This is a genomic window from Variovorax sp. 05T418 (assembly GCF_056396385.1).
In genome coordinates this window covers 1-55,272 of record NZ_JBFTLJ010000023.1, presented here as the reverse complement: position 1 = coordinate 55,272, position 55,272 = coordinate 1, and the positions used below count along the sequence as shown (strand labels likewise).

At 65.3% G+C, this 55,272-nt stretch carries 53 protein-coding genes and 3 pseudogenes (1 of these 56 only partly in view); 35 read left to right on the top strand and 21 right to left on the bottom strand.

Annotated features, from left to right (window positions below; all coding sequences use genetic code 11):
* From AC1DMS_RS29625 to AC1DMS_RS29615, 3 genes are all read left to right on the top strand, one after another.
* Positions 1–542, top strand: the 3' portion of a protein-coding gene (locus tag AC1DMS_RS29625) for a tripartite tricarboxylate transporter substrate binding protein (protein ID WP_015866059.1). Its footprint begins 514 nt before the window's first position; only the last 542 of its 1,056 coding nucleotides appear in the window; its start codon lies beyond the left edge, outside the window; the stop codon is at positions 540–542.
* A gap of 23 nt (positions 543–565) precedes the next feature.
* Positions 566–1,558: a tripartite tricarboxylate transporter substrate binding protein gene (locus AC1DMS_RS29620; protein ID WP_041945812.1), complete on the top strand. Its 993-nt coding sequence runs from the start codon at positions 566–568 to the stop codon at positions 1,556–1,558.
* A 215-nt stretch (positions 1,559–1,773) separates the two neighbouring features.
* Entirely contained in the window at positions 1,774–3,414 is a 1,641-nt protein-coding gene (locus AC1DMS_RS29615) for an SMP-30/gluconolactonase/LRE family protein (protein ID WP_018905784.1), read from the top strand.
* 30 nt (positions 3,415–3,444) lie between these two features.
* Here AC1DMS_RS29615 and AC1DMS_RS29610 read toward each other — a convergent pair whose 3' ends face one another.
* Positions 3,445–4,011, bottom strand: coding sequence for a winged helix-turn-helix domain-containing protein (locus tag AC1DMS_RS29610; RefSeq protein ID WP_026284149.1), 567 nt, complete (start codon positions 4,009–4,011; stop codon positions 3,445–3,447).
* Positions 4,012–4,251: 240 nt separating this feature from the next.
* On the opposite strand from AC1DMS_RS29610, the gene AC1DMS_RS29605 reads away from it, so the two are divergent.
* Positions 4,252–4,641 (top strand): hypothetical protein, encoded by a 390-nt coding sequence (locus tag AC1DMS_RS29605; RefSeq protein ID WP_018905786.1) that lies wholly within the window; start codon positions 4,252–4,254, stop codon positions 4,639–4,641.
* An 81-nt stretch (positions 4,642–4,722) separates the two neighbouring features.
* Positions 4,723–5,475 carry an alpha/beta fold hydrolase gene (locus AC1DMS_RS29600; RefSeq protein WP_018905787.1) on the top strand — a complete coding sequence of 251 codons (753 nt, stop codon included), beginning with the start codon at positions 4,723–4,725 and terminating at the stop codon, positions 5,473–5,475.
* On the opposite strand, the gene AC1DMS_RS29595 is transcribed toward AC1DMS_RS29600, so the two are convergent.
* Both AC1DMS_RS29595 and AC1DMS_RS29590 read right to left on the bottom strand, forming a co-directional pair.
* Positions 5,442–6,497: an RNA methyltransferase gene (locus AC1DMS_RS29595; protein WP_018905788.1), complete on the bottom strand. Its 1,056-nt coding sequence runs from the start codon at positions 6,495–6,497 to the stop codon at positions 5,442–5,444. The genes AC1DMS_RS29600 and AC1DMS_RS29595 overlap by 34 nt on opposite strands.
* Positions 6,498–6,678: 181 nt before the next feature.
* Positions 6,679–6,956: pseudogene (locus AC1DMS_RS29590) on the bottom strand (helix-turn-helix domain-containing transcriptional regulator).
* Positions 6,957–7,605: 649 nt separating this feature from the next.
* Between AC1DMS_RS29590 and AC1DMS_RS29585 the strand changes: the two are divergent.
* From AC1DMS_RS29585 to AC1DMS_RS29520, 14 genes and pseudogenes are all read left to right on the top strand, one after another.
* On the top strand, positions 7,606–8,751 hold the full coding sequence (locus AC1DMS_RS29585) for an acyl-CoA dehydrogenase family protein (RefSeq protein WP_026284150.1): 1,146 nt from the start codon (positions 7,606–7,608) through the stop codon (positions 8,749–8,751).
* A gap of 9 nt (positions 8,752–8,760) precedes the next feature.
* Positions 8,761–10,296 carry an AMP-binding protein gene (locus tag AC1DMS_RS29580; RefSeq protein ID WP_436046310.1) on the top strand — a complete coding sequence of 512 codons (1,536 nt, stop codon included), beginning with the start codon at positions 8,761–8,763 and terminating at the stop codon, positions 10,294–10,296.
* 10 nt (positions 10,297–10,306) lie between these two features.
* Complete coding sequence (locus AC1DMS_RS29575; RefSeq protein ID WP_026284151.1) at positions 10,307–11,098, top strand: citryl-CoA lyase; 792 nt, start codon at positions 10,307–10,309, stop codon at positions 11,096–11,098.
* A gap of 10 nt (positions 11,099–11,108) precedes the next feature.
* The gene (locus AC1DMS_RS29570; RefSeq protein WP_018905792.1) at positions 11,109–11,582 is read left to right on the top strand and encodes an acyl-CoA thioesterase; all 474 of its coding nucleotides are present in this window, start codon (positions 11,109–11,111) and stop codon (positions 11,580–11,582) included.
* Positions 11,579–12,346 (top strand): enoyl-CoA hydratase/isomerase family protein, encoded by a 768-nt coding sequence (locus tag AC1DMS_RS29565; protein WP_018905793.1) that lies wholly within the window; start codon positions 11,579–11,581, stop codon positions 12,344–12,346. Before AC1DMS_RS29570 ends, AC1DMS_RS29565 begins: the two co-directional genes overlap by 4 nt.
* Positions 12,347–12,373: 27 nt before the next feature.
* Positions 12,374–13,345, top strand: a complete 972-nt coding sequence (locus AC1DMS_RS29560) for a Bug family tripartite tricarboxylate transporter substrate binding protein (RefSeq protein WP_018905794.1) — start codon at positions 12,374–12,376, stop codon at positions 13,343–13,345.
* Positions 13,346–13,361: 16 nt separating this feature from the next.
* Positions 13,362–14,111, top strand: coding sequence for an electron transfer flavoprotein subunit beta/FixA family protein (locus AC1DMS_RS29555; RefSeq protein ID WP_018905795.1), 750 nt, complete (start codon positions 13,362–13,364; stop codon positions 14,109–14,111).
* Positions 14,112–14,113: 2 nt separating this feature from the next.
* A complete protein-coding gene (locus tag AC1DMS_RS29550) occupies positions 14,114–15,046 on the top strand; it encodes an electron transfer flavoprotein subunit alpha/FixB family protein (protein WP_018905796.1) in 933 nt (310 codons plus the stop codon).
* A gap of 10 nt (positions 15,047–15,056) precedes the next feature.
* Entirely contained in the window at positions 15,057–15,452 is a 396-nt protein-coding gene (locus AC1DMS_RS29545) for a RidA family protein (RefSeq protein WP_018905797.1), read from the top strand.
* A gap of 143 nt (positions 15,453–15,595) precedes the next feature.
* On the top strand, positions 15,596–16,972 hold the full coding sequence (locus AC1DMS_RS29540; RefSeq protein WP_018905798.1) for an NAD-dependent succinate-semialdehyde dehydrogenase: 1,377 nt from the start codon (positions 15,596–15,598) through the stop codon (positions 16,970–16,972).
* Positions 16,973–17,046: 74 nt separating this feature from the next.
* Positions 17,047–17,454: a GFA family protein gene (locus AC1DMS_RS29535; RefSeq protein ID WP_018905799.1), complete on the top strand. Its 408-nt coding sequence runs from the start codon at positions 17,047–17,049 to the stop codon at positions 17,452–17,454.
* Between the two features lie 30 nt (positions 17,455–17,484).
* Positions 17,485–17,844: pseudogene (locus tag AC1DMS_RS29530) on the top strand ((2Fe-2S)-binding protein); the annotation flags it as partial.
* A complete protein-coding gene (locus tag AC1DMS_RS29525; RefSeq protein WP_478080276.1) occupies positions 17,841–20,090 on the top strand; it encodes a xanthine dehydrogenase family protein molybdopterin-binding subunit in 2,250 nt (749 codons plus the stop codon). The pseudogene AC1DMS_RS29530 and the gene AC1DMS_RS29525, both read left to right, overlap by 4 nt.
* Positions 20,087–21,370: a c-type cytochrome gene (locus AC1DMS_RS29520; RefSeq protein ID WP_478080275.1), complete on the top strand. Its 1,284-nt coding sequence runs from the start codon at positions 20,087–20,089 to the stop codon at positions 21,368–21,370. The genes AC1DMS_RS29525 and AC1DMS_RS29520 overlap by 4 nt, the downstream gene beginning before the upstream one ends.
* 100 nt (positions 21,371–21,470) lie before the next feature.
* Here AC1DMS_RS29520 and AC1DMS_RS29515 read toward each other — a convergent pair whose 3' ends face one another.
* The 6 genes from AC1DMS_RS29515 to AC1DMS_RS29490 all read right to left on the bottom strand — a co-directional run bounded on the left by AC1DMS_RS29515 (position 21,471) and on the right by AC1DMS_RS29490 (position 26,444).
* Entirely contained in the window at positions 21,471–22,256 is a 786-nt protein-coding gene (locus AC1DMS_RS29515; RefSeq protein WP_018905803.1) for an enoyl-CoA hydratase/isomerase family protein, read from the bottom strand.
* 46 nt (positions 22,257–22,302) lie between these two features.
* Positions 22,303–23,058 carry an ABC transporter permease gene (locus AC1DMS_RS29510; RefSeq protein ID WP_018905804.1) on the bottom strand — a complete coding sequence of 252 codons (756 nt, stop codon included), beginning with the start codon at positions 23,056–23,058 and terminating at the stop codon, positions 22,303–22,305.
* Between the two features lie 13 nt (positions 23,059–23,071).
* Positions 23,072–23,830, bottom strand: a complete 759-nt coding sequence (locus tag AC1DMS_RS29505; protein WP_027729474.1) for an ABC transporter permease — start codon at positions 23,828–23,830, stop codon at positions 23,072–23,074.
* Positions 23,827–24,600: an ABC transporter ATP-binding protein gene (locus AC1DMS_RS29500; protein ID WP_026284153.1), complete on the bottom strand. Its 774-nt coding sequence runs from the start codon at positions 24,598–24,600 to the stop codon at positions 23,827–23,829. The genes AC1DMS_RS29505 and AC1DMS_RS29500 overlap by 4 nt, the downstream gene beginning before the upstream one ends.
* Positions 24,601–24,652: 52 nt before the next feature.
* Complete coding sequence (locus tag AC1DMS_RS29495; RefSeq protein WP_018905807.1) at positions 24,653–25,594, bottom strand: ABC transporter substrate-binding protein; 942 nt, start codon at positions 25,592–25,594, stop codon at positions 24,653–24,655.
* A gap of 205 nt (positions 25,595–25,799) precedes the next feature.
* Positions 25,800–26,444 (bottom strand): flavin reductase family protein, encoded by a 645-nt coding sequence (locus AC1DMS_RS29490; RefSeq protein ID WP_018905808.1) that lies wholly within the window; start codon positions 26,442–26,444, stop codon positions 25,800–25,802.
* A gap of 174 nt (positions 26,445–26,618) precedes the next feature.
* Here AC1DMS_RS29490 and AC1DMS_RS29485 point away from each other — a divergent pair, with 174 nt between their 5' ends.
* Together AC1DMS_RS29485 and panD (AC1DMS_RS29480) are read left to right on the top strand one after the other, a co-directional pair.
* Positions 26,619–27,641 carry a LacI family DNA-binding transcriptional regulator gene (locus AC1DMS_RS29485; protein ID WP_018905809.1) on the top strand — a complete coding sequence of 341 codons (1,023 nt, stop codon included), beginning with the start codon at positions 26,619–26,621 and terminating at the stop codon, positions 27,639–27,641.
* A 9-nt stretch (positions 27,642–27,650) separates the two neighbouring features.
* Positions 27,651–27,969, top strand: a pseudogene (gene panD / locus AC1DMS_RS29480) (aspartate 1-decarboxylase); the annotation flags it as partial.
* A 554-nt stretch (positions 27,970–28,523) separates the two neighbouring features.
* Here the strand turns inward: panD (AC1DMS_RS29480) and AC1DMS_RS29475 are convergent.
* The 4 genes from AC1DMS_RS29475 to AC1DMS_RS29460 all read right to left on the bottom strand — a co-directional run bounded on the left by AC1DMS_RS29475 (position 28,524) and on the right by AC1DMS_RS29460 (position 31,863).
* Entirely contained in the window at positions 28,524–29,582 is a 1,059-nt protein-coding gene (locus tag AC1DMS_RS29475) for a universal stress protein (protein ID WP_018905811.1), read from the bottom strand.
* 120 nt (positions 29,583–29,702) lie between these two features.
* Positions 29,703–29,825 carry a hypothetical protein gene (locus AC1DMS_RS29470; protein ID WP_018905812.1) on the bottom strand — a complete coding sequence of 41 codons (123 nt, stop codon included), beginning with the start codon at positions 29,823–29,825 and terminating at the stop codon, positions 29,703–29,705.
* Positions 29,826–29,909: 84 nt separating this feature from the next.
* Positions 29,910–31,430 carry a tripartite tricarboxylate transporter permease gene (locus tag AC1DMS_RS29465; RefSeq protein ID WP_018905813.1) on the bottom strand — a complete coding sequence of 507 codons (1,521 nt, stop codon included), beginning with the start codon at positions 31,428–31,430 and terminating at the stop codon, positions 29,910–29,912.
* A 10-nt stretch (positions 31,431–31,440) separates the two neighbouring features.
* On the bottom strand, positions 31,441–31,863 hold the full coding sequence (locus AC1DMS_RS29460) for a tripartite tricarboxylate transporter TctB family protein (RefSeq protein ID WP_026284154.1): 423 nt from the start codon (positions 31,861–31,863) through the stop codon (positions 31,441–31,443).
* A gap of 306 nt (positions 31,864–32,169) precedes the next feature.
* Between AC1DMS_RS29460 and AC1DMS_RS29455 the strand changes: the two genes are divergently transcribed.
* Positions 32,170–33,432 (top strand): MFS transporter, encoded by a 1,263-nt coding sequence (locus AC1DMS_RS29455; RefSeq protein ID WP_018905814.1) that lies wholly within the window; start codon positions 32,170–32,172, stop codon positions 33,430–33,432.
* Between the two features lie 25 nt (positions 33,433–33,457).
* Here the strand turns inward: AC1DMS_RS29455 and AC1DMS_RS29450 are convergent, their stop codons facing one another.
* Both AC1DMS_RS29450 and AC1DMS_RS29445 read right to left on the bottom strand, forming a co-directional pair.
* Positions 33,458–34,921, bottom strand: a complete 1,464-nt coding sequence (locus tag AC1DMS_RS29450; protein WP_015866047.1) for a sensor domain-containing diguanylate cyclase — start codon at positions 34,919–34,921, stop codon at positions 33,458–33,460.
* Positions 34,922–34,982: 61 nt separating this feature from the next.
* A complete protein-coding gene (locus AC1DMS_RS29445) occupies positions 34,983–35,342 on the bottom strand; it encodes a copper-binding protein (protein ID WP_018905815.1) in 360 nt (119 codons plus the stop codon).
* A 115-nt stretch (positions 35,343–35,457) separates the two neighbouring features.
* On the opposite strand from AC1DMS_RS29445, the gene AC1DMS_RS29440 reads away from it, so the two are divergent.
* Both AC1DMS_RS29440 and AC1DMS_RS29435 read left to right on the top strand, forming a co-directional pair.
* The gene (locus AC1DMS_RS29440) at positions 35,458–37,845 is read left to right on the top strand and encodes a DNA polymerase II (RefSeq protein WP_015866045.1); all 2,388 of its coding nucleotides are present in this window, start codon (positions 35,458–35,460) and stop codon (positions 37,843–37,845) included.
* Positions 37,846–37,951: 106 nt separating this feature from the next.
* Positions 37,952–38,557, top strand: coding sequence for a hypothetical protein (locus tag AC1DMS_RS29435; RefSeq protein ID WP_412512280.1), 606 nt, complete (start codon positions 37,952–37,954; stop codon positions 38,555–38,557).
* Positions 38,558–38,562: 5 nt separating this feature from the next.
* Here the strand turns inward: AC1DMS_RS29435 and AC1DMS_RS29430 are convergent, their stop codons facing one another.
* From AC1DMS_RS29430 to AC1DMS_RS29420, 3 genes are all read right to left on the bottom strand, one after another.
* A complete protein-coding gene (locus tag AC1DMS_RS29430) occupies positions 38,563–38,964 on the bottom strand; it encodes a GreA/GreB family elongation factor (protein ID WP_015866043.1) in 402 nt (133 codons plus the stop codon).
* A gap of 328 nt (positions 38,965–39,292) precedes the next feature.
* Positions 39,293–40,159 (bottom strand): MurR/RpiR family transcriptional regulator, encoded by an 867-nt coding sequence (locus AC1DMS_RS29425; RefSeq protein ID WP_015866042.1) that lies wholly within the window; start codon positions 40,157–40,159, stop codon positions 39,293–39,295.
* Positions 40,156–41,235, bottom strand: coding sequence for a DmpA family aminopeptidase (locus tag AC1DMS_RS29420; RefSeq protein WP_150106925.1), 1,080 nt, complete (start codon positions 41,233–41,235; stop codon positions 40,156–40,158). Before AC1DMS_RS29420 ends, AC1DMS_RS29425 begins: the two co-directional genes overlap by 4 nt.
* A gap of 141 nt (positions 41,236–41,376) precedes the next feature.
* On the opposite strand from AC1DMS_RS29420, the gene AC1DMS_RS29415 reads away from it, so the two are divergent.
* The 8 genes from AC1DMS_RS29415 (at position 41,377) to AC1DMS_RS29380 (ending at position 49,319) form a co-directional block, all read left to right on the top strand.
* A complete protein-coding gene (locus tag AC1DMS_RS29415) occupies positions 41,377–42,960 on the top strand; it encodes an ABC transporter substrate-binding protein (protein WP_015866040.1) in 1,584 nt (527 codons plus the stop codon).
* A 16-nt stretch (positions 42,961–42,976) separates the two neighbouring features.
* The gene (locus tag AC1DMS_RS29410) at positions 42,977–43,933 is read left to right on the top strand and encodes an ABC transporter permease (protein WP_015866039.1); all 957 of its coding nucleotides are present in this window, start codon (positions 42,977–42,979) and stop codon (positions 43,931–43,933) included.
* Between the two features lie 20 nt (positions 43,934–43,953).
* Positions 43,954–44,790: an ABC transporter permease gene (locus tag AC1DMS_RS29405; protein WP_041945808.1), complete on the top strand. Its 837-nt coding sequence runs from the start codon at positions 43,954–43,956 to the stop codon at positions 44,788–44,790.
* Entirely contained in the window at positions 44,790–45,767 is a 978-nt protein-coding gene (locus AC1DMS_RS29400; RefSeq protein WP_015866037.1) for an ABC transporter ATP-binding protein, read from the top strand. Before AC1DMS_RS29405 ends, AC1DMS_RS29400 begins: the two co-directional genes overlap by 1 nt.
* On the top strand, positions 45,764–46,537 hold the full coding sequence (locus AC1DMS_RS29395) for an ATP-binding cassette domain-containing protein (RefSeq protein ID WP_015866036.1): 774 nt from the start codon (positions 45,764–45,766) through the stop codon (positions 46,535–46,537). The genes AC1DMS_RS29400 and AC1DMS_RS29395 overlap by 4 nt, the downstream gene beginning before the upstream one ends.
* A gap of 18 nt (positions 46,538–46,555) precedes the next feature.
* Positions 46,556–47,548, top strand: coding sequence for a P1 family peptidase (locus AC1DMS_RS29390; RefSeq protein WP_015866035.1), 993 nt, complete (start codon positions 46,556–46,558; stop codon positions 47,546–47,548).
* 38 nt (positions 47,549–47,586) lie between these two features.
* The gene (locus tag AC1DMS_RS29385) at positions 47,587–49,083 is read left to right on the top strand and encodes a M81 family metallopeptidase (protein WP_015866034.1); all 1,497 of its coding nucleotides are present in this window, start codon (positions 47,587–47,589) and stop codon (positions 49,081–49,083) included.
* Positions 49,084–49,169: 86 nt separating this feature from the next.
* Positions 49,170–49,319, top strand: coding sequence for a hypothetical protein (locus AC1DMS_RS29380; RefSeq protein WP_167313249.1), 150 nt, complete (start codon positions 49,170–49,172; stop codon positions 49,317–49,319).
* A 63-nt stretch (positions 49,320–49,382) separates the two neighbouring features.
* Here the strand turns inward: AC1DMS_RS29380 and AC1DMS_RS29375 are convergent, their stop codons facing one another.
* Positions 49,383–49,868, bottom strand: a complete 486-nt coding sequence (locus AC1DMS_RS29375) for a nucleotidyl transferase AbiEii/AbiGii toxin family protein (RefSeq protein ID WP_230537884.1) — start codon at positions 49,866–49,868, stop codon at positions 49,383–49,385.
* 278 nt (positions 49,869–50,146) lie between these two features.
* Positions 50,147–50,548 (bottom strand): aspartate 1-decarboxylase, encoded by a 402-nt coding sequence (gene panD / locus AC1DMS_RS29370; protein WP_015866033.1) that lies wholly within the window; start codon positions 50,546–50,548, stop codon positions 50,147–50,149.
* Positions 50,549–50,920: 372 nt separating this feature from the next.
* On the opposite strand from panD (AC1DMS_RS29370), the gene AC1DMS_RS29365 reads away from it, so the two are divergent.
* Both AC1DMS_RS29365 and AC1DMS_RS29360 read left to right on the top strand, forming a co-directional pair.
* Positions 50,921–51,850, top strand: a complete 930-nt coding sequence (locus AC1DMS_RS29365; RefSeq protein WP_015866032.1) for a type IV toxin-antitoxin system AbiEi family antitoxin domain-containing protein — start codon at positions 50,921–50,923, stop codon at positions 51,848–51,850.
* Positions 51,847–52,632, top strand: coding sequence for a nucleotidyl transferase AbiEii/AbiGii toxin family protein (locus tag AC1DMS_RS29360; RefSeq protein WP_478182081.1), 786 nt, complete (start codon positions 51,847–51,849; stop codon positions 52,630–52,632). The genes AC1DMS_RS29365 and AC1DMS_RS29360 overlap by 4 nt, the downstream gene beginning before the upstream one ends.
* Positions 52,633–52,839: 207 nt before the next feature.
* Here the strand turns inward: AC1DMS_RS29360 and AC1DMS_RS29355 are convergent, their stop codons facing one another.
* Positions 52,840–53,391: a hypothetical protein gene (locus AC1DMS_RS29355; protein ID WP_015866030.1), complete on the bottom strand. Its 552-nt coding sequence runs from the start codon at positions 53,389–53,391 to the stop codon at positions 52,840–52,842.
* 360 nt (positions 53,392–53,751) lie between these two features.
* Between AC1DMS_RS29355 and AC1DMS_RS29350 the strand changes: the two genes are divergently transcribed.
* Positions 53,752–53,958 carry a hypothetical protein gene (locus AC1DMS_RS29350; protein ID WP_155247942.1) on the top strand — a complete coding sequence of 69 codons (207 nt, stop codon included), beginning with the start codon at positions 53,752–53,754 and terminating at the stop codon, positions 53,956–53,958.
* Positions 53,959–55,272: the final 1,314 nt, after the last annotated feature.

Here is a 55,272-nt window from a genome sequence, read left to right as displayed (position 1 = left end):
TCGCGTACCTCAAGGCGCACCCGGGGCAGCTCAGCTATGGCTCTTCCGGCGCAGGCTCGGCGCTGCACGTGGGCATGGAACTCTTCCTGCAGAAAACCGGCACCTCGATGGTCCATGTCGGCTACAAGGGCTCGGCGCCCATGCTGACCGACCTGCTCGGCGGACAGGTCGATGCCGCCATGGATGCGGCCGCCACCTCCTGGCCGCAGGTGCAATCGGGCAAGCTGCGCGCGCTGGGCGTCTCGACGGCGCAGCGGGTGTTCTTCGCGCCCGAGCTGCCGCCCATCGCCGAGTCCGTGAAGGGCTTCGAGATGAATCCCTGGCACGGCGTCATGGCGCCGGCCGGCACGCCGCCCGCCATCGTCGACAAGCTCGCGGCCGAGATCCAGGCGTTCCTGCGCCTGCCCGACACCGAAGCCAAGCTGCGCGAGCGCGGCGTGGTGCGCGTGGGCTCGAGTCCCGCGGAGTTCGCGAAGAGCCTGCGCGATGAAGCGGCCTTCTACAAGAAGCTCGCAGCCGACGCGGGCATCAAGGCCGAATGAGCCGCCGGACCCGGGACCGCGCCATGCGAGCTTCGGCAACTGCTTTCCCGCTTCCGCGCCGCGCCATGCTCGGCCTGCTGGCCGCCTCGGCGGCGCCGTCGCTCTGGCCCGTGCCTGCCCGCGCGCAGGAGGCGTGGCCCACGCGGCCCCTCACCGTGATCGTTCCCTTCGCGCCGGGCGGCGCGGGCAATGGGTCCGTGCGCATCCTGGCCGAGCTGATCGGGCCGCGCATCGGCCAGCCGCTGGTGGTCGACAACCGGCCGGGTGCGGGCGGCATCACCGGCACCGCGATGGTGGCCTCGAGCAATGACGACCACATGCTGCTGATGGGCAGCACCACCATGACCATCCTGCCGGCGCTGCGCAGCGACCTCGGCTACGACGTGCAGCGCGACCTGCAGCCGGTGGGCATGATCTCGACGCAGCCGCTGGTGCTGGCCGTGGGCGCTGGTTCGCCGGTGCGCAGCCTCGACGATCTCGTGGCGCGCGGCCGCGCGGGCGAGCTGAGCGCCGGCAACAGCGGCGTCGGCACGCTCTCTCACCTGGCCACCGAGCTGCTCAACCGCAAGCTCGGCACGCGCCTGCTGCCGGTGCCCTACAAGGGCGACAGCGTGCTGATCCCCGATGTCGCGGCGGGCACCGTCTCCGTGGGCGTGATGAATCTTCCGGTCGCGCTGCCGCTGGTCCAGGCCGGCCGCCTGCGCGCGGTGGCCGTCACCTCGGCGCAGCCCCTCGCGGGCCTGCCCGGTGTGCCGGTGCTGCGCTCGCTCGGCCAGGAGTTCGTCATCTCCGGCTGGGCCGCACTCTTTGCGGGCCGCAAGGTGCCCGCGGCGGGCGTGGCGCGGCTCGAGAAGCTGCTGCGCGAAGCCATGGACACGCCGGCCGTGCGCGAGCGCTTCGCCAGCTTCGGCGTGACGCCGTCGGCTTCGACACCATCGCAGCTGCGCGAGTACGTCCGCAACGAAACCGCGCGGTGGGGAGACGTGGTGCGCAGCCGCGGCATCAAGCTCGAGTGAGGCGCGCGGGCGCCGGCCTGCAGGAAGGCTCCAACTAGAATTCGGCTGCCCATGTTCCGCTCTTCGGAACTCCTTCCCACGTATTCATGACACGCACCACCGGAGCGATCTCCAAGGGAGACAGCACATCCCAACGTCCGGCGGCTGAAACGCACGACCAGGCATCCGATTCCGCGCGGCCGTCGACACCAGGTCTCGGCGTGCTGGAAAAGGCGATGAACCTGCTGAACATCGTGTCGGCACGCCGCACGCCGATGACCTTCACCGAACTGCTGCGCGCCTGCGACCTGCCCAAGGCCACGCTGCACCGCATCCTCGCGACGCTGGTGCGCGAAGGGCTGCTGCGGCACAACGCCTACGATAAGACTTTCCAGCTCGGGCTGCGCCTGCTCGAGCTGGCACACGACGTATGGAGCGAGTTCGATCTGCGCGTCGCGGCCCAGGACGAGCTCGCGCGGCTGCGCGATGCGCTGGGCGAGACCGTGGAACTCACGGTGCTCGATGGCCGGTGCGTGGTCATCCTGGCCAGCGAGCCGGGGGACGAGGCGTCGGGCGCACGCTCCGCGGTCGGGCAGCGCTTGCCGGTGCATGCGTCCGCGGCGGGCAAGGCGATTGCAGCGAACCTCGATTCCTCGGGCCAGCGGCGGCTGATCCAGGCGCTCGACCTGGAGCGCTTCACGCCGCGCACGATCGTGACGCCGACCGAGCTGCATGCCGAATTCGACCTGGTGCGCGCACGCGGCTATGCGATCGAGCAGGGCGAGCGCGCGCCGGATCGCGCGGCAGTGGCCGCGCCGATCTTCGACTACGAGGGCCGTCCGATCGGTGCCGTCGCCATCAGCACCGATGCGAGCCGGCTGGACGCGGCGCGCGCCCACACCCTGTCGTCCGCGCTGATGGGCGCCGCCCGCAGCATCACCCACAGCGCGGCGGGCAAGGCCATGTCCATTGCCACCCAGTCGCCGCCCGAAACCACCTCGTCCGTCGAAGTGCGCTGCGTGAGCGAAGTGCGTTCGCTGCTGGGCGAAGGACCGATGTGGTCGCCTCGCGACAATGCGCTCTACTGGGTCGACATCCTCACGCCCTCGGTGCACCGCTACGACGCCGCGACGGGCGTGGACACCGAGACGCCGCTCGGAACCATGGCGAGCCTGGTCGTGCCCAAGGCCAGCGGCGGCCTGCTGGTTGCAACGCCAGGGGGGATCATGGCGCTCGATCTCTCCACACGGCGGCTGACCGCCTTCTGCCACCCCGAAGCGGGCCGCACCAATGTTCGCTACAACGACGGCAAGTGCGACCGGCGCGGGCGGCTGTGGGTCGGTTCGATGGACATGGCCGCGGCGGCCAACCGGGGCCACCTGTTCTGCGTCGAGGCGAACGGCAGCTGGAAGCAGGTCGACACCGGGTTCACGGTGCCCAACGGCATTGGCTGGAGCCCCGACAACAAGACCATGTACGTCACCGACACGTACCGCCAGACCATCTACCGCTACGACTTCGACCTCGCCTGCGGAACCGTTGGCAACCGGCGCCCGCTGATCACCATCGCGGCCTCCGACGGCAAGCCCGACGGCCTGACGGTCGACGACCAGGGCTGCCTGTGGATCGCCCTCTGGGACGCCTGGCAGATCGCGCGCTTCTCGCCGGAAGGCCAGCTCATGCAGCGCCTGCGCGTGCCGGTTCCGCGTCCCACCAGCTGCTGCTTCGGGGGCGACAACCTGGACACGCTGTTTGTCACGAGTGCCTCCTTGCGCCTGAGCGAGGAGCAACTGGCGACCGCGCCGCTGTCCGGTTCGTTGTTCGCCATTCAGCTGCCGGATGCGCGGGGCTTGCCCGAGGCGGCATTCGCTGGTTGAAGTGCGCCGTGCGCCGTGCGCCGTGAAGCCTCAGCGTGATGGAAGCTTGCCCGGCGATCTGCGCCGCGGCCTGGGTGTCGACGCCATGTAGATCGCGAGGGCAATGCCAATCGCACTGACGCACAGCGGGGCAACGACCGAGAGCCATCGGCTCCGCTGCACCGGCGCCGCCGCTGCTTGCGGCCGGCGCGCGGGTGGATCTGCGCGATCGAGCTGCACGGGCAGCACCTCGGCGTCGAACATGTAGCCGCGCCGCGGCGATGTCGCAATCAATGTCGCGCCGTGATCGCCCAGGCGGCTGCGCAGTTCGCCGATGCAATGCACGAGCGAGTCGTGCGTGACCACCACGTCCGGCCACAGGCTGTCCATCAACTCCGTCTTGCCGATGAGGCGCTGGGGATTGGCGAGGAAGAAGCGCAGCAGCGCATCGGGCTTGGGGCTGAGCGGGATCAGCGTGCCACCCTGGCGAAGCTGGCCGCGTTCGAAGTCGAACTCGAAGCCCGCGAACTGAACCGCTGTTGCGACTCCGGCTCGGCCCCGCAAGCTTGCGGATGCGAGCGGATCTCGCTCATTGGCTGGTGGTTGCCGTTCGTACATGGACGCATCTCTCGAGATTGCCGCAGTGGCATTGAACACAGCGAACCGCTCGGAGATTCTGTTCCTGTTTGCTTCGCTCCGGAAGGCCATGAAGGCTTTTCTCTTCGCGAAATCATCGCCACATCTTCGCAGTTCGGTCCTGAAGAAGCTGCGTGCTTCACCTATCGTGGATGGGTGGCATTCGCCGCAGGTTCGGGGAGCTCATCGCGTAGGTACCCATGTGCTCGATCGGAGCGAATCATGCAAGTGCGAATCTTCTGCTCGATGTTCTTCAGCGCGATGGCGCTCTTCCCACCGATCGCCCACGTGACCGCAGCCGAGGAACGCGTCTACCTGGGCAAGGCCGAGATCGAGAGCGTGCTCATCGACAAGGGCATCGAGTCGAGGAACCGGTCGACGGGCATGGTGTCGCACTGGATCTTTCGGCCTGACGGCCGTGTCGAGTTCGCCAACAAGAGCGGACCGGGCAGCGCCTCGGGAACATGGGTGGTCCAGACCGACGGCTTGATGTGCGTCACGATGCTCACTCGAACCGGCTGCCGCTATTGGTTTCGCCAAGGCAGTACGTTCGCCAATGCGCTGGGCAAGGAGCCCGACTCGCCACTTGTTGCAGAGATCGCGTTCGAGTAGCCGAAGGTATCCGGCGCTGCACCCAAAGCCCGCAGAGGCAAGTATTCTTGCGCCGTCGCAGATGCGACGGAGGCAACGGACATGTACATCGAACAAGGCGGCGAAGGCCCGGACCTGCTCCTCTTGCTGCACGGAATGGGCGCGACGGGCGCGGTGTGGTCGCCCATGTGCGCCGAGGCCGGTGCCCGCTGGAGCGGCCGCTGGCTCGTGCCCGACCTGCCCGGCCACGGCCAGTCGGCCCGGCAGGACTCCTATGCCATCGGCCAGTACGCCGCCAGCGTGGCGCGCGCCGCGCTCCCGCACATCCGTCCCGAGGGCCGCTTCGTGGTGCTCGGGCATTCGCTCGGCGGAGTGATCGCGCTCGCGCTGGCCACGGGCTGGTTCGGCGTCGCGCCGCACTGGGTGTTCGCGGCCGGCATCAAGCTCGCGTGGAGCGACGACGAGCTGCGCCGCATGGAGGCGCTGGCGTCACAGCCCGCCAGGAAATTCGCCACCGAACAAGAAGCGTGGGACAGGTACCTCAAGGTCTGCGGCCTGGCCGGCATCGCCGATGCGGCGGCAGCCGTCGTTGCGCGGGGCATCGCGCGCGACGCCGACGGCTGGCGTCTTGCAATGGATCCCCGGGCCCATGCCGTGGGCAAGCCGCCGGTGCCCGAACTGGCGGCGCTCGCGCGCTGCCCTGTCCACCTTGCCCGCGGGCAACACGACGCGCTGGTCACGACGGCGCAGACCCGCGAGATCGACCCCGATGCGCGCGAGCTCGGGCCGCACGGCCACAACGTGATGGTCGAGGCCCCCGCTCAGGTCTGGGATTGGGTGGCCTCGCTCAGCTGAGCGAAGCGAATCGGCACCACCCTTGCTTCGGCCGCGCGCGCCCGCAGCTGGCCGCAGCCGCCGTCGACATCCTGCCCGGCCGAATGGCGCAGCTTGGTCAGGATGCCGCGCTGGTGCAGCGTGCGCGCCATCTGTTCGCAGCGCCCCAGCGAGGGGCGGCTGAAGGCCACGCCCTCCACGGCGTTGAAGGGGATCATGTTCAGCACGCCGAACTTGCCGGAGAGCAGCCTCACGATGCCTTCGATCTCCTCCGGCCCGTCATTGATGCCTTCCAGCAGCGTCCACTGGTACTGGATCGGGTAGCCGGTGGTCCGGGCGTAGCGCTCGCCTGCGTCGACCAGTTCCTCGGGCGTCATGTTCGGCGCGCGCGGCAGCAGCTTCTTGCGCAGGTCGGCCTTGGTGGTGTGCAAGGAGAGCGCGAGCGCGGGCCTGACACGCGCCTGCTGCAGCCTTTCGAACGCGCGCGGATCGCCCACGGTCGAGAACACCAGGTTCTTGTGGCCGATGTTGCCCACCGTGCCGAGCAGCTCGATCGCCTCCATCACGTTGTCCAGGTTGTGGGCCGGTTCGCCCATGCCCATGAACACCACCTTGCGCACCGGCCGGCGCATGCGCGCGAGGGCGACCTGCGCAATGATCTCGGCGCTGCCGACCTGGCGCAGCAACCCGTCGCGCCCCGTCATGCAGAACTGGCACTCGACCGCGCAGCCCACCTGCGACGAGACGCACAGGCCATCCCGCGGCAGCAGCACGCTCTCCACCGTCTGGCCGTCCGCCAGCGCGACCAGCAGCCGCTCGGAACCATCGGCGCCGGGATGCACCGCGTGGATGCGCGCCAGGCCTGCAAGCTCCGCTTCGATGGCGGGCAGGGCCGCCAGCAGCGACGACGGAAAGAAGCTCGCCGGCAGGCGTCGGCCGCTGTTGCGGGGCAGTGCGTGGGACCACAGCCGCAGGATGCGCTGCTCGTGGCTGGGGCCTGCACCGGCTTCCCGCAGTCGTTGTTTCAGTTCGTGGATTCGCATGCGTGGGTCATTTTGGTGCCGCCTCGTCCCGGCCGTGTCTCAGCCGCATTTTTGGAAGCGCCTGCATTCGGCGGCCGTCGGGATGTCAATGTGTTCTCCGCGTCGTGAAGGAAATGAGGCAGCCTGCGATTTTGCCAAGACGGTTCGCCGACCCCGTCCACCTTGGGGCGACAAGACGCGCTCAGGTGGCGTGTGCCGACGCAGCCAGCGGCTGGACTGCCAGCCGCAACCCCATTGCCTTCAGAATGGCCGACGAGCTGCTGAGCGCCGGATTCCCCTTCGGAGCAAGCGTCCGATAAAGCTGTGTCGGGTTCAGGTGGGCCTGCTCGGAACAGCCTGAACCCCACCCAAAGCTTGCGCCTTCTGCCGCAACATGATCAGCAACTCGGCCGGGTCGCCGTCTTCGAGGATTGCGTTGATGACTTCGAGCGCGAACGCAGGATCGTTGTTCTTTGCCATTAATGTCCGAGACAGCGCATTAAAGTCAGAGACGGCGCATCGTTGTCTGAGACAAGCACGCCACTGATCGGAAGCGGATGCTAGTTCCGCGTCGGGGATGGGGCTTCCGCGCAAAGCGCGTCGGCGAACACGGAAAAAGAAGTTCGCGCTGGGAGCGGTCGTTCACCGTCCCTGATGGCTTAACCAAAGAACCAATGGGGCGAGATTCCTCTTGTTAAGCCTTGCGCCGCCGCTCGGCTATAGCGATCCGCGTCGGGGCGGAATTTGCTTGTGTGCTTCACATGCGGGACAGTCGTTGTTCTCGACGTGCACGCGAGCGCAGGTTTCATAGCCGCCAGCCGGTTCGAGCAGGAATAAAACTAAACGGCATTCGAACAGCACTTGAAATCGGCGCATGTTTCGAACTGGCTGGCAGGGTCGTCGGCGTGGCTTGCCGCCCCGATGGTGGTTAGCCACTACGCATTGCACAACGCCGCCTGACTTTCCGAGGACGCGGGCCTGCCCAGGCGGCAGCTCCCTCGGCGGTCCAAGGGGGCAATCGCAGGTCCCGCAGCCGTGCGCAGTCGGGATTGCGGCGCCCCTGATTCGAGCTTCTTGCATTCCTCGAAAAAACCTCCTAAACTTCTTCGAAATCGTTTTCGAGAAAGCCATGGAACAAACCTCTGACACCGAACTCTCCTTGATTCGTGAGACAGCTAGACGATTCGTGAGACAGCGTCTCGTCCCGCTTGAGCAGCAGATCGAAAACGATGATGATGTTAGCCTCGATCTGCTCGCGCAGCTCCGAAGCGAGGTCGCGGCATTGGGCTTATATGGGTTCAACTTGCCGGACAGCGTCGGTGGGCCTGGATTACCGGCCGCGGCAAAGGTCGCCATCTTGGAGGAGTTGACCTACACGTCCGTTCCGCTCAGCGAGGTTTTTGGGCATTTGCCTCTGCAGCTGAGTCAGGTCAGCAGCGCGCAACGTGAATCGTTTCTGCCGGACGTTCTTTCCGGCAAGAAGACCATCACCTATGCGTTGACGGAGCCCAATGCCGGCTCTGACCTCGGGGGACTGCGGACCCGTGCAGTGAAGGTTGATGGCGGCTGGGTACTGACGGGCAGCAAGCACTTCATCTCCCACGCCGAAACCGCGGACTACATCATCGTCCTGGCGGTGACGAATCCGGACGCGCCATTGAAGTCGAAGCTCGGAACGTTCATCGTGCGCAGCGGCAATCCGGGCGTGGTCGGCATGACCCGATACAAAAAGATGGGGTGGCGCGGCTACCACCTCAACGGCTTCTCGCTCGAGGAGTGCTTCGTGCCCGATGCCGACGTGCTCGGCGCGCCCGATGAAGGCTTCCTCGGGATGATGCAGTCGATTAACCAGGACCGCCTGCTGTCGGCGAGCCGCTCGCTCGGGCTGTCGAGCCGGGCGCAGCAGATGGCGTGCGAATACGCAGTCGAGCGCAAGGCGTTCGGTGCGAGCCTGTCGCAGCACCAGGCGATCCAATTCATGATCGCGGACAACGACGTCGAGTTGGAGGCCACACGCCTCTTGATCCGCAGTGCGGCCGATGCCATCGAGACGGAGGACCCGCAGGCGCGCATCGCGGCATCGCGCGCCAAGCTCTATGCGAGCGAGATGGGTTGCCGCGTCACCGACCGGGTGCTGCAGATTTTCGGCGCCATGGGCTACATGTGCGAACTGCCCGTCGAACGCTTCTACCGCGACGCGCGCGCTTTCCGCATCGGCGAAGGTACCTCCGAGATGCAGCGCCTGCAGATTGCCCGCGCGGCGCTGGCTGGATGAGGAGCGGTCATGGCCTTTGACATTCTCGACCAACACTCCACGGAATTGCCCGCGTTCCACGCCGCCGGGCAGACGGCCACGCGGGCCGAACTGAAGATGGCGGGGCAGTGCGCCGCCACGTTCCTGCAGCAGTTGGGGCTACGTCGCGGCGACACTGTGGCCGTCTGGATTCCCGATGGCGCGATCTGGCTGCAGCTGCTGTTTGGCGCTGCGCAGCTCGGGGTGCTGATGGTTCCGGTCAGCACGCGGCTCAAGCTGTCGGAGGCGCAGCACATTGTCGGCACTGCCGCGGCGCGCGTACTCGTCGTTCCCGAGAAGTTTCTGGACTTCGACTACGCGGGTGCAGGACGGGCTATGCAGGCTTCGCTTACCGCACTCGCTCATGTGATCGAGGTGCCTGCGGAAGGCGGCTTCCAATGGCTGGCTTGCGAGCCGCATCGCGAATTTGCCGGCCGGGATGCCGATGCGCTGTGCACCTTCAGCACCTCCGGCACCACGGGCAAGCCCAAATTGGCGGTGCATACCCAGGGCGGCCTCGCCGCGCATGCTCGCAACGCAGGCCAGGTGACGGAGATCCGTCCCGGCGACGCGATGCTCTGCGCGCTGCCGCTGTATGGCGTGCTCGGTTTCGTCTCGGCCGTGGCGGCGCTCGCGGCCGGAGGCACCTGCGTGTTCCTTCCGGTCTTCAAGGCGGACGCCGCCGCGGCGGCCATCGAGCGTCACGGGGTAACGCACTTCTACGCATCCGACGGCATGTTCGACATGGTCTTCGGCGCGCAGGGCCACTCATTTGCGACCTGGCGCCGCGGCGGCTTCGCCGAGTTCGCCGGCCTCGGCGCCAAAGTCATCGATGGGGCCTGGGGCCGTTGGGGTCTGCGGTTGAGCGGCATCTACGGCATGTCGGAATGCCTGGCCTTGATGGCCATTCGGGACACGACCGGCGACGCTCGCGAGCGCGGTATGGCCGGCGGCACGCCGATCTCGCCGGAGATGCGCTTTCGCATCGTCGATCCGGGCACCGGCCTGCCCAAGGAAGACGGCGAGCAGGGCGAGCTGCAACTGCGTGGCTACAACGTCATGAAGGGCTACCTGAACAACGCCGCTTCCACGGCCGATGCGTTCACTTCCGACGGCTGGCTCAAGACCGGCGATCTCGCCTATGCGAAGGGCAACGAGTTCTTCTACCTCGCGCGGCTCAAGGACAGCCTCCGCCTGAAGGGCTACCTGGTCGATCCCACGGAGGTCGAGGACTTTCTCTGCAGCCACCCCGGCGTCGAGGCCGCGCAGGTCGTGGGCGTCCACCAGGACGGCGAGGGAGACGTGGCCGTGGCTTTTGTGCGACCGTCGGCGCAGCCCGCTGCGGAGTCGGAATTGCTCGCCTACTGCAAGGGCGGCATCGCGGGCTTCAAGGTCCCGCGGCGCATCGTGCCGATCGACGAGTTCCCGCAATCGAGCGGGCCCAACGGGGTCAAGATTTTGAAGAACGTCCTGCGCGAGATGGCGAAGCCACATCTCGAATCCTCGCCCTCCTCAACAGCTCAATAGAAAGACGTCCATGAAAAATGGTGAAGTGAAATCGGACATCGCATGGGCCAGCCCGACCCAGGTGGTGGTGCACGGCCTGGACCTGTGCGAAGAGATCGTCGGCAAGGTGGACTTCGGACAGATGGCGTTCCTGCAGCTGTTCGCGCGACTTCCAGACGAGCGCGAACTTCGCATGTTCAACGCGATGATGGTGATCCTGGTCGAGCATGGCATCACGCCTTCGTCGCTCGCCACTCGCATGACTTATTGCGGCGCACCGGAGTCGGTGCAGGCCGCAGTCGCGGCAGGCTTGCTTGGCCTGGGCTCGGTATTCGTGGGCTCGCTCGATAACGCTGCCCGACTGCTGCAGGAGTCCCTGCCAGATGGCGGCAAGGGCGGCGATGAAATCGACGTGGAAGCCAAGGCCCGTGAAATCGTCACGGGTTATCGGGCTCGCAAGGAAATCTTGCCGGGCATTGGCCATCCGTTCCACAAGCCAATCGATCCGCGCACGCCGGCGCTCTTCAAGGTCGCGAAGGAGACCGGGTACTACGGCCCGTATGTGCGGCTCATGGAAGCGCTTGGCATCGAAGCCACGCGTCAGGCCAATCGCCCGCTTCCGGTCAACGTGACCGGCGCGATGGCGGCGGTCGCCTCCGAGATGGGCATCCCATGGAAGATCTGCCGCGGCCTCGCGGTGTCAGCGCGCGCTGTCGGCCTGGTCGGTCACATCCTCGAGGAGATGCGCCAGCCGATGGCGGAAACGCTCTACCTGCGCGTCGAGCACGAGGCGACGGCGCACATGCATCCCTCGAACGCCTGAGAAGCAGCAGATGACTGCCCAGGCCATCACAGAAGCGCCCCGAAGAATGGCTGCGCCGGTGCGCGGCGACTTCCGCTTCTGGACGCACGAGAAGCTGCGCAACGCGGACACCGACCAGTTCCGCCACGTGAACAACGCGGTGATTTCCACGCTCTTCGAAGCGGCCCGCATGGAAATCTTCTCACCCCCTGCGATTCGCGAGTTGATGGACGGCGGCAATCTTGCCATCGCGAGGTTGCTGGTCGAGTTTCGCAAAGAGGTTCACTTTCCTGGACACGTGGACATCGGCAGCACCGTGGTAGCCGTTGGCAAGACCTCAGTACGTATCGCCCAGGGTTTGTTCGCTGCGAACGGAGAAGGCTGCCATGCATCAGCAGAGGCAATCTGCGTCATCGTGAACCCGAAGACAGGCGTGCCTTGCCCCATCGGGGTTGAGCTGCGAAGACATCTGCTTGCTGGTGCGACTGAAGGAGCAAGCGCATGAAGCCCACCGACAAGGTCCTGTTCGAGTTGCGCGGTCACACAGCGCTGCTCACGCTGAACGACCCAGGCCGGCGCAACGCGTTGTCGCGTGACATCGTGCGCGGCTTCTTTCAAGGCCTGGACCGCAGCCTGGAGGCGCGCGCCCGCGCCATCGTCGTGGCTGCGAATGGCCCCGCATTCTGTGCTGGCGCGAACATCGACGATCTGCGCGATGGCTGGATGGAAGGCAAGGATCCGAGCGAAGACCCGGCGCTGATGTTCAAGCGGCTCTCGGAACTTGATCGTCCCGTGATTGCCGCCATCCAAGGCCCCGCGCTCGGCGGCGGCATGGAGCTCGTGCTCGCCTGCGACCTGGCCGTGGCGAGCGACGCCGCGTGGTTTGCGATGCCCGAGCTTGGGCACGGTGTGATTCCGAACACCGCGCTGGCGCTCCTGCCGCGCGTGGTGGGCCAGCGGCGGGCGCTGGACCTGATCCTTTCCCGCAGGCGCATTCCGGCCGCTGAGGCTTTGAGCCTTGGCCTGGTCAATCGCTTGGTGTCCTCTGGCGATGTAGCCGAAGAAGCCCTGGAACTCGTGCGGGCCGTCGTGGAGACATCGCCTCCCGGCGCCCTTGCGGCCGTCAAGGCCAACCTTCGCGCGCATGCGCCCATTGCATGGGACAGGGTGCTTTCCTCGCCAAAGGATGTGCCGAAGAGCGAGTGGCAAGAAGGGCTGGATGCGTTTACCGAGCGTCGCGCAGCTTCGTTCGAACGCTTCTGGAATTAGTCAATCTCATCAATCAAAGGAACAGTCATGAAGCAATTCATTTCCCTTGCTATCGCGCTGGCAGTTTCGTTTTTCTCTCTTCCTACGCACTCGGCGGACAGCTTCCCTTCGAAGCCCGTTCGCATCATCGTGCCGTACTCTGCCGGCGGCCCGGTCGACATCATCACGCGTGGCTTGGGCGCCCGACTCAACGACGTGTGGAAGGTCGCCACCATCGTCGACAACAGGCCCGGTGCCAACGAGATCATCGGGGCTACGGAGCTCTCTCACGCAACGCCCGACGGCTACACCCTGCTGATGGCGACCGACTCGGCCTTTTCTCAGAACCAGTATCTCTATAAGAAGCTGTCCTACGACCCGGATGCGATGGTCCCCGTCACCCGCCTCGCACTGGCGAACCTTGTGCTGTTCGTGCCGAGCGACTTCCCAGCCTCGAACATGCGCGAGTTCATCGCCTACGCGCGTGCGAATCCGCAGCGCGTCAACTATGGCTCGGCGGGTATCGGCAACATCACGCACCTTTCCATGGCCTACGTCGAGAAGACCTACGGATTGAAGATGACGCACGTGCCGTACAAGGGACTGGCGCCGGTCATCCAGGACATGCTGGCTTCGCAGGTGCAGGTCGCGTTCGGTGTCCCTTCCGCGGTGGAGCCATTCCTGCGGTCCGGCAAGCTGAAAGCGCTGGGCATCTCGGGCGCGCAGCGGGCCAAGCTGCTGCCCACGGTCCCGACGTTCACCGAGAGCGGGTATCCAGACATCGAGTCGAACTTGAACATGGGCCTGTTCGCGCCGCGCGGCACCAATGCCGAAGTGGTCAATGCCATCGCGGGATCGGTGCGAAAGATTCTCCTGGAGCCGGCGTTCAGAAAGACCTACATCGATGACGTCGCGTTCGAGGTGGCTGCAAGCACGCCCGAAGAATTCGCCGCCTTCATCGCAAAGGACAAGCCTCGCCAGAAGGTGAGGATCGAAATGTCCGGCGCCAAGTTCGATTGACGGAAAGGCGAGCTTCATGAAGATCCTTGTCGCCGTCAAACGCGTGGTCGACTACAACGTGAAGGTCCGGGTGAAATCGGACCACACGGGCGTGGACATCGCCAACGTGAAGATGAGCATGAACCCCTTCGACGAAATCGCGGTCGAAGAGGCTGTGCGCTTGAAGGAAAAGGGTGCGGCTACCGAGATCGTTGCCGTCTCCTGCGGGCCGGCGCGGTGCGAGGAAACGCTGCGCACGGCCATGGCCATCGGTGCGGATCGCGGCATCCTTGTCGAAACGACCGAAGAGCTTCAGCCTCTGGCGGTAGCCAAGCTGCTCAAGGCCCTGGTGGACAGAGAGCAGCCCGGTCTTGTGATTCTGGGCAAGCAGGCGATTGACGATGACTGCAATCAGACCGGCCAGATGCTCGCCGCGCTGGCGGACCTGCCGCAGGCCACTTTCGCCTCCAAGGTCGAAGTCGCCGAAGGCAAGGCCACGGTCACGCGCGAAGTCGACGGCGGCCTGGAAACCATCTCGGTCAGCTTGCCCGCCGTCGTCACCACCGACCTTCGCCTGAACGAGCCGCGCTACGTGACGCTGCCCAACATCATGAAGGCCAAGAAGAAGCCGCTCGAGACCGTGAAGCCCGAGGACCTTGGCGTCGCACTCACGTCGTACCTGACGACCCTCAAGGTCACCGAACCCGCGAAGCGCTCGGCTGGTATCAAAGTGCCCGACGTTGCCGCGCTGGTGCAAAAACTCAAGACCGAAGCCAAGGTGATCTAAACATGACCGCTCTCGTCATTGCCGAGCACGACAACGCCCGCCTCAAGGGGACGACCCTCAATACCGTGACCGCGGCGCTCGCCTGCGGCAGCGATGTGCACATCCTCGTCGCGGGGCACAACGCGAGCGATGCCGCCGAGGCCGCGGCAGGCATCGTGGGCGTGGCCAAGGTGATCCGCGCCGACAGTGAGGCCTTCGCGCATGGCCTGGCCGAGAATGTCGCCGCGCAAGTTGTGGCGCTGGCCGGCGACTACAGCCATATCCTGTTTCCGGCGACGGCCAGCGGGAAGAACATCGCGCCTCGGGTCGCAGCGGTGCTGGATGCGGGTCAGATCTCGGAGGTGACCAAGATCCACGGCGCCGACACCTTCGAACGCCCGATCTACGCGGGCAACGCCATTGCGACAGTGCAGAGCCTGACCGAGAAGAACGTGATCACCGTGCGCACCACCGGCTTCGATCCGGCAGCGGCCACCGGCGGCAGTGCAGCCATCGAGCAGATCGCTACCGTACCCGCCAGCAGCAAAAGCACCTTCGTGAGCGCCGAACTCGTCAAGAGTGACCGGCCGGAGTTGACTGCGGCCAAGATCATCGTGTCCGGCGGAAGAGCACTGGGCAGCAGCGAGAAGTTCATCGCGATCATGACGCCACTGGCCGACAAGCTGGGCGCGGCCATTGGCGCGAGCCGTGCTGCGGTGGACGCGGGCTACGCTGCGAACGACCTGCAGGTGGGCCAGACCGGCAAGATCGTGGCACCGCAGCTTTACATCGCAGCAGGGATTTCCGGCGCGATCCAGCATCTGGCGGGCATGAAGGATTCCAAGGTGATCGTGGCGATCAACAAAGACCCGGAGGCCCCGATTTTCTCCGTCGCCGACTACGGACTGGAAGCGGATCTGTTCACGGCCGTGCCGGAACTGACCAAGGCGCTGTAGGAATTCGGAGATGTGCGCCAACAAGGTAACCCCGATCAACCCTGCTGACCTTGCGCAACCGGGCGGTCATTACTCGCATGGAACCGTCGCCAACGGATTCGTCTTTGTTTCCGGCCAACTCCCCATCACGTCGGCAGGAGAAAAGCTCGTCGATGCGAGTTTTGCGGCACAGGCTCGGCAGGTCCTGGAGAACGTCGGGGCCGTCCTGAAAGCCTGCGGCAGCGGGATCGCCAATCTGGTTCAGGTTCGTGTCTATATCGACGGCATGGACAACTGGCCCGAGTTCAACAGGATCTACGCCGAGTGGGCGGGAAACAGCCAGCCTAGCCGGGCGGTGGTACCGACCAGCCAACTCCACTATGGACTCAAGGTGGAAGTCGAAGCCGTGGCGCTGCAGGGTTCCTGAAAAGTCCCGGTCGCGGACATTCGCCATCCTTGGCTGCGGCCGGACTGGTAAGACGCGGCATACCGGCTTCTCCGGTTTCCCAAACACCTCGGCTCCCTGGAGCCCTCCCTCCGCGCTTCAAGCGCAAAGAACAAGGAACAGAAATGAGCTTTCGCACCATCAACCCGGCCACGGGCGAGTTCGTCAAGGAATTCCCGCTGCAATCCGACGAACAGGTGTTCGCCGCGCTGGAGACCGCCGACAGGCGCTATCGCGAAGACTGGAAATTCAGGCCGGTGGCCGAGCGCGCCAAGATCGTCGCCCGCGCTGCGCAGATCCTGCGCGAGAAGCGCGACGAATACGTCGAGTATCTCACCCTCGAGATGGGCAAGGTCACCCGCTTCGGCTACATGGAGGTCGACCTGGTCGCCGACATCCTCGACTACTACGCGAAGAACGCGGAGCGTTTTCTTGCGCCGCAGCCGCTGCCTGACGAGCCCGGCGCCACGGTGGTGGCCGAGCCGATCGGCGTGCTCTTCGCCATTGAGCCGTGGAACTTTCCCTACTACCAGCTGGCCCGCGTCGCCGCGCCGCAGCTCGTCGCGGGCAACGTGGTGCTCATGAAGCATGCGCCTAACGTGCCTCATTGCGCACTTGCCTTCGCGCGGCTCTTCGAGGAAGCAGGCGCGCCGGAAGGCGTCTACACCAACCTCTTTTGCAGCGTCGAGCAGGCCGCGAAGCTGATCGACGACTTCCGCGTGCGCGGCGTCGCCCTGACCGGCAGCGAACGGGCGGGCGCCTCCGTTGGCGAACGGGCCGGGCGTAATCTCAAGAAGGTGGTGCTCGAGCTGGGCGGCAGCGACCCGGCGCTCATCCTGAAGGGCGCGCCGCTCGATCACGCGGTCGAGCAGTGCGTGATGGGTCGCACGTTCAACTCGGGTCAGGGCTGCGTCAACATCAAGCGCGTCATCGTCGTGGGCAAGGAGCGCGGTGCGCAGATGCTGGCGGCGCTGAAGGAGCGGTTCGCAGCGATCAAGGTGGGCGACCCGGCGGACGAAGCGACGGTGCTCGGCCCGCTGGTCAGCGAGACCGCGCTGAACGGATTGCTCAAGCAGATCGAGGAGGCGAAGGCTTCGGGCGCGCGCATCGTCTACGGCGGCAAGCGCGTCGAACGCCCCGGCTTCTATCTCGAGCCGACCATCATCACGGACATCGACGTTGACAACCCGCTCTACCAGCAGGAGGCCTTTGGCCCGGTGCTGTCCTTCTATGTCGTGGACACCGAGGAAGAAGCGATCGAGCTGGCCAATGCCACTCGCTACGGGCTCGGCGGCTACGTCTTCGACGCAGACATCGAGCATGCCAAGCAGGTGGCGTCGCGCATCGAGTCCGGCATGGTCTACATCAACTCCTGTTTCGTCGACTCGCCGGGGCTGCCTTTCGGCGGCGTCAAGAACGCCGGCTTCGGGCGCGAGTTGGCGGAAGTGGGTATCGGTGAATTCCTGAACCGCAAACTGATCCGGGTTGCCAGCGCGGCTTGAACATCGCAACACGGACAGAGCAGCCCATCAAGAAGGAACCCGGTATCCCGGCTTTCGATAGAGAAAGAAAAATCATGAACCATCGCGAAGGCGGATGCCTCTGCGGCGCCGTGCGCTACGTGCTGAAGGGCGAACCGCAGGCCGCAGCCATATGTCATTGCAGGCACTGCCAGAGACAAAGCGGCAGCCTCTTCTCCTTCAACCTCTTCATCGCCGAAGCCGACTATGAGCAACGCGGCGAGACCAAGTTCTTCGAGGACAGGGGCGACAGCGGACAGCTCTCTTACCGGCATTTCTGCGGGAGCTGCGGCTCGCCGGTGATTACCAAGGTGGCGATGATGCCCGGTCAGGTCCTGGTGAAGGCCGGCACGCTCGACAGCCTGGAGGGACTGCCGTCCCCGCAGGTCGAGATCTATACCGACCGCGCGGTGGAATGGCTCGCGCCGTTCACCGGCGCGAATCGTTTTGCGCTCAGCCCATGAACGGCCACACGTTCGCCATCACGAAGACCTGGCACCAAGTTCGGGTGCGGCATCGCGCAATGCGGTGCCTGTACCGTGCATCTCGACGGCGTCGCGACTCGCTCCTGCGTGATGCCTCTGGCGGCAGTCGCAGATCGAAAGATCACCACGATCGAAGGCGTTGGCGCAACGCCCATCGGCAAAAAAGTCCAGGACGCATGGCGCGCACTGGACGTCGTGCAATGCGGCTACTGCCAGTCAGGCCAGGTGATGTCGGCGACAGCGCTGATCGCCAGCAATCCGGCACCGAGCGACGCCGATATCGATGCTGCCATGGCCGGCAACATCTGCCGATGCGGCACCTACAACCGGATTCGTGCCGCGATCAAGCAGGCCGCGAAGAGCACATGAGCACGTCACACGAATCGTCTGGTGCGCGGCAGAGCGTGGGCCTGTCGCGCCGCAGTCTGCTCGGGTTGGTCGCCACGGTAGGCACGGCCGCCGGTGGCGGTTTGTTGTTCGGCTTCAGCGTGCCGGCACGCAGCCAGGGCGGGGCGCGCACGTCGGTGATCGACGGCGACGGCGTCGAGATGCCGCGCGAGGGCGTATTCGCCCCCAACGCCTTCATCCAGATTGATCGCCGCGGCAAGGTCACGCTGGTCATGCCGAAGGTCGAGATGGGGCAAGGCGTGTACACGTCCATTCCGATGCTGCTTGCCGAGGAGCTCGAGGTGCCGCTTGCGAGCGTCACGCTCGCTCATGCGCCGCCGAACGAGAAGCTCTTTGCCGATCCGATGCTGGCCGAACAGCTGACCGGCGCTTCGACTTCGATTCGCTACGCATGGGAGCCGATGCGAAAGGCCGGCGCGAGCACGCGCACCTTGCTTGTCATGGCCGCTGCACAGCGCTGGAAGGTCGATCCCTCGGGCTGCGTGGCGCGGGAAGGGCGGGTCTTGCATCCGCAGACCAGTCGCAGCATTGGTTACGGTGAGCTGGTCGATGTCGCAGCCAGACTGCAGCCACCGCAGAATGTCAGGCTAAAGGAGCCCAAGGACTTCAAGTTGATCGGCACCCGCGTGAAACGCCTCGACTCGCCGGAGAAGGTGAATGGTGCCGCGGTCTTCGGTCTGGATGTGCGTGTGCCCGGCATGGTGTATGCGGCGATTGCGACCTGTCCGGTGTTCGGCGGCAGGCTGGCGAAATTCGACGACACGCACACGAGAAAAATTCCCGACGTGCAGCAGGTCGTCAGCTTCGACAACGGGGTCGCCGTGATCGGGGCGCACACGTGGGCCGCGAGGCGCGGTCTGCAGGCGCTCGAGATCCAATGGGACGAGGGCGCAGGCGCCGACGTTTCGACCGAGACGATCGTCACCGACCTCGTGAAGGCGTCGCAGCGCAGCGGCGCGGTGGCGCGCAAGGAAGGCGATGTCGAGAAAGCCTTTGCCAACGCGAAGACGCGTATCGATGCGATCTACCACCAGCCGTTTCTGGCGCACGCGACGATGGAGCCGGTGAACTGCACGGTGCACGTCCGGCCGGACGGCTGCGAGGTGTGGGTGGGCACGCAGGTGCCAGGCCGCGTGGCCGATGCGGCGGCGAAGGTCACTGGGCTGCCGCCGGAGAAGATCATCGTCCACAACCATCTGCTGGGCGGCGGGTTCGGCAGGCGCCTGGAAATCGACATGGTCACGCAGGCCGCGAAAGTGGCAAGGCAGTTGAATGTGCCGGTGAAGGTCGTGTGGACGCGCGAGGAAGACATCCAGCACGACATGTATCGGCCGTACTACTACGACCGCATTTCCGCCGGCCTCGACGCGAACGGCATGCCAGTGGCTTGGCAGCATCGCATCGTCGGTTCTTCGATCCTGGCGCGGTACGCACCGGCCGCGATGATGAAGAACGGTGTCGACCCCGATGCCGTGGCCGTGGCGGCCGAGTTGCCCTACGACCTTCCCAACCAGCTCGTCGACTACGTTCGCCAGGAGCCGCGGGGCATACCCACGGCGTTCTGGCGCGGCGTGGGTCCGACGCGCAGCGCGTTTGTCGTTGAGACCTTCATCGACGAACTCGCGACGCACGCGAAGGTAGATCCGGTGAAGTACAGGCAAGCCTTGCTCGGGAAGTCGCCGCGCGCGCTGAACGTGCTCAACGAAGCCGTGCGGGCGGCCAGATGGGCGGCTGGTGCACCACAAGTTAAGGGCAAAGGTCGGGGCGTGTCCCTTATGCACGCATTCGGCAGTTTCTTCGCGATGGTTGTCGACGTGACCGTGGACGATGGTGAGGTGAGCGTGGATCACGTGACCTGCGCAGTCGATTGCGGCATGGCGGTCAATCCCGACACGATCGAGGCCCAGATGCAAGGTGGCATCGTCTTTGGCCTCACGGCGGCGCTGTACGGCGAGATCACCTTCAAGAATGGACGCGTCGAGCAGAGCAACTTCAACGACTATCGGGTCTTGCGCATCAATGAAACGCCAGACATCGACGTGCATCTCGTGAAGAGCAGCGAAGCGCCTGGCGGCATCGGCGAGCCGGGCACCTCGGCGTTGCAACCGGCGCTCGCCAATGCGATCTTTGCGGCCACCGGCAAGCGGTTGCACGCCTTGCCAATCGGCGACCAACTGAAATCAAACGCGAGTGGAGGCCGTCGATGATCCACGCACCGAAGACGTTTGCCACGCTGGGATTTGCGCTCTCACTGGCATCGGGCGGCCCCGCCACGAACGCGCATGCCGCTACCGCGCCCGACCAGGCGCTGGTTTCGCGCGGAGCCTATCTTGCGAAGGCGGGCGATTGCATCGCCTGCCACTCAGCACCGCGCGGCAAACCGTTCGCCGGCGGCCTGCCTATGACAACGCCGGTTGGGCGCATCTACTCGACCAAGATCACGCCCGATCCGGACACCGGCATCGGCCGCTACACCCAGGAAGAATTCATTCGCGCGATGCGCGAAGGCATCGCAAGAGATGGCCACAACCTGTATCCGGCCATGCCGTATCCGTCGTACGCCAAAGTCAACGATGGCGACATGCAGGCGCTCTACGCCTACTTCATGCATGGTGTGGAACCCGTGAACCGGGAGAATCAGAAGTCCGAGATTCGGTGGCCATTGGGCATCCGCTGGCCGCTGAAAGTATGGAACTTCATGTTCCTCGACAAGGGCGTGTACCAGGACAAGCCCGGCAGGGATGCTGAGTGGAATCGCGGCGCCTACCTGGTGCAGGGGCTGGGGCATTGCGGCTCGTGCCACACACCGCGCGGTGTCGCGTTCCAGGAAAAGGCAGTCGACGAAGGCGGCAGCACGTTTCTCTCCGGCGCGTTGATAGAAGGCTGGTTTGCCTCGAACCTGACGGGTGAGCACAACGTCGGCCTGGGCCGCTGGAGTGGACCGGAACTCGTGAGCTTCCTGAAGACCGGCGCGAACCGGCATGCCACCGCGTTCGGCTCCATGACGGAGGTCGTCAACAACAGCACGCAGGCGATGACCGATACCGACCTCGGCGCGATGGCCGCCTATCTGAAAACGCTTCCGGCGCAGGGCGGCAATGGCGCACCACCCTATGCCTACGACGCGCAAAAGACGAAGGTGTCGCTGAGCCGGCCGGCCGGCAATGCAGGCGCCCGCATCTACACGACGCATTGCCTGCAGTGCCACGGCGCCGATGGGCGCGGTTTCGCGCCCATGCTCGCGCCGCTCGCCGGCAATCCCAATGTGTTGGAGCGCAATCCGTCGTCACTCATCAACGTGACGCTGAACGGCACCGGGGATCTCGTCGTTCGAGGTATTCCGGCGGCGTACCCGATGCCCAAGTACGCCGCCGTGCTAAGCGATCGGGACATTGCCGACGTGCTGACCTTCATTCGTGCAGGCTGGAACAACAGCGCGGGGGCAGTCAGCCCGAAGGAGGTCGCGAAGTTGAGAGGCGGCTCCTGACTTCATCCTTCCTAACATTCCATTGGAGGTCAGGATGGATCGGCTCCGGCGACGAAGCACCCCGCCGGCTGGAAGCGGGGCGAGATGTCAGTTGCTCGCGTCAGCTGCCCGTGTATGCCGCCGGCCGCCGTTCGGAAAAGGCCGCGACGCCCTCGTGTGCATCGCGGGTCAGGAGCAGTTGCCGTTGCAGCGCCGATTCCTGGAGCAGGCCTTCCTCGACGGAGAGTCCATAGCTGGCAAGTACCGAACGACGCGCGGCAACGACCGCGAGCGGTCCATTCTTGGCGAGCTGCCGGGCGATGGCCAGCGCGGCTTCTTCGAGCGCCTCGCTGGACACCAGCTCGGTCACGAGGCCGTGGTTGAGCGCGAAGGCCGCGTCGAACGTGTCGCCCGTGAGGATCATCCGCATCGCAACACCCAGTCCCGTCACCTTGGCGAGCCGCTGCGTGCCTCCACCACCAGGAAGAATGCCTAGCCTGGCTTCGGGAAGGCCGAAGCTCGATGTGTGCGTCGCGATGCGGATGTCGCAGGCAAGCGCCAGCTCCAGCCCGCCAGCCACGCAGAATCCGTCGATGGCCGCGATCGTCGGCTTGGCGACGTCCTGAGCGCCAGTCAGTCCGCCGAAGCTGATGATCGACGTGGGTTCCTGGCTGGCCGCGCGGCCACGCCGGTAGGGCAGGTAGTCGCGAATGTCGGCGCCGGTGCAGAACGCACGGCCTCCCTGGCCGGACAGGATCGCGACCTTCAGTTGCGGGTCGTCGTTGAAGCGCTGCCAGGCGTCCGCAAGCGCACGGTCGTGCTCGACGTCCAGCGCGTTGTGCTGCTGGGGACGGTTGATGACGATGCGGGCAATGGCGTTGTCGATGATCTGGAAATCGATGGACATCTGGATGGTTCGTTGGGCGAAAAAAGAAGGGAAGAGTGAGGAGGCGTCAGCGCCCGATGCCCGGCAACTTCCTCGAGACGCAGCGCTCCAGCCACTCGAGCGCCCAGTTCACGCCGACGCCGATGAGGCCCACGGTGGACAACAGAGCGAAGACGGCGGGCGCGTCGAAGTCGCGCTGGGCGGAAAGCAACATGCGTCCGACGCCCGGGCGCGTGGCCAGCATCTCCACGAGAAGCGCGACGATGATGGCCAGCGGCACCGCCACGCGAAGCCCTGCGATCACGCTGGGCAGGATGCTGGGTACGTAGATGTTCATCACCTTGCTGCGGGTCGAGATCCGCAGCGTATGGCCGGTGTTGACGAGGGTCGGATGGATGGCCCGCGTGGCCTGCAGCACATTCAACAGGATGGGCCAGAGCGCGGCGAGCGAAACCACGGTGGCTCCGAGCACGGCGCCGCTGCCGATCAGCAGCATGGCCACAGGGACGATGGTGGGCGGCGGCACGGACCGCAGGAACTCGAGCGTGGGCGCCACCGCTTCGGAAACGGCAGGCCGGGCGCCGAGGATCGCGCCCATGGCTGTGCCCACCACGCCGGCGATAAAGGTGGACAGTACGACGGTCTTCAGCGTGGCCAGCACGGCGAGTTGAAGCTCGCCGGCTGCGAGCATCGCCTGCGCGCTCGAGAGCCAAGTCTGAGGCGGCGGTGCGATGGGCGAGGCGGGGTCGCCCACGGCTTGCCAAAGGCACAGCAATGCGACGGGCGTGGCAAGGCTCAGGAGGATGCGAGACATCTTGTTCATGGGCTCGCTCCTTTCAGCTCGCCTGGGCCAGGCCGGGCAGCAGGCGCCGGACGGCGAAGCCCAGGGCGAAATTAGCGCAGACGCCCAGCACGCCGATGGCGAAGAGGTACGCGAAGGTCTCGCTCGCCCGCATCGCTTCCTGCGCGCTAACCAGTCCCCAGCCGAGGCCGGCAGGATTGCCGACCATTTCAGCGACCACGCTGACGACCAGGCAGAGGCTGAAGCTGAGGCGCGCCCCCACGAGAATCTGGCTGAAGGCTGCGGGTGTGACGACGCTGCGCAACGTGTGCCACTTGCTCAAGTGCAGCGTGGCGGCCGTCTCGAAGATTCTTGCGTGAAGCCCTTCGATGCCGGCCCTGCTGCTGGAGATGAGCGGCCAGATACTGGCGAACACCGTCACGGTGATCTCGGTCTTCCATGAAAAACCGAAGACCAGCACCGCGGGTGGAATGAGCGCCACCGCCGGCAACGGCCTGAGCAGTTCGATGAAGAGCGACAGCATGGTGCGAAGCGTGCTGAAGGTGCCCAGCGCCATGCCGAGCGGTATGCCTATGAGCAGGCAGATCGCCCAACTCGCGAGGGCCGCGGCGAAGGTGTGCGCGGCGTCCGCGACCAGGCGCCCGTCGATGAGACTCTCGGTGAGCGCGCGACCGATCTCGGTGGGCGTGGGCAGCACGTTGAAACCGTCGTTGACCATGACGGCGAGTTGCCAGGCGCCGAGGAGCGCGACGGGCAACAGCCATTGGCGGGCCCTGCGCGAGTGGCCGGTCATCGGGCGGCTCCGTGCAAGCGCTCCAGCAACTCGTGCCGCGCGTGCAGGTATTCCGGCATCTCCTTGGTGGAAATCTGGTCGCGGCGCGCGGGGAGAGGCGGGCGTATTTCCGAAGCGATCGTTCCCGGCGATCCTGCGAGCAGGACGACGCGATCGCCGAGATAGACGGCCTCGTCCACGTCGTGCGTGATGAAGACGATGGTGGCACCGGTGCTCGCCTGAATGTTGCGCAGCTCGTCCTGCAGCTTTGCTTTCGTCATGGCATCGAGCGCACCGAAGGGCTCGTCCATCAGCAGGACCTTGGGTTGCAATGCCAGGGCGCGCGCAATCTGTAGCCGCTGTTGCATGCCGCCGGAAAGCTTGGCGGGGTATTCCCGTTCGGCCTTCTGCAGGCCCACCAGCGCGAGCGCCGTGTCGATGCGCCGGTCGAGCTCTGCGCCGGAGATTTTTTCCTCGATGCCGAGCGCGACGTTAGCGCGCACGGTTCGCCACGGCAGCAGGGCATTGCCGTAGTCCTGGAACACGGTCACGACGCCTTCGGGCGGGCTGCGGAACGCCTTGCCTTCGTATAGGACGGCGCCGCTTGTCGGCGCGCAGAAGCCGCCCAATGCGCGCAGCAGGGTGGTCTTTCCGGTGCCCGATCCGCCCACCAGGCACAGAAACTCCTGCCGGCCCACTTGCAGGTCGATGCCCTGGAGGATCGTCTTGTCGCCGATGGCCGATGCCAATCTGACTTCTGCGCGTTCGCAGCTGAATACGGGTGAATTCATGTTTCTCTGGCCCGAGGGCCGTTGTCTCTTCGGGTTGTCTCTTTGCGTTGCGTCACTCGAAGCTGGCGCCCGCCGCGGTCAGCTTCTCGTTGATGGCGCCTACAGCCAGAGACGCCTTGATCCAGGTGTCGATCGCCGCGTCGTCCAGCCGGGTGCTGTAGGCGGGCAGGCGCACCGCGTTGGCGATCTCGTCGGGCAGGCGTGTCCACTTTGTGAGCACCGCGCGCGATGCCTTGTCGTTCTTCTGGATGTATTGATTCGCCTCGTCGAGTGCCGCGCGCCAGGCGAGCACCGCCGCGCGGTTGTCTTTGGCCCACTGGCCGTTGGCCATCCAGCAGGTCAGCACCACCGGGTCCGCCACCGAGAGCATCGGATTGCCCAGGCTGGTCGTGGCGACCTTGCCCGGCGCGGAGGCAAAGGGCTCGACGATCTCGGCCGCCGCGACGCGCCCGACCGCCAGTTGGTCGCCCATGTTGGCGAAGGCCATCTCCTGGAAGCGGATGTCGTTGGTGTCGATGCCCTGTTGGCGCAGTGCGTTCAGCGTTGCAATGTGGATCACGCCGTTGAGCGAAGGCGTGGCGACGACCTGCCCCTTGAGGTCGGCCATGCGCTTGACCGGTCCGTCTGCGCGGGTCAGCAGGCGCATCTGCTGGTTGCTCGACATCTCCTGGGTGTTGCCCGCGATGCCGACGACGTCCAGCTTCTTGAGCCGCGCCTTGATGATGTCGATGGGCGTGCAGCCCGATACCTCGAACTGCCGGCCCAGTGCGCCCACGACGGTCGAGACGTTCTGCACCGTCGTGATCTCGACGTCCAGGCCATGGGCCTCGAACAGACCTTTGTCCTTGGCGACCCACAGCGGCAGCCATGCAGCCGAAACGACGGATGCGACCCGCATCTTGGTCTTGGCGGTTGTTTGTGCCACGGCTTCCAGGGGCGTGGCAAACGAAGCCCAGATCAGCAATGGAGCGAGCAGGCGAAAAACGGATTGCATGGGGTCTCCTTTATGTGAATGAGTTGGTCCAGTACCAGCGGCAAGAAGACGCACGCTGGCCGATCGGGCCTTACCGCAAATGGCGCGGTTCAGCGCAGCCGATGCCATCAGATCGGTCATGGCGAAGGCTGTATGTACGAGTCGTGGAGACGCGCGCTTCCGTCGCGTCGTCTCCAGCGATTGCTGCGAACGGACGGCCCGTCCGCTAACTGCCGTGCGAGTCGCGAAGGGCTTCGTCGGGCGCGCGGTGGATCTCGACCATCCACTCCTGCGACAGCAATGCGTAGTCACTCAACCCACCGCATCGCATGAGCGGGCGAGCCAACGCGGTCTGGTAGACGCCATCCTTGAGCAGATCGTGGTCGATGTGGACGCCGACAACCTCCCCGAGGACCAGCCATCCAGGCAACTGCTCTCCGCGCGTGTTTCGGAACTGCACCACATCCACCACCTTGCACTCCATCGAGGCTCGGCTTTCAGCGACGCGCGGCGCGCTCACCTTGTTCGCGGCAATGGCTGTCAGGCCAGCCAGCTTGAACTCGTCGACTCCCCGGGCCACCGGTTGGGAGGTCATGTTCATCTGCTCTCCGAGGTCTTCGGATACCAGGTTCCAGACGAACTCGCCCGTCTCCACCGCGTTCTGCGCGGTGTCCTTCCAGCCGGTGCTGGCAAAGCCGAGGATGGGTGGGTCGTAGTGGAACGTGTTGAAGAAGCTGTAGGGCGCGAGGTTGAAACCTCCCTCCTTGCTCCTCGTAGAGATCCACCCAATGGGCCGCGGCGCGATGATGGAGTTCAGCGGGTTGTGCCGAAGCCCGTGCCCTGCAGAGGGCTCGTAGAAATGAAACTCCATATGCGCAGTCCTTGGAAGCCTTATCAGGCCCGAAAATAAATCTCGAAAACGATTTCGGTGAATGTTAAAAACCCTTCGAGAAAATGTCAAGAATGGGAAGAGGAGGCCTCTGAAATCGGTTTCGCAACTTGCTCTTATCAGCGACAATGACGCCCTGAATCAAGGGACCATCGATTGAACATTCATGAATTTGCAGCGAAGCTGAAGCTCTCGGTCAGCACCGTGTCCAAGGCCATGAACGGACGGGAAGACGTGAGCCAGGCAACACGAGAGCGAGTGCTTGCGGCTGCGGCCCGTCTTGGCTTTTCACCGGATCCGGCCGGGCGGAGGTTGAGGCGCCAGTCGTCAGACACCATCGGCTTCGTGCTCTCGGCCCCGCAGGCCTCGTTCGTGCACCCGTTCTTCCTGAACATGTTGATGGGCGTGGACGAGCAACTCGACGGGTCGAATTACCAGGTCATCATCGCCTCGGCACGAAGCATCGAGACGGAGATCGACGTGTTCAAGCGCCTGGTCGAGCGCCAGCGCGTGGACGCATTGCTGTTTGGCCGCACTCGGCGGGACGATGAGCGGATCGCGTATCTCCAGAAGCGCGATATTCCTTTTGTGGCGTTCGGCCGGAGCGACACACAGAAGGGTTTTCCGTACCTGGACATCGACCACACCGTCGTCGGGCGTGCTGGTTGCGCGCGATTTATTGCGCTGGGCCATCGCCGGATTGCGTTGGTGCACGCGCCCGAGTTCCTGATGTTCAGCCACCACCAGCGAGTGGGTTACGAGGCAGCGCTTCGCGCGGCGGGAATCCCCATCGATCCGGCGCTTTGCCTTGAAGCCGCGCCTTCCGAAGAGGGCGGAGTCGATGCGGCCCGTCGTCTCTTCGAACTGCCCGATCCGCCCACCGCCATCGTGTGCGGACATGACATCGTGGCCATGGGCGTCATGCGCGCTATTTCAGAGACTGGCAGGGTTCCGGGGAAAGACATCGGGGTGATCGGGGGAGACGACCATCCGATCGGTCGCCTGCTGTCCCCTGCGCTGACGACGTTCAGCGCAGAAACCCACCGCGCCGGAAAACGGATGGTGGAGATGCTCCTTGCGCGCCTGAACGGGACGCCTGCCGAAGAGCTTCAGGAACTATGGAACCCGGAGTTGATACTTCGCGCGTCGGACGGTCCGCCGCGCACCTCGGCCCCGTGAGGAAGGCCGGCATGCGCAATCGATGAGGATCTTCTTGACGCGGCCAACATGGTGGAAAACGAACAGGTGCATGTCTGGAACATCAATAATGGCGAGCGTTTCGTCACGTATGCGATCCGCGGCCAGCGCGGCAGCGGGATCATTTCAGTCAACGGATCGGCGGCCAGACGGGCATCCGTTGGTGACTTGATCATCAATCGCCGCCTTCGGGACGGTGGCAGAGGAGAAGGTGACTGACCATCTTCCCAAGCTTGTCTTCGTCGACGAAGCCAACCGCATCAAAAAGCAGCGCGATCACGTGCCCGTGCAACTCGCAACAGCAAGCTGACTTCCTGCTGTTTCTCGATGGGGCGCTATGACAAGAATGGGTTCATAAATGCCGCAGCCGCGTCTGTCTCCGACTTCAGTGCTCAGGTTGATGGGGTGAGCTCGTGTGTGGCTGGATGTGTCTCAGACTTCAAGGTGCAGGACGAAGGGGAGAGGCGGAGGCCTTAATAGGTAACTGTGTCTCAGACATTAATGGCAATGAACAATCGTCCCGGTACAGCTCGGCCATCGCGTTGTCATGGGCGTTACTTTTCATCATCTGCTCTCTGCGGCCAGTCCTGCCAATAACCCACCGCCCGAGCGGTGTCCGCATCCTGCGTGGGCGCGTCACCCGCCGAGTTACAGCCACTGTCGAATGTCGCCGCGAAGCCGCTTGAGGCAGTCGACATACAGATCCTCGTGCTCGTCGGCGCTCAGGTGGTGTTCGATCCGGTACATCGTCATTTTCGTCCAAGAACGGAATTTTTCCGCGCGCAGAACCGGCGCGGCAAGGACTTCATGCCGATGCGGAGGCAAGCGGGCTCTCGGCGGTGAGGCGGTTTCATCCGATGATATTCATCCCCCGTTCGAGCAAGACGCACCCGCGCGCACGCGCCGGGTCATCCGCTGTCCACCGCCGAGCCGCTCGAGGGCCGCTGCCTTCGTCGCCGCCTGGGGGTTGTGAGGAACGATCAGGACATCGCCGGCGGCATGGCGCAGCACGCGCTGTGCCACGCTGCCGAAGACGAAGTCGGACATCGCCGAGGCTGGATGCTTGCCGACAACGAGCAGCTCGGCGCCGCTGTGCTGCTGCTGGACCACGGCCTGCCGGGCCGGATCGCCGCGGCCGATGGCCCAGGACACGCGGTTTCTGCGGGCATCGGTGGAATCCGTGAACCGCACGATCTGGTCCCGTGCGTACCGCGTGCACTCCTGTCTGTAGGCCCTGACCACGTGCTCGGGAACGTCGGCGCTGCGCAGCTTGCGCTCGTTGATCGTGCTGATGGCGTGGAACAGGTCGATTCGCGCCGATCCGTTGAGTGCGAACGCGCGCTCCACCAGGATGCGCGAAGCCCGCGTGAAATCGATGGCGACGAGCAGGCGCTGGTAAGGCCCCTCGGCCTGCTGCCGCACCACGAGCATGGGACGCTGGACCCTCCGCAAGAGGCGCTCGGTCCATTGGCCGCGCACAAAGGCCAGCAAGCTCCGCTCCCGGGGCATGGCACCCATGACCAGCAGATCCGCGCCACGCGCTGCGCTTGCCACGTGCTCCGGTGTGCTGGCCATCGGGTTCGTCGTGCGCACGCGCAGCCCATGGCGCTGGCCGAGCTGCAATGCCTGGTGCGCCAGCCGCGACGCGGCGCGGGCGCAGGGAGGCTCGCCGGGCGCGGCCGCATAGAGCAGTTCCAGGCTGGCATGGTGCTCGGCAGCCAGGCAGGCGGCGCGCGAGAGGGCAGGCTCCGAACGCGCAGCGAGGTCGGTCACGGCAAGAATGGTGGTGCAGTCGCCGCTCGCTTCGGCCGAGTCCCGGAGGTCCGCGAGGCTCGGCAGGTGGTTGGTCCCGGGCCGCTTGTTCAGGCGGGCGAAGTCAAGGTCGGTGAGCGTGCGCTCGCCGTGGATCGTTGCTGCATGCATTGACGCACTCCATTCGTGCGGACCCGTCGGTGGACGACGGCGGCCGCGGCCGCGCGGGACGGGTGCCCGGCGGTGGATGGTTGCGCTGAAGAAGAAGGAAGAAGGAAGCGACCGCCGGGCCTAGGGATGTGCGGGCAGTTGCCTGCGGCCCGCCTTCAAGGCCACGCGCGCACGCGCGCACGCCGCTGCAATGAGCAGCGCCGCAGCAAGGGCGTGGGTGAAGGCGGCGAGGGTGGTCGACATGGCGCTCAGTCTATTCAACGCGCCGTGCCGGGGCAAGCAAAGGCCTCAGGGTCCTTGCCAGATTGCCCCGCTTTTTTTTCGCTGCTACTCCTGCGGTTCCAGTGCCACGGGCGGCGCAATGACGATTTTCTTTCGGGCCTGCAGCACGAACGAAACCACCTGCCACACGACGAAGACGCCGATCAGGCTGAGCAAGGTGCCGCTGATGGGGCGCGACACGAAGGTGCCGAAGCTTCCGCGGCTCAGCAGCATCGCGCGGCGGAAGTTCTCTTCGAGCATCGGCCCGAGGATGAAGCCGAGCATCAGCGGCGCGGCGTCGAGCTCGAGCCGCATGAACATGTAGCCCATGAAACCGAAGGCGGCGGTGATGAACACGTCGTCCAGGTTGTTGTTGACGCTGTAGGTGCCGATGCAGCAGAAGAACAGGATCGACGGGAACAGCACGCTGTACGGAATCTTGAACACCGAGAGCCAGTAGCGCACCAGCGGCACGTTCAGCACCAGCAGGAATACGTTGCCGATCCACATGCTGGCCACCAGGCCCCAGAACAGCTCGGGGTGGCTCGCGATCATGTTCGGCCCGGGCTGGATGCCCTTGATGATGAAGGCCGCCAGCATCAGCGCCATCACGGCGTTCTCGGGAATGCCGATGCTCATCAGCGGGATGAAGCTCGTGCGCGCCGCCGCTTCGTCGGCCGCGGCCTGGCCGGCCACGCCTTCGATGCAGCCGGTGCCGATCTCGTGCTTGTACTTGCTGACCTTCTTGTCGAGCGCGTAGGCGGCGAACTGCGCGATGGTGGGGCCGCCGCCGGGCAGGATGCCCAGGAACGAGCCGATCACGCTGCCGCGCAGCGCGCTCGGGATGATCCGCTTGAATTCGGCCCAGGTCGGAATGAGGTTGATCTTGCCGTTGAAGGGCGAGCGTTCCTCGCGGGAGTCGAGGTTCTTGGTGATCTCGGCGATGCCGAAGCAGCCGAGCGCGATGCTCACGATGCCCACGCCGTCGGTCAGGAAGGGCATGTCCATGGTGAAGCGCGCCATGCCGCTGTTCACGTCGGTGCCGATGGTGCCGAGCAGCACGCCGATCATGCACATCGCCAGGCCGTTCAGCAGGCTGCCGGTGGTGACGAAGCTCACGCAAACGAAGCCCACCAGCATCATCGCGACATAGTCCGCCGGCCCGAACAGGAAGGCGACCTCGCCCAGCACGGGCGCGAGGAACGACAGCACCAGGATCGAGACCGTGCCGCCGATGAAGCTGGAGAAGCCGGCCGTGAACAGCGCCAGGCCGGTCTGCCCCTTGAGCGTCATCGCGTAGCCGTCGATGCAGGCCACGATGCTGCTCGCATGCGGGATCTTCATCGTGATCGCGCTCACGCTGTCGCCGTACTGCGCACCGTAGTAGATGCCGGCCAGCATGATCAGCGCGCCGGTGGTCGGAATGGAATAGGTCAGCGGCAGCAGCAGGCTGATGGTGGCCAGCGGCCCGAGGCCCGGCAGCAGGCCCACCAGTGTTCCCACGGTGCAGCCGATGGCGCAGTACATCAGGTTGTGCCAGGTCAGGGCGTGCGAGAAACCGAACGCGAGGTTGTTCAGGACTTCCATGTTCGTGTCCTCAGAAGAGCGGCAGGTTGAGGCCGAGGAGCTTTTGAAGCGCCAGCGCCATGGCGATCAGGCCGGCCGAGATCTTGAGGTTGCGCACCCAGGAGTTCGAGCTGCCGGCGAAGGCCGAGCAGAACACCATGAAGACGATGCCCGCGATCATGTTCAGGTACATCGAGATCAGCGCGAAGCCGCACAGGCTCGTGAGGATGAGCGCGATGTTCTTGAAGTGCAGGTCCAGCTTCACCGGCTCCACGAAGAACGAACGCACGACCGTCGCCACGCCGATCAGCAGCAGCAGGCCGCTCACCATGGCGGGGAAAAGACCCGCGCCGGCGCGGCCCAGGTCTCCGATGGGGTAGCGAAGCGCCGTGAGGCCGAAGGCCAGCGCAATTGCCATGAGGAAGAGTCCCCTGACAAGATTTCTGTTTCTCATACGTTCCCGATGTATTGGGGGTTGTCGAACGCCACCGGCGCAGGTGAACTCCGCCCGGGCTTGTCTCCATCCGGATGGAAGTCCGGACGGTCGAATGGTCTTTTGCCGAGCTGATCGCAATCTGACGAGAAGCTGAGGGGAACTACGTACCGCGATGGTCTGCTAGCATGCTTTCACCGGGAAAACAGCCTCCCGGCCTGCACAACCAGACGGTGTCCCGTCCAAGCGCTGGCACCCCGTGATGGAGCCATCCGTGGACACCGCCCTGCCTGATACACCCCCCGCACACGCCGTGGAGCCCAGCCCATGAGCGCGGCGCCATCGCCTTCGCCGCGCACCGGACTGGCGCGCCTGCTGCCCGCGGGCGTCAGCGCCGACGCACTGCCCCTGCTCGCCGCCCGAGGCCTGCGCGCCTTCGGCGACGGCTACATGGCGGTGCTGCTGCCGGCCTACCTGCTGTCGATCGGACTGGGCACGCTGGAAGTCGGCATCGTCAGCACCGCAACCATGCTGGGCTCGGCGCTGGCCACGCTCGCGGTGGGCGCCTGGGGCTACCGCTTCGCGGGCGGGCGGCTGCTGCGCGGCGCCGCCCTGCTGATGGCCGCCACCGGACTGGGTTTTGCGGGCCTGTCCTCGTTCTGGCCGCTGCTGGTGGTCGCGCTGGTCGGCACGCTCAATCCGAGTTCCGGCGACGTCAGCGTGTTCCTTCCGCTCGAGCACGCGCGCCTGGCTGCAGCGGCGCAGGGCCATGCCCGCACCTCGCTGTTCGCGCGCTACAGCCTGCTGGGTGCGTTGTGCGCGGCCATGGGGGCACTCGCGGCCGCCGTGCCCGACTGGCTGGTTCGGCACAGCCACTTCGCGCGGCCCGACGCGCTGCGCGGCATGTTCGCGGTCTATGCCGCCATCGGACTCGGTGTCTTCTGGCTCTACCGGAAGCTGCCTGACCACGCCGGCGCCCACGAGGCGGGCAGCGCACCCGTGGCACCGGCACCCCTCGGGCCGTCGCGCCGCGTGGTGGTGCGGCTGGCGGCGCTCTTCAGCGTCGATGCCTTTGCGGGCGGCCTGATGGTCAACGCGTTGATGTCGCTGTGGCTGCTGGAGCGGTTCGGCTTCTCGCTGACCCAGGCCGGCGTGTTCTTCTTCTGGACCGGTCTGCTGGGCGCGGCGTCGCAGCTTGCCGCCCCCGTGGTGGCCCGGCGCATCGGCCTGCTCAACACCATGGTCTTCACGCACCTGCCCGCCAACGTCTGCCTGGTGCTGGCTGCGCTGGCACCGAGCCTGCCGATCGCGCTCGGCCTGCTGATGGTGCGCAGCGCGCTGTCGTCGATGGACGTGCCCACGCGCACGGCCTACGTGATGGCGGTCGTGACGCCGCCCGAACGCAGCGCCGCGGCCAGCTTCACCGCCGTGCCGCGCAGCCTGGCCGCGGCCATCAGCCCGACGCTCAGCGGCGCGCTGTTTGCGGCCGGATGGATCTCGCTGCCGCTCATAGCCTGCGGGCTGCTCAAGATCGGCTACGACCTCGCGCTCTGGCGCGCGATGAAGCGGGACCGGCTCGACGCGGAGTGAAAGCCGGCGCTGCCGCCGACGCGTCCTACTCGCGGCGGCGCTCGGCCCCGGTTTCGCGGTAGTGGCGGGCCTTGTCCTCGTACATCGCGCGGTCCGCACGCTGCAGCGCCGCATCGAGCTGGTCGCCGGCCTCGCAGGTCGCCAGGCCGATCGCGAGGTTCAGCACCCGCCCGCTCTGCCCCGCGTAGAACTGGTTGTTCAGCTCGAGCATCGAGGCGATGCGGTCGCGGATCGCCTCCGCCCCGCGCTCGTCGGTCTTGGGCAGCACCACGGCAAACTCGTCGCCGCCGATGCGTGCGGGCCAGCCGGGCTCGTCGACCGCCTTGCTCAGCACCTCGCCCACGCGCCGCAGCAGCGCGTCGCCGGCGGCGTGGCCTTCCTCGTCGTTGACGGGCTTCAGGCCGTTCATGTCGATCACGAGCACCGACACCGGCCACGGGCCCTTGCGCGACAGCCGGTTCAGTTCTTCCGAGAAGAAGGCGCGGTTGCGCAGCTGCGTCAGCACGTCGTGCTTGCCCAGGTATTCGAGGTAGGCCTCGGCCTTCTTGCGGGCCGTGATGTCGATCAGCGACACCAGCACCAGGTCCCAGGTGGCGAGCCGGTCTTCGAGCACCGCGAACTGCATGTGGATGTTCACCATGTCGCCCGTCAGCGCGTAATTGATCACTTCCCGCTGCTGCAGCATCTTGCCGTTCCACAGGTCCAGCAGCTGCTCGGCAAAGGAGTCGTGCATCTCGTCGCGAAAGATGTCCGAGATGTTCTCCAGCAGTTCGTTCTTGTCGACCGCGCCGAACATGCGCAGGGTCTCGCGGTTGACGTCGATCACGCGGATCTCGCGCATGCAGCGCGTGATGAACTCCGGGTGCACCTTGATGAAGGTGGTGAAGTCGCTGATGCCGCGCTTGCGGACATCGTCGAGCAGGATCTTCACGGCGCTGAAGTCTTCCACCCAGAGCGACACCGGCGAACGTTCGAACAGCTCGCGCGCATAGCGCTCGCTCTCCAGGCGCAGCCGCTCGGCCTGCACGCGCTCGGTGATGTCGTCCAGCGACACCAGCACGCGATCCCATGTGGCCTCGTGTCCGGGCAGCACCTGCACGCGCACGTGCACGTCGAGCCGGCGGCCGTCGAGCGCGTAGTTGACCGTCTGGTTGTCGAAGCAGAGATTTCCGCGCCAGAGCTGGTCGAGCTCGTAGATCACCGGCGCGGTCATGTCGTCCCGGAAGATGCTGCCCAGCTTCGAGAGCAGCTCGGCCTGGCTTTGCGCACCGAAGAGGGTGAGCGTGCTCTGGTTGACGCTCAGCACCTTCAGCTGCGCCATGCAATCGCGCACGCGCTGCGGCTCGGCATTCAGGTGCGCCACCAGATCCACCACGCCGGCGCTGCGCCACCCGTCGAACAGCCGGCGCAGCCCGCTGTAGTCCTCGAGCCAGAGCGACATCGGCGCAAACTCGAACAGCGATTCGTAGTCGGTGGAGGAGGAGGGCATGGGTTTTCCTTCGTGCGCGGGATGGTGCCCGCAATGATGCACTCCCCGGCAGGCCGAAGCCTCAACCGCATTTCTGGAAGCGCTTGCATTCGGCGGTGGCCTGGATGGAGGTCAATGTGTTCTCGCCATCGATGTGCTTTGCGGTGAACCTCACCCACGAACCCTCCGCGATGCCGGCCAGCAGCGTCCGGTCCGTCACCCTGAATCTCTGGACCGTGAAAGGCAGCTTCGCCCTCGGAAGCAGCTTCAGTCGGACATACAGCTTGCCGTCGTCCTCCTGGCTGGCGGAGACGAGGCGTGCATACGTCGTCACCGGCGCTGCTTCTGCAGCGGCTTCGGCCGGCCGCGGCTCGGCCGATTGAGCAGCCGCTCCCTCCACGGTGGCGAGGCTCAACGCAGTCATGAGGACGAGGCGCAGCATGTTCGTGGAGGAAGTGAAGTTGCCTGGATTCTGCCAAACCAGTCCCGCTGCCGGGCGAAAATCGCCCGTGCCCCCCGTCCGCCCTCCCGCCTTGCCCGAATTTTCAAGCGCTCTCGTGACATCCACCGACCTCCAGGGCTTCATCCTCACGCGCCACTGGCGCGACGCGTCCGCCGGCACGGAGATCGAGTACTGGCTGGCCACCGACGCGGGGCCGAGGAAAGTGGTGCTGACCTCCCGGCGCAGCGTCGCCTTCGTCGCCGCCCGGCACCGCGCGGCGGTCGAAGCCCACCTCGCGGCCATGCCGGGCATGCAGCTGCGCGAACTTGCCCTCAAGACCTTCCAGCAGGAAGCGGTCCTCGGTGTCTATGCGACGCACTTCCGCCAGCTCGGCCGGTTGGCACGCGCCCTCCAGGCGCAGGACATTCCCCTGCTCGAAGCCGACGTGCGCCCGCACGACCGCTACCTGATGGAACGCTTCATCACCGCCGGCGTGCGGGTGGAAGGTGGGCGGGCGGAGCGCGCGACCATCGTCGACTGCAAACTCAAGCCCGCGCCCGAATTCCGGCCGGTGCTGAAGCTCGTGTCGCTGGACATCGAGACGAGCCAGCACGAAGCGCTCTATTCCATTGCGCTGGACGGCACGCCGGAGCGCGTCGTCTTCATGCTCGGCGAGCCGCCATCGGACCTGCCCCCTGAATCGAGCGAGCCCATGGCCTTCTCGCTCGTCTATTGCCCGTCGCGCCGGGCCATGCTCGAGCAGCTCAACGACTGGTTCGAGCGCAACGACCCCGACGTCATCATCGGCTGGAACGTCATCCAGTTCGACCTGCGCGTGCTGCAGAAGACAGCCGACGAGTGCGGCGTGCAGCTCCTCCTCGGGCGGGAGCGCCGTCCCATCGAATGGCGCACCCATCCGGGCAAGCAGGGCTACCTGTTCGCGCCCACGCCGGGCCGGGTCGTCATCGACGGCATTGACGCACTCAAGGCCGCGGTGTGGAGCTTCCCGTCCTTCAGCCTCGAGACCGTCTCGCAGGCGCTGCTCGGCGAAGGCAAGGCCATCGGCGACGAGTACGACAAGATGGCCGAGATCGAGCGGCGCTACCAGCAAGACAAGCCCGCGCTCGCGCTCTACAACATCCGGGACTGCGAGCTGGTCCTGCGCATCTTCGACAAGGCCAAGCTGCTGCAGTTCGTGATGGAACGGGCCCAGACCACGGGCCTGCAGGCCGACCACTTCGGCGGCTCCATTGCCGCGTTCAGCCACCACTACATGCCGCGGATGCATCGCCTGGGCTACGTGGCGCCGAATGTGGGCGAGATCCCGAGCAAGGCCTATCCCGGCGGTTACGTGATGGATTCGAAGCCGGGCTTCTACGACTCCGTCGTGGTGCTGGACTACAAGAGCCTCTACCCTTCGATCATCCGGACCTTCCTGGTCGATCCGGTGGGCCTCGTCGAGGGCTCGAACGCCAGCGAACAACCGGCCGCGCGCGTCCAGGGACCCCAGGGAACTGTCTTTTCGCGCGACCGGCACTGCCTGCCCGAAATCGTGACCACGCTCTGGCGCGCCCGGGACGAGGCCAAGCGGGCGAAGAACGAGCCGCTGTCGCAAGCGCTGAAGCTGCTCATGAACTCCTTCGCCGGCGTGCTGGGCGCGGCCGAGTGCCGGTTCTTCAACCCCAAGCTGGTCTCCGCCGTGACCCTTCGCGGGCACGAGATGATGAAGCTCACGCGCGAATTCGTGGAGCAGCGGGGCTACGAGGCCATCTATGGCGATACCGACTCCATCTTCGTCTGGCTCAAGCGCACCCACGGCAACGAAGAGGCGCACGCCGTCGCGGCCAGCCTGGCCGCCGACATCAATGCCTGGTGGACCCGCACGATGCGGGAGGAGCAGGGCCTGGAGAGCTTTCTCGAGATCGAGGTCGACACCCACTACAAGAAGTTCTTCATGCCCACCATCCGCGGCTCGGAGGTCGGCAGCAAGAAGCGCTACGCCGGCCTCAGTGCAGATGCCGCGGGCAAGGAGGAGATGGTGTACCGCGGCCTGGAGATGGCGCGCAGCGACTGGACCCCGCTCGCGCGGCAGTTCCAGCAGGGCCTGCTGTCACGCATCTTCCAGGGCGAGCCCTACAAGGAGTTCGTGACCGACTATGCGAGGTCGACGCTGGCGGGCGCCAAGGACGACCTGCTCATCTACCGCAAGCGCCTGCGCCATCGGCTCGACGCCTACCTGGTCAACGTGCCGCCGCAGGTCCGCGCCGCGCGCATCGCGGACGAACACAACGCCCGCATCGGTCGGCCCAGGCAGTATCAGAAAGGCGGCTGGATCCAGTACGTCATGACGCAGAACGGGCCGGAGCCGCTGGAAACCCGCCATTCGCGCATCGACTACGAGCACTACCTCACACGGCAGCTCCAGCCGATCGCCGACGCCATTCTTCAGCCCATCGGAGAGAGCTTCATGGCCTTGACGACTTCGCAGCGCGGGCTCTTCTAGACCGCCATGGCGGACGATATTCGTCCCGATAATGCGATCCTTTTATCCGGATCCAGAAAAAATGAGTGCCGCAGATTTTCTTTTTGCCCCTGAGGTGCAAAAGCTCTTGAAGGTCGTCTATGCGGCTCCCGACCAACCGTTTGCAGCAAGCGAGCTTGCCCGGCGCTCGAAGCTCGATCCCGCCGATGTGGCGCGCACGCTGGAGCACCTTGTCGGCAGCGGCATCCTGAAGAGGCAAAAGCCGAAGGCGGACGAGCCCGACACCGTGACGCTCGACCGTTCGTTCGTCTTCCACGAGGAACTGCGCAGCATCGCGCTGAAGTCGTTCGCCGCCGCGGAACCGCTTCGCTCGATGCTGCGCAGCAAGTTCAAGGACTCGGTCTTGCGTGCCTTCCTGCTGGGAGAGGACAAGGACGGCACCCTGGAGCTCCTGGTCGTGCACGGCCAGTCCATACCCGATGAAGGGGCCATGGCAGCCGCCTGCCAGAAGCTGTCGAAGACCATCCACCGCCACCTGAAGGTGCATGTCATTTCGAACGCCAGGTTCAACGGCCTGGCGGTGCGCGACCCGCTCGCATCCAAGCTGGCAGCGGCCTGCGCGCTCGAGATCGTCGCGCTCGGGGACACCAAGGCCCAGCCGCCCGCCGAGCGGATCGGGCTCCTGCAAAGCGCGAAGAAGAAACTGGCAACGCTGTCGCGGCCGTCCTCCTGAGCCGCCTACGTGGTGTAGTCGCCGGTCGCCTCGGGCTGAAAGAGAATCGCCGCGACTTCCGCAGCGCATGCCTCTCCGTTCGGGGCTTGCCACCTGGCGGTGTCTCCGACCTTCAGGCCGAGCAGGCCGGTTCCCACCGGCGACAGCACCGAGATGAGGCCCGCCGCGGGCTTGGCCTCTTCGGGGTAGCAGATGGTCAGCGTCTGCCGCCGGCGCGTGTGCGCGTCGACGATCTCGACGCGCGAGCACATCGTCACGATGTTGCCGGGCACAGCCCTCGAACTGGTCACCTCGGCGCAGTCCAGAAGATCCGCCAGGCTGGGCGGCAGGTTGAGCCTGGGCAGCTTGTTCAGGCGGGCGAAATCAAGTTCGGTGAGCGTGCGCTCGCCGTGGATCGTTGCATGCATTGACGCACTCCATTCATGCGGACCCGTCGACGAACGACGATGGCCGCGGACGCGCGGAACTTGTGCCCGGCGGTGGATGGTTGCGCTGAAGAGGAAGGAAGAAAGAGAGCGACCGCCGGGCCTAGAAATGTGCGGGCGGTTGCCTGCGACCCGACTTCAACGCCACGCGTGCACGCGCGCACTCTGCTGCAGCAAGCAGCGCTGCAGCGGTGTGGGTGAAGACGAGAGGGGTCGACATGGCGCCTAGTCTATTCAGCGCGCCGCGGCGGGGCAAGCAATGTCCTCAGGGTTCTTGCCGGATTGCCCTTTGGAATGGACCTCGAACCGGTCAATCGAGGAACGCGCCAAATCGGTCCTGCAGCTTCTCGAGCCGGCTGACACGTTCACCCACCTTCTTCCCGAGTTGCTCGATCACGCCGTTCATCAGGAGATTGATGAAGCCCACGATCGCAACGGTGGAGTCCCAGAAAAATCCGACATCCGTCTGCACATGAAAGACATGGGGGGTGTAGGTTCGAGCCCAGTGGCAGTAGGCATCGGTGATGACAAAGACCGGAATGCCGGCTTCCGTGGCCGCCGAAGCCAGCGCTTCGGCTTGCTTCGCATAGCGACGAATGTCGACAAGAACCAGACAGCGTGTCTGGCTCTTCAGGGCGCCTAGAAGTTCGGCGTAGGTGCCGTCCGCACCGTCGAGAAACTTCACGCCCTCGCGCACGTACTCGAGGCGCGCTGCAAAGTCGGAGGCAACACCGCGCACGGTTTGGTAGCCCGCGACAAAAACACGTTGGGATGTCGCAACCTGCCGCACCATGGCGTTCCAGTGCTCTCCGGTCGCCAGATCGTGCGCGGCCACCAGCGCGTCGATTTGCTGCGTGAGTTGCGCACTGCGCGCGTCGGACACAGGACCTTGGCTGCGGCTGAATTGCTCGAAGCGCCCGGCAATGCGAAGCTCCGCAGGTGCGCTCAGGCGACTGGTTTCGCGACGAACCTCGTCGAAGCTGTCGTAGCCGAGCGTGCGCAGAAAGCGCCCGACGGTCATCGGGCTCACGCCGGATTTTCGCGCCACCGATGCAGCGTTCTCCAGGGTCAGCTCGCGCGCGTTCGCGGTCAGGTAGGCGGCCAGGAGCCGCTCCGAGCGTGTCATCTCGGAGGACGCCGCTTCGATGCGTTCAAAAAGGGAAGGAGGGGATTTCATCGGGTCTCGGCGAGGCGGCCATGGCGCCGCATCAGGTCGACCAGCATACTGTGATCCAGCGCCTCCACGCGCGTGTTGTTTCGCCCCACCATGGTCCGGGCGGCAACCAGCGCGTTCAGGATGCTTTCCTCCACGGCTTCCACCACGCCCAGGAAGAGCGGATCGAGCGTGTGCTGGGCCAGGTACTCGGTCCGGCAGACGCCATGATCGCCGGGCGCCTGGTCCGAGTGGGTGCTGAATGCCAGCATGATGTCGCCCGAGCCGTCCCCCCCCGGCGTGCCGGTTCTGCCCACGCCAAGCGCGGCACGCCGTGCAAGCCGCTTGAGTTGGCTGGACAGAAGCGGTGCATCGGTCGCCACGACGACGATGATCGAGCCTTGCTCGCGCGCGGCCGGCTCGTTGTGTTGGCCGCCCGGGCCCGGCATGCATTCGCCGACCGGCACGCCCAGAACGCTCAGCCATGGGCGGATGCCCATGTTGGCCTGGACCAGCACGCCCACGCGGTAGTCCTGGCCCGCCACGCCCACGATGCGCGATGCCGTGCCCGTTCCGCCCTTGAAGCCATAGCAGACCATGCCGGTGCCGCCGCCGACGCTGCCTTCGGCGACGGCACCGGGCGCTGCAGCGGCGATGGCCTCCAGGACGTGGGATTCCTCCACGTGCAACCCGTCCATGTCGTTGAGCATGGCATCGCAGGTCTCCGCGACCACCGGCATCAGCCACGGGTAGGCACCGCGGTCGCCATCGACCCGGGTGAGCCATCGCACCAGCGCGTGATGGACCATGCCGATGCTGTGCGTGTTCGTGAGCCCGATGGGGCCTCGAAAGATGCCGGCCTCTTCGATCCAGTGCGTCCCGGTCATCTCTCCATTGCCGTTGAGGGCATACACACCGGACTTGACCGGCTGCAGCACGCCTGAGCGGCCTCGCGGCAGGACGATCGTCACGCCGGTGCGCACGGGCCCCGCACCAACATGCAGCGCGCCGTCCCCATGGATGAGCGTCGTCTGCCCGACTTCGACGCCCGGGATGTCCGTGATGGCGTTGGCGGGGCCGGTCTTGCCAGGGAAGCGCAAGCCCAGATCTCTCGCTCTCGTCTGTGCGGTGGGAGGGGGCAAGGGATTACTCCTATGTGCTGGTATTAATATTGCATTGACCTATTGAATGTTAGTCGAATAACATTTGTGTGTCATCAATCGGAAGGACGGATAGTTCAAATGACTGGAATCTCGTGTGCGCTCAGGCGTGGCCGGGCCTGGCTGCCCGCAGCAGTGGCGGCCGCATCTCTTCTTGTGCTGCCCGGCCTTGCGCTCGCGCAGGGCCAGAAGCCCGTCATCTGGGGCAAGCCGTCGGAGGTGCTTTCCACCGATCCGCATTCGTCGGGCGATGGCTCGTCGTGGACGGTCTTCTACCTGATCTACGACCAGCTGCTGAGCACCGATGACAAGCTCAACATCACGCCCAAGCTGGCCGAATCCTGGGAGCAGGTCTCGCCCACGTCCTATGTCTTCAGGCTGCGCAAGAATGCGGCGTTCTCCAATGGCCGGCCGCTGACCTCCGCCGACGTGGTGGGCAGCCTCAAGCGCCTGACGGATCCGCAGAAGGCGCGCGGCTGGGGCAAGCAGATCGGCGGCGTGAACGATGTAGTCGCCATCGATGCGCACACCGTGCGCATCGACCTGGCCAAGCCGAACACCGCGCTGCTTTCCATACTTTCGGTGGCGACCACCTCGATCCTGCCGATGAAGGAGATCGAAGCCGGCAGCTTCGACCCCGCCAAGGGAATGCTCGGCTCGGGGCCCTACAAGGTGGCGCAGCACCGCCAGGACGAAGCCTGGCTGCTGGAGCGCAATCCGCACTATTGGCAAAGCGGCAAGCCGCTCATGGACAAGATGACGATCCGGGTCATGCCCGACGATGCGGCGCGTCTGGCCGGCTTGCGTGACGGCAGCATCGATGTGGCGACCTTCGAGAACCCGGACACGCCGCGCCTGCTGGGTGCGATCCCGAGCGTGCAGTCGGTGGTGCAGAAAACGCCCAACTATTTCCACCTGGACCTGAGCGGCCTGAACGGCAACTCGGTCTTCAAGGATCGCCGCGTGCGCCAGGCGGCGGCGCTGGTCGTGGACCGGCCCGCGATCGCGAACGCGGTCTTCGGCGGCGAATCGGCCGTCGAATACGCCGTGCCCAGTGCCTTCGGCAAGAAGCTCTGCGACGGACTGCCGAGCTACACGCTGCCGCGCAAGGAGCGGGTGGCCAGGGCCAAGGCGCTGCTCAAGGAAGCAGGCCATCCCAATCCGCGCATCAGCCTCATTGCCTCGTCCGTGCTGGTGACCTATCCGCTGATCGCCCAGGTGCTGCAGCCGCAGCTGCAGGAAGCCGGTTTCAGCGTCCAGGTGCAGCAAGTGCCCGTGGCCGAGTGGTACAAGCGCGTCCTGACGACGAACCCGAAGGACTCGGACTTCGATGCGTCGCTGACCTGGTTCGCGGGCTTCTCGGACCCCGGCATCGTCCTGAACTGGTGGACCTCCGGCTTCTCGCCGGTCTTCACGACATTCCTGGAGCCCGTGGCCGAATACGGCGACCTGATGGCGCAGGTCCGGCAGACACCCAACGGGCCCGAGCGCGACAAGCTGATGACGCGTGCCTGCGGATTGATCGAGAGCTCGGCCAACATGATTCCGCTGGTCGGCAAGCCGGACTATATCGGCTTCCGGCGCGACCAGCTCGATGCGCGCTTCGTCCCGCTCGAAGGCAACTTCGACGTCTTCAAGTACGTCGCCGATTTCAAGCGCCGCTGAGTCGCAGGGCCCCAAGATGCGAATCGTCTATTACCTTGCCTTGCGCCTCGCGATCGCGGCGTTGACCCTCGTGGGGGTGTCGATCCTGGTCTTCGCCGGCCTGCGCCTGCTGCCGGGAGGTTTCGAGCAGATGGTGCTGGGCCCGGATGCCTCCGTGGAGGCGCGCGCCGAACTGGTCGCGAAGTTCGGGCTCGACCAGTCGGGTCCGGCGCAGTACGTGAAATGGCTGGCTGCGGCTGCGGCCGGCGACCTCGGGGTCTCGATGGCAACCAGCAAGCCGGTGGCCGACGAAATGCTGCGCCGCGCGCCCGCCACGGTCCAGGTCGCCCTGATCGCGACAGCCACCGCACTGGCCGTCGGGTTGCCGTTGGGCCTGCTGGCGGGCCTGGGCGTAGGCAGGTGGCGCTCCGTCGGCCGCGTGGTGGGCGCACTGGGGGCCAGCGTGCCCGAGGTCGTGCTCGGCAGCGTGCTCGTGTACATATTTTCCAGATGGAGCCTCGGTGCGACGGTCGGCGGCTACGTGCCGCTCACCGAAGACCCGGGTGTGAGCCTGCGCGCCACGCTCTTGCCGGGCATGAGCCTTGGCATCTTCGGTATTGCGCTGCTGGTCCGCACCACGCGCGATTCGGTCCAGCGCGTGCTGACCGATGGCCATGTGCTCACCGCCGTCTCGCAGGGCCGGACTCGTTGGCAGATCGTGCGCCACCATGTGCTGCGCAACGCGTCGATCCCGGTGCTGACGGTGACGGCCACCTACATCGGCTACCTGCTCGGCGGCGCATTGATTGCCGAGATCCTGTTCTCCGTGCCCGGGATCGGGCTCTACGTGTACAGCGCGCTGGGCAACCGCGACTACGCGGTCGTGCAGGCCGGTGTGCTGCTTGCCGCCGCTGTCTTCATCGCCGTGAATACGGTGGCAGACCTGGGGTATGCCGTGCTCGATCCCCGCATCGACGCCAGGCGCCACGGGTGAGGACGCGAACGATGCAACTCATGAAAACCGTCCTGCGCTTCGCGCGCCGCGATCATCTGGCCGCCGCCGGAGGGCTGGTCCTTCTCGCGCTGCTGTTGCTCGGAGCCCTCGGCCCCTGGCTGCCGCTGGGCGACCCGGACCAGATCGGCGCGGGTCCGCGCTTCGCCGCGCCTTCCTGGGCCATGCCCTTCGGAACGGACGAACTGGGCCGCGACCTGCTGCCGCGCGTCGTGCGCGGAATCCGTGCGACCTTCGTTCTTGCGCTGGCATCGGTCTGCGGCACCGCCATTCTCGGCACGCTGATCGGGTTGTACGCCGCGTACGTAGGGCGCTGGCTCGACACGGTCATCGCTCGGGCGATGGACATCATGTTCGCCTTTCCGGCGCTGATGCTGGGGCTGCTGGTGGCCGCAGTGGTCGGTCCCGGGAGCATTTCCGCGCTCGCCGTGATCCTGTTCGCCACGCTGCCCCTCTTCGTGCGGGTGGTGCGTTCGGTCACGCTCGGCATGGTGGGCCGCGGCTTCGTGACGGCGGCCGAGGTGGCGGGCGCCTCGCGCCTGCGCGTGATGTTGGTCCATCTGCTGCCTAATGTGCTGGGCGCGGTGCTGGTGCAGTTCACCTACGCGGTGTCGATCGGCATCCTGATCGAGAGCGGACTGAGTTTTCTGGGGCTCGGCTCGCAGCCGCCGGAGTCCTCGCTCGGCGCCTTGCTGCGCCTTGGCTCGGTGTATCTGACGATCGCGCCCTGGCTGGCTCTTTCGGCCGGCGTGGTGCTGGCCCTGTCGATCGTGGCCGTGAACCTTCTGGGCGACGGCCTGCGCGACGCCCTTGAACCTTTGCGCGGAAGGCGGCTTTGATGAATGAAGCAACAAAACCCCCGTTGCTGGAGGTGACGGATCTCGTCATCGAGTTCGGCGATGCACCCGGTGCCACGCACCGCGCGCTGGACGGTGCGACACTCTCGGTGCGCGCCGGCGAAGTACTGGGACTGGTCGGGGAAAGCGGCTCGGGAAAAAGCACCCTGGGCCTGGCTGTGGGACGCCTGCTGGCGGACAACGCCCGCCGGCCCGGCGGCGAACTGAAGGTGAACGGGCAGCCGGTCTTCGAATTGAATGACGCGGCGCTGCGCGAGCTGCGGCGCCGCACGCTCGGCTTCATTTTCCAGAACCCCATGGTCGCGCTGGACCCGACCATGCGCGTCGGCAAGCAGATTGCGCTGGCATCTGGCAGCAAGGCGGCGGTGCGCGACCTGCTGGCGCGCGTCGGGTTGCGCGACATCGAGCGTGTCGAACGCAGTTTTCCGCACCAGCTGTCGGGCGGCATGGCGCAGCGCGTCGTGATTGCGATGGCCATCGCGCGCGGGCCGATGCTGCTGGTGGCCGACGAGCCGACGGCCTCCCTGGACGCGACCCTGCGCGAGCAGATCTTTGCGCTGCTCGTGTCGCTGCGCGATTCGATGAGAACCGGCGTCGTGCTGCTGAGCCATGAGCTGCGCGCCGTGGCCCGCCATTGCGACACGGTGGCCGTCATGTATGCGGGCCGTGTGGTCGAGTACGGCCCGGCATCGGTGGTGTTCGCACGGCCTGCGCATCCCTACACGCAGGCGCTGCTTGCCGTGGCGCCCGGCAGGGAAAGACTCGGCGAGGTCCTGGCATCGATTCCCGGCGCTCCGCCGGCGCTCGGCGGCCGCAGTGAACGTTGCGCCTTTGCCGACCGCTGCGGCCATGCCAACGCCGACTGCCGCTCCGTGCGGCCCGAGCTGCGCGAGATCGAGGGGCGTTCGGTCGCATGCCACCACGCCGGCGAGCGGGTTCAATTCAAGGAGGCCGCATGACGGAGCCTGTGGTGTCGCTCGAGAGCGTGGGCGTGACGTTCACGGCGGGCCCGGTCTGGAACCGGCGCTGCGTCGACGCGGTGCGCGATGTGAGCCTGTGCATCCGAGCCGGTGAAACGCTCGGCCTGGTCGGAGAAAGCGGCTCCGGAAAAACGACGATGGGCCGGCTTCTGCTCGGGCTGCAGGCCCCCACGCAGGGCGCGGTGCGTTTCCTCGGCGATGTCGTCCCGGCCTCGCGCCGAGCCCGGCAACTCCTGCTCGCGGGCCGCATGTCGGTGGTGTTGCAGCAGCCGGAATGGGCGCTCAATCCCCGGCTGCGCCTCGGCGTGTCGGTGGCGGAGCCGCTGGCGGTGAGCGGTGCGGGAACGCCCCGGGAGCGCCGCGACCGCGTCGTGCAGACGCTCGCGCTGGTGGGCCTCAACCCAGGGTTCGCCGAGCGCTTCCCGCACGAGCTTTCCGGTGGCCAGCGCCAGCGGGTCGCGATCGCGCGGGCGTTGATCACGCAGCCCCGGTTCCTGGTGTTCGATGAAGCGGTCAGCGCGCTCGATGTTTCCGTGCAGGTGCAGATCCTCAATCTGATTCGTGACCTGCAGCAGCGCCACGGCTTTGCCGCCCTCTTCATCTCCCACGACCTGGCAGCCACGCGCTACGTGTGCAGCCGGATCGCGGTGATGCGCTCGGGAGAAGTGGTCGAGATCGGCGATGCCGCACGCTTCTACGAGAAACCGCACCACGCATACAGCCAGGCCCTTTGGCAGGCTGCAGCCTGAACAGGAAAGAATCGAGAAATGATGAAGAACGATGTGAATGCCAGGCAAGGCCTGGTCCCGCGGCTGTGGCACGGTCCGTCGGACGGCCGAACGCTGTCCTTTGACTTTCCCCAACTGAGGATCGGCATTGCGGAGTACGAGGAGGGGCCCACCGGTTGCACGGTCCTTCATGTCAAGGGCGGCGCCGACTGCGAGGTCGACGTGCGCGGCGGCGCGCCGGGCCTCCTTGGCGGCTACCCGCGCGTGGATGCGGTCAGCCTTGCGGGCGGCTCCCTGTACGGGCTGGAGGCGGCCACCGGCGTGGCATCGAGCATGCTGGCCGAGCGCGGCGGTGCCGTGGGCTGGGGAAAGATCGCGCTGGTCTCCGGCGCCATCATCTATGACTTCGGCGGGCGCACCAATTCGATCTATCCGGACAAGGCGCTCGGCGCGGCAGCCTACCGGTCGGCGCAGGCAGGGGCATTTCCGCAGGGCGCGCGCGGCGCGGGGCGCTCGGCCGCGGTGGGCAAGTTCGCGGCCTATCCGGACTACGAGCGCGAGCCCGGCGGACAGGGCGCCGCCTTCGCGATGATCGGCGGAACGCGCGTTTTCATTGCCACCGTGGTCAATGCGCTGGGCGTGATCGTCGACCGCCAAGGTCGAGTGGTGCGCGGCCTGCGTCATCGGCGCACGGGCGTGCGCCATCATCCGCGCGAGGTGCTTGTGCCCACCGCCCCGGCCGCAGCCGGCGCGCCCGCCGAACCGGTGGGCACCGTTGCCACCACCGAGAACACCACGCTCACCGTGCTCGTGATCGACCAGCCCATGCCCTCGTTGCTGCTGCGGCAACTCGGCAGGCAGGTCCACTCCTCGATGGCTCGCGCCATCCAGCCGTTCCACACGCCGCACGACGGCGACATCCTCTTTGCGCTCTCCACGGGAACAGGAACTGCAACGGTCGACCCTTTCGTGCTTGCCGAAGCCGCATCGGACCTTGCGTGGGATGCGGTTCTTCAGGCGGTGGACGCCTGACCGCTGCGAATCATCCATCGACGACTCCAAGGAAATCAATGAACCACAAAGCCCCCCTTCGCCTGCTCCTGGCTTGTTTCAAGCACGAAACGAACACCTTCTCGCCCGCGCCAACGCCGCTGCAGCGATTTTTCCGCGACGGCGACACCCCACTCGTCGGTGATGCCGCGGCGGCAGCCCGGCGTGGCACGGGCACGGGAATGGGCGGCTTCCTTGAAGTGACCGATCGCGAAGGCTGCGAGATCACGGTGGCCGTGGTCGCCGAAGCGAGCCCGAGCGGGCTGGTCGACACCGAAGCCTACGAGCGGATCGTCGGACTGATCCTCGACGCAGCCCGTGGCAAGGTCTTCGACGGCATCCTGCTCGATCTGCATGGGGCAATGGTCACGCCCGCGCATGAAGATGGCGAAGGCGAACTCCTGCGCCGGCTTCGCGAGCTGCAGCCGACAGTCCCGATCGGTGCGGCGTTCGACATGCACGCCAATCTCTATCCCGAGATGGTCGCGCGCCTGACGGTTCTCAGCGGCTACCACACCTATCCGCACGTCGACATGGCCGCCGCGGGCCGGCGGGCCGCGGAACTCCTGGTGCGCACGATTCGTGGAGAAATTCGTCCCGTGCTCGCGTGGGACAACCGGCCCATGCTGCCGCACGTCATGCGCCAGGGCACGCATGCGCAGCCCAACCGGTCGCTGCAGGCGCGGTGTATCGAACTCGAGCAAGCCGGGACGGTGCTCGCCGCCTCCGTGTTCACCGGCTTTCCGCATGCGGACATCCGCAACGCCGGCCTGTCGGCCGTGGTGTGCACGGACGCGAATGAAGAACAGGCCAGGCAAGTGCGCGATGAATTGCTGGATCAGGCCTGGGAGAACCGCTCGGCCTTCGTGTACAAGGGACAGCCCCTGGCGAAATCGGTCGCACAGGCCAAGTCGGCCGCCGGGCGGGTGGTCGTCCTGCTCGATCACTGCGACAACAGCGCGTCCGGTGGCACGATGGACACGACAGGCGTGCTGGCCGAGGTGCTGCGCCAGGACCTTCAGGACGCGGTGTTCTACGCCATTCGCGATCCGCAGGCGGTGGAGGAGGCCATTGCAGCAGGCATCGGCAACGAAGTCACGCTGTCGCTCGGTGGCCTGAGCGAGCTGACCACCACCGGTGATGCCAACCCGCCGCTCACCCTTTCGGCGCGCGTTCGCACCATCAACGATGGCGCATTCCGGCTGCGCGGTCCCATGATGGCTGGGGTAGCGATCAGCGCAGGCAAGACCGTCGTGCTTCAGGCCGGCGGCGTCCAGGTCGTGGTGACTTCCGTGGCGACCGAGCCGCATGACCTGGCGTACCTCATGTCGCTCGGCATCGATCTGGATCGCGTCAGGTACCTCGTCTTGAAGAGCCGGGTGCATTGGCGAGCCGGCTTCGGCAGCCTGGCGGCCGACGTGATCGAATGCGACAGCGTCGGTGTGACGACGTCGGATTATTCGAAGTTGCGCTTCGAGCGCGTGCGGCGTCCGATCTACCCGCTGGATGCACTGTAAGTCGATCGCTCGGGATGGACCGGTGGAGGAGGCGCATCCGTAGCGGATGTCGAGGTCGACCTGTCCACTCGCAAAGTCCGAATGAGGTGGCCGAGCAACTGCGCGCCGACAACGTCGAAGTCGCGGTGCTCCATGTGCATTCCATGAACCCGCTGGATGAGGCCACCCGCATCCAATTTGAGCGACGCTTCAGGTTGGCTTCCCTGATTGCAACGGTCTGCGGACTGCGGCGTTGATTGCCTCCTGCGAGGCGGCAACGCTGGCCAGCACTGCATTCAGAGGTGGGATGTCGCCGAAGATCATGCCCGACATCGCGGCGTAGTCCCGCACGAGCGCGTCTTGCATTGCCGCATTGGGGTCAGCGTGAATGTGCCTGCAACCGCGGTATCCGGGCCCAAGTCGGGGCTGCCGAAGAACAGCCTGGCGTGCGTGGCGCAGTCGGCGGCGAGCTTCTGCCAAGCTTGTGTTCCGACTGCCTGCGCGAGCCGGTGGACGTCGTAACAGTGACGCGATATCCGCTGGCCTTCGGGCCGCAGTTCCTGGCGGCGGTCGTACCATTGGCGCAGACCGAGGAGGATGATGACCTTGTCCCAGAATGTTCGCTCGGGCTGCACCGTGGTGACGTTGCCAACAGCGAGGTTCAGATCGGGCAAATCGGCCGCTACGTAGGGCATTACTGTTGCGGCGATATGTGGGTCCAGGGCGGATTTGGCAGCAGCTTCGATCTTGACGGCAGCGCGGATGTAGTCGCCTTCGGCCGCCGTGACCGCGGGATACCAGAACAGCAGGATTTGCCCGTCCTTGTCGTCGGGGTCGGCCTCCGGGAATCGCAGCGGCCGCGACTTCGGTGAACGGGGCGGTCAACTGGCCTGCGATGTAGCTTTGGCATGCATCGCGGATGGCGTCGAGGCGAGCCCGGCGCCTTTTAACGCTGAGCCCGTCCAGGTCTGCCGCCTCTACGCCCTGACCAGGTCATCTCGAAAGACCGTGATGTCGATGTCTTCGGAGAAGCGGGAGATGAAATGTCCGAAATTCTCGGTTCTTCTTCGGACGCCGTGCTCTGTTACGCCGCGATGGCCTCGCCCGAAGCCGCCTGCACCGGAATGTGTGCGCGCGCTTCCTTGATGCGGTTGGCCTCGTCCACGAACACCAGCTTGGGCTTGTAGCCGGCCACCTGGTCTTCGGGCACCAGGCCGAAGGCCGCGATGATGATCAGGTCGCCCACTGAGGCCCGGCGTGCGGCCGAGCCGTTGACCGAGATGATGCCGGTGCCGCGCTCGCCGCGGATCGCGTAAGTGACGAAGCGCTGGCCGTTGTTGATGTTCCAGATGTGCACCTGCTCGTTCTCCGCCAGGTTGGCGGCATCGAGCAGGTCTTCGTCGATGGCGCAGGAGCCCTCGTAGTGCAGTTCGCAGTCGGTGACGGCGACACGGTGGATCTTGGACTTGAGCAGGGTGCGGAACATAGGGCGAACTCTTTCTCTCTGCGAAAAGGTGGGTCGGTCCGGCGTCCGTCGATGAGCGCGGCGGAACGAGGGGCGCCGCATGCGCGGCGGGCGAAGCATAGTCGAGTCGTCAATGGCTGGACAACGCCTGCAGCGAGACGCTGTTCGGCTCATTGAAGGTCGAGCAGCTGCATGGGCCGCGCTTCAAACCGGACGCGACGCCAAGGCGAAACCGTTGCGCGATTCTCTTGGTTGCGAGGAAAGAACATGTATATAAAATACGTCCTTAGGACGTATTTTATATACATGTTATCGCGACGCATCATTCCCGCTTGACACCGATCTGCTGGCAACATAAAATCTGCGTCCTAAGGACGCAGATTTTATGTTGCCATGAAGGTCAAGCAGATTTCGCACGCCGCAACGGTCTTGACGCGCTTGCTTCAGGAGTGGCTGGGCAAGTGGGAGCGGCCGGTCATCACGGACTATGAACTGGGCTCGCTGGCCGCCGACCAAGCTTCGGCATTGCAGGTCGAGATATCGGCGGAGATTTATACAGAGATCGTTCAGCGCCTAGCCTCTTTCGGGCTCATCTCCCCCAGCAAGGATTTTAAGGCGGGAACGGTTTTTCATCTTTTCGGCCACGTCAAGCCGTTGCCCATGGAGATCGCCTGTGCTGTCGATCCCTTTGCCTATGTCAGCCATCTGAGCGCGATGGAATACCACGGCATCACGGATCGGTTCTCCAAAATCCTCTACCTCTCTACGCCCCCGGACAAGGAGTGGAAGGAGCAGGCTGCGGCCCGCATGGACAAGGATCGAAAAAAGAGAGCGGAGGCCCATCTTTCTGCAGGATTGCCCACCTTGCGGTACCAAAAGTTCGAGCGGATCGATGGCATGAGGGTCGAGTTGATGCGCCGGTCGCATCGAGGGGCCTTCAAGATCATCAAGTCGCCAGCCATCCGCGTGGCGATGGTCGGCCGTACTTTTCTGGACATGCTGCGGGAGCCCGAGTATTGCGGAGGAATGCAGCATGTCGTGGATACCTACCGTGAATACGCCGCCAAGTACTTGAGCCTCATCGTGGATGAGGTGTCGAGGCATGGCAAATCGATCGAGCAAGCCCGGGCGGGCTATCTGTTGGAAGAAGTGTGTGGATTGAAGGACTCTCGCATCGACGACTGGGCATCGAGCGTCCAGCGCGGCGGATCGCGCAAGCTGGATCCACAGGAGGAGTACGCCCCGGTCTTTTCGGAGAGATGGATGTTGTCGTTGAACGTGCCGTCTTTGGCGCCACCGGATTCCGTCCCGGAGTCACCGTGAACGAAGTCGATATCGCCGCATGGATGACGAATGCGCCCAATGGCCAGCAGGGTTTCCGCGAGGCCGTCCATACGATCTTGGACAGCATTGGCCATTCTCAGAACCTGCAGGCCAAGATGGTCATGAAAGGCGGCTTGTTGCTGGCCATTCGTTATGACAGCTCGCGATATACGCGGGACCTGGATTTTTCCACAAGCGACAAGTACGCGCCCGAGAGTGTGGAGGCCGTTCTGTCGGAGATTCGCGAAGGCTTGCTCGCGGCAGAGGAGAGGCTGCCTTACAGTACGGCGTGCCGCTTACAGTCACACAGGCTCGAGCCCAAAGGGGAGAATCGCACCCACCACAACCTGGCGTTGAAGATCGGATTCGCAGACAAAACCAATGCGACCGCCATGGCCCGGCTGAACGCCGGCAAATCCGCCCAAGTGGTCGAGATCGACTACAGCTTCAACGAGGCCGTCTTCGACGTGGAGATGTTGGAGCTGGATGGGGGAGCCACCATTCGCTCGTACACGCTACACAATGTGCTGGCTGAAAAGATGCGCTCCTTGCTTCAGCAGCCGATCCGAAGGCGAAACCGGCGCCAGGACGTCTATGACATCTGGTTGTTGTTGGAATCGGGCGAGGCGATCTCTTCCGCGGATCTGAGCAAGATCCACAACATCTTGTTGGCTTCCTGTGCCTCCAAGGGCGTCATTCCTGACGCAAGGGCCATGGAGGCTGTCCAAGTGATGGAAATGGCTCGGAAGGGCTACGAAGATCTGCGGTCCGATGTAAGGTGACCTCCCCGCGTTCGAAGATGCCATGGGCAGAGTGCTGGCGCTGTATCGTTCGCTGCCGTGGGCATGAAAACCGGAGTGGTTGATCCTGGAGGGACAGGCTGGGAGCAGACGCCTCGAGCCAGCGGCGCGGTAAGTCATCCGTGGTCGGCCAGAGACCATTGAGCTTGCGGGCTTCCACGATGAGTAGTCCTTGCGCACCTCGCAGATTCAGATCTTCCCTAACTTTGTCCTGGCAGCGGCCATGCAACTTGCCTTGGCGTCACCCGACATGCTGTCGCACTTCTCGGTAGCGACCTTGTAGTCGGCATCCCGCTTCGCCTGGCTGGCATCGACTTTGGCCTCGCCGATCTCCTTGCCCATTTTGGCGTTGGCCAGCGCCTTGGACTTGAGAGCCTTGGCCTCCTGGACGCACACGTCCTTGGCATTGCCCGACTGGTCATCGCACTTTTCCCTGGCGACTGCATAGGCCGCCTCTGCCTTCACAACCAGCATCTTGTTCTGGTCGCTGGACTTGGCGGTATAGCCGTACTCCAGTTCTGCGCGTGCAACTTTCTCCTTGCCCTTTGCTTCTTCGATGCAGATGTCCTTGGCGTTGCCGGCCAAGGGGGCGCACGCCGCCTTGCCGACCTTGACGTCCGCGCTGATGCGGGTCTTGCCGGCCCGGTACTCGGCCTTGGTCATGGTCGCTGCCTGTGCCATTGGCAGCACCAGCATGAGAACAACGAGGATCGAAGCCTTGGGATTGAAAAACGTGTTCATACGAAGCCGTTCTTTTCGGTCGAAATTGGAGGGTGCCATGCATGTACGCGCGCTTGCTCAAGCGCCCGGCAAAGTGCGCAAGACCACTTCAGCTCCCAATTTATAGAAGGTCGCCTGCGTCTTGTCCGTGCGATACCGAACATGTGCGCTCGCTGCGACTTAGCCCCCGCCTTGATCAAGGCGTGCTTCGGCATAAACGGATGGCCCCCTAGTCTTCGCCGACGGCTCCGAGGCAACGCTGGGCAGTAGGTGCGGACGGTGTTTGGACCAGACCCTGGGTTGTGGCGCATAGGCGCGGTATCGAACAGACTTCGACGGCGGCCACCGCTACTGTGGCGTGATGTCCGATAGGCCCGCGCCATGTCACTTTCCTTGTTTGCTGCCGAAACGTTGGTCCTTGACTATCTGAATGGACGTGTCCTGCCAAGCACACTGCATCTCGCTGTCGTGCTTGCAGTCGAGACAAGGCTGCTGAAGGGGGTGATGCCGGTACTGGACGAAACCCTCTGCACTGAGATGGACGACCATGCCACTGCACCGCCCCCTGGTCTTCTGAATCCGTCCTGAGAGCCACACAGGAACGCCTGAGAATTCTCCGCGCTCTGTCGGAGACCTGAGGACGCTTCCCGCGGCGTGAGCGTCTTTTTCCGACCTCACTCGCAATCGCGGCCCATGTACAAAGTCGGCGAAAAGGCAAGTGCGAAGCGTCGCGCGCACTTGGAAGAGGTGCTTTGATGAACGCGCTGTTCTTTCCGGCCTTCCCTCGAGTTCGCATCTTTGAGCGCCGGCGCCTTGATCTCGGGTCAATGTCGTTATCATGATCGGCGAAATTCATCGGCGGATGGCCTTGAGCACCGCACCGATGCGCGCACTGTTTCGCGCGGGAAACGACGACGCCGGTCACCGGATGCCCTCGCGTTCGGCCACCGAGCGGCCATCGCGTGTCCAGACCTGGAGCACGAAATCGTCTTCCTCGTGGACGCCAGGCGTGCCAAGCCGAGCGAAGCCGGCGCGCAATGTACTTTCTGCGTGGGGAGTCTGTGCTGTGCGAAATCGGGCCACCAGTCGCGGGCCACCAAGGTGCCGCCGGCTTCCAGCGTGTCTTGGCAGCAGCCAGCCAGCAGGCGCACGTCATTGCGGCCGAGGAAGCAGCCCAGCTCGCTCAGCACGATGAAGTCGAAGCGGTCGGCTTGCGGATTCCCGGCGAGAGCTTGGCGGTCGACCCGCCGAACACCCGTGGTCGCGCAACGCGACGCCTTCTTTCTAAAACAAGGTCGTGCAATGGCCGCTTAGACTGCCTTACCAACGCTTCCACCAGGGCCGTGCAGCGGCCCAAACAGCGAGAGGGCGGGTGTCGAGTTCGTGATTGATGGCCGGAGCGCTGCCGCGGAGCCGTCGGACTTCTACTTCGAGCGTATGCGCGATGCCTCGGGCATCTCGATCACCACGGAGCGCTCGTCGGCGCCATTCGGCAGCCTGGATCGCCAATCCATGTTGATCTGAGTTTTCCACTTCCATGATGGAGAGGGATTGTTCATCGCTCATGGCGACTGGTTGTAGGCGGACGGAGTGCGCCCTTGTACGAAGAGATACAAATAACCATCTGCGCTTGCAGGCATCACGCCAATGAGAACTCCCCCTCTCGCCTTAGGGGGCATATGGGATCACATCCCCCCCAGAAAAGTTGTCGCACGGGACTGGGTGGCGTCCGCGCGCCCGTCAATGCTCGACGGCGCAATAGGCGAGGAACTCATTGACTTGCGCTGCCTTGTCGACGACCACATCGGCGTCCAGACGAAAGCACGCCGCGCGGCTGTCCGGAGAAGCCGCGTTGGTCAACGCCGCCACGATCCACTTCTTTCTGCCGGGCGTAAAAAGGGC

Excerpts from the sequence above, each read along its gene's own strand:
- AC1DMS_RS29405 (WP_041945808.1), top strand. The coding sequence starts at position 43,954 with ATGAAAACCGTCCTGCGCTTCGCGCGCCGCGATCATCTGGCCGCCGCC.
- AC1DMS_RS29475 (WP_018905811.1), bottom strand. The coding sequence starts at position 29,582 with ATGCATGCAGCAACGATCCACGGCGAGCGCACGCTCACCGACCTTGAC.
- AC1DMS_RS29550 (WP_018905796.1), top strand. The coding sequence starts at position 14,114 with ATGACCGCTCTCGTCATTGCCGAGCACGACAACGCCCGCCTCAAGGGG.
- AC1DMS_RS29560 (WP_018905794.1), top strand. The coding sequence starts at position 12,374 with ATGAAGCAATTCATTTCCCTTGCTATCGCGCTGGCAGTTTCGTTTTTC.
- AC1DMS_RS29465 (WP_018905813.1), bottom strand. The coding sequence starts at position 31,430 with ATGGAAGTCCTGAACAACCTCGCGTTCGGTTTCTCGCACGCCCTGACC.
- AC1DMS_RS29450 (WP_015866047.1), bottom strand. The coding sequence starts at position 34,921 with ATGCCCTCCTCCTCCACCGACTACGAATCGCTGTTCGAGTTTGCGCCG.
- panD (WP_015866033.1), bottom strand. The coding sequence starts at position 50,548 with ATGTTCCGCACCCTGCTCAAGTCCAAGATCCACCGTGTCGCCGTCACC.
- AC1DMS_RS29400 (WP_015866037.1), top strand. The coding sequence starts at position 44,790 with ATGAATGAAGCAACAAAACCCCCGTTGCTGGAGGTGACGGATCTCGTC.
- AC1DMS_RS29355 (WP_015866030.1), bottom strand. The coding sequence starts at position 53,391 with ATGAACACGTTTTTCAATCCCAAGGCTTCGATCCTCGTTGTTCTCATG.
- AC1DMS_RS29540 (WP_018905798.1), top strand. The coding sequence starts at position 15,596 with ATGAGCTTTCGCACCATCAACCCGGCCACGGGCGAGTTCGTCAAGGAA.
- AC1DMS_RS29495 (WP_018905807.1), bottom strand. The coding sequence starts at position 25,594 with ATGCAATCCGTTTTTCGCCTGCTCGCTCCATTGCTGATCTGGGCTTCG.
- AC1DMS_RS29545 (WP_018905797.1), top strand. The coding sequence starts at position 15,057 with ATGTGCGCCAACAAGGTAACCCCGATCAACCCTGCTGACCTTGCGCAA.
- AC1DMS_RS29580 (WP_436046310.1), top strand. The coding sequence starts at position 8,761 with ATGGCCTTTGACATTCTCGACCAACACTCCACGGAATTGCCCGCGTTC.
- AC1DMS_RS29505 (WP_027729474.1), bottom strand. The coding sequence starts at position 23,830 with ATGACCGGCCACTCGCGCAGGGCCCGCCAATGGCTGTTGCCCGTCGCG.
- AC1DMS_RS29410 (WP_015866039.1), top strand. The coding sequence starts at position 42,977 with ATGCGAATCGTCTATTACCTTGCCTTGCGCCTCGCGATCGCGGCGTTG.
- AC1DMS_RS29365 (WP_015866032.1), top strand. The coding sequence starts at position 50,921 with ATGAAGGTCAAGCAGATTTCGCACGCCGCAACGGTCTTGACGCGCTTG.
- AC1DMS_RS29610 (WP_026284149.1), bottom strand. The coding sequence starts at position 4,011 with ATGTACGAACGGCAACCACCAGCCAATGAGCGAGATCCGCTCGCATCC.
- AC1DMS_RS29615 (WP_018905784.1), top strand. The coding sequence starts at position 1,774 with ATGAACCTGCTGAACATCGTGTCGGCACGCCGCACGCCGATGACCTTC.
- AC1DMS_RS29490 (WP_018905808.1), bottom strand. The coding sequence starts at position 26,444 with ATGGAGTTTCATTTCTACGAGCCCTCTGCAGGGCACGGGCTTCGGCAC.
- AC1DMS_RS29510 (WP_018905804.1), bottom strand. The coding sequence starts at position 23,058 with ATGAACAAGATGTCTCGCATCCTCCTGAGCCTTGCCACGCCCGTCGCA.
- AC1DMS_RS29520 (WP_478080275.1), top strand. The coding sequence starts at position 20,087 with ATGATCCACGCACCGAAGACGTTTGCCACGCTGGGATTTGCGCTCTCA.
- AC1DMS_RS29350 (WP_155247942.1), top strand. The coding sequence starts at position 53,752 with ATGTCACTTTCCTTGTTTGCTGCCGAAACGTTGGTCCTTGACTATCTG.
- AC1DMS_RS29605 (WP_018905786.1), top strand. The coding sequence starts at position 4,252 with ATGCAAGTGCGAATCTTCTGCTCGATGTTCTTCAGCGCGATGGCGCTC.
- AC1DMS_RS29430 (WP_015866043.1), bottom strand. The coding sequence starts at position 38,964 with ATGCATGCAACGATCCACGGCGAGCGCACGCTCACCGAACTTGATTTC.
- AC1DMS_RS29620 (WP_041945812.1), top strand. The coding sequence starts at position 566 with ATGCGAGCTTCGGCAACTGCTTTCCCGCTTCCGCGCCGCGCCATGCTC.
- AC1DMS_RS29415 (WP_015866040.1), top strand. The coding sequence starts at position 41,377 with ATGACTGGAATCTCGTGTGCGCTCAGGCGTGGCCGGGCCTGGCTGCCC.
- AC1DMS_RS29570 (WP_018905792.1), top strand. The coding sequence starts at position 11,109 with ATGACTGCCCAGGCCATCACAGAAGCGCCCCGAAGAATGGCTGCGCCG.
- AC1DMS_RS29555 (WP_018905795.1), top strand. The coding sequence starts at position 13,362 with ATGAAGATCCTTGTCGCCGTCAAACGCGTGGTCGACTACAACGTGAAG.
- AC1DMS_RS29500 (WP_026284153.1), bottom strand. The coding sequence starts at position 24,600 with ATGAATTCACCCGTATTCAGCTGCGAACGCGCAGAAGTCAGATTGGCA.
- AC1DMS_RS29395 (WP_015866036.1), top strand. The coding sequence starts at position 45,764 with ATGACGGAGCCTGTGGTGTCGCTCGAGAGCGTGGGCGTGACGTTCACG.
- AC1DMS_RS29525 (WP_478080276.1), top strand. The coding sequence starts at position 17,841 with ATGAGCACGTCACACGAATCGTCTGGTGCGCGGCAGAGCGTGGGCCTG.
- AC1DMS_RS29585 (WP_026284150.1), top strand. The coding sequence starts at position 7,606 with ATGGAACAAACCTCTGACACCGAACTCTCCTTGATTCGTGAGACAGCT.
- AC1DMS_RS29455 (WP_018905814.1), top strand. The coding sequence starts at position 32,170 with ATGAGCGCGGCGCCATCGCCTTCGCCGCGCACCGGACTGGCGCGCCTG.
- AC1DMS_RS29425 (WP_015866042.1), bottom strand. The coding sequence starts at position 40,159 with ATGAAATCCCCTCCTTCCCTTTTTGAACGCATCGAAGCGGCGTCCTCC.
- AC1DMS_RS29390 (WP_015866035.1), top strand. The coding sequence starts at position 46,556 with ATGATGAAGAACGATGTGAATGCCAGGCAAGGCCTGGTCCCGCGGCTG.
- AC1DMS_RS29575 (WP_026284151.1), top strand. The coding sequence starts at position 10,307 with ATGAAAAATGGTGAAGTGAAATCGGACATCGCATGGGCCAGCCCGACC.
- AC1DMS_RS29385 (WP_015866034.1), top strand. The coding sequence starts at position 47,587 with ATGAACCACAAAGCCCCCCTTCGCCTGCTCCTGGCTTGTTTCAAGCAC.
- AC1DMS_RS29445 (WP_018905815.1), bottom strand. The coding sequence starts at position 35,342 with ATGCTGCGCCTCGTCCTCATGACTGCGTTGAGCCTCGCCACCGTGGAG.
- AC1DMS_RS29460 (WP_026284154.1), bottom strand. The coding sequence starts at position 31,863 with ATGAGAAACAGAAATCTTGTCAGGGGACTCTTCCTCATGGCAATTGCG.
- AC1DMS_RS29565 (WP_018905793.1), top strand. The coding sequence starts at position 11,579 with ATGAAGCCCACCGACAAGGTCCTGTTCGAGTTGCGCGGTCACACAGCG.
- AC1DMS_RS29515 (WP_018905803.1), bottom strand. The coding sequence starts at position 22,256 with ATGTCCATCGATTTCCAGATCATCGACAACGCCATTGCCCGCATCGTC.
- AC1DMS_RS29470 (WP_018905812.1), bottom strand. The coding sequence starts at position 29,825 with ATGTCGACCACCCTCGCCGCCTTCACCCACGCCCTTGCTGCGGCGCTG.
- AC1DMS_RS29600 (WP_018905787.1), top strand. The coding sequence starts at position 4,723 with ATGTACATCGAACAAGGCGGCGAAGGCCCGGACCTGCTCCTCTTGCTG.
- AC1DMS_RS29535 (WP_018905799.1), top strand. The coding sequence starts at position 17,047 with ATGAACCATCGCGAAGGCGGATGCCTCTGCGGCGCCGTGCGCTACGTG.
- AC1DMS_RS29595 (WP_018905788.1), bottom strand. The coding sequence starts at position 6,497 with ATGCGAATCCACGAACTGAAACAACGACTGCGGGAAGCCGGTGCAGGC.